Genomic DNA, 54,127 nt, shown 5'->3' with positions numbered 1-54,127 from the left:
AACTCGGCTCCGGCAAACCCCAGGACTGGTCCGCGCTGTTCGACACCAAGACCTATCCCGGCAAACGCGCCCTCTACAAATGGCCAAGCCCCGGCGTGCTGGAACTGGCCCTGCTGGCCGATGGCGTGAGTGCAGACAAGCTCTATCCGCTGGACCTGGATCGCGCCTTCAAGAAACTCGACACCATCAAGAAAGACATTGTCTGGTGGGGCGGCGGCGCTCAATCGCAACAGCTGCTGGCCTCGGGTGAAGCGAGCATGGGCCAGTTCTGGAATGGCCGGATTCACGCCCTGCAAGAAGACGGCGCCCCCGTCGGCGTAAGCTGGAAACAGAACCTGGTCATGGCCGACATTCTGGTCATCCCCAAAGGCTCGAAGAACAAGGACGCGGCGATGAAGTTCCTGGCCAATGCCAGCAGCGCCAAGGGACAGGCCGACTTCTCCAACCTGACCGCCTACGCCCCGGTCAACGTCGACAGCGTGGCGCGCCTGGATTCGGTGCTGGTCCCCAACCTGCCGACGGCCTACGCCAAGGACCAAATCACTCTCGACTTCGCGTACTGGGCCAAGAACGGTCCGGCCATCGCGACACGGTGGAACGAATGGCTGGTCAAATGAAAATGACGGCAACCGCGACCCGTCCGTCCACGCCCGTCGGGAGCGCCTCCGGCGCTGCCGGCAAGGCCGCTGCGATGACTCAATCCCCGAGCCTGGCACAGCGCTGGCGTGGTTCAAGCAACCTCATCCCTGCCCTGCTGTTCCTTGGCCTGTTTTTCCTCGCACCGCTGATCGGCCTGCTGCTGCGCGGTGTGCTGGAACCGACACCGGGCCTGGGCAACTACGCACAGCTGTTCGCCAACTCGGCCTATGCCCGAGTCTTGCTCAACACCTTCTCGGTGGCGGGCCTGGTGACACTGTTCAGCTTGCTGCTGGGCTTCCCGCTGGCCTGGGCGATCACCCTGGTACCACGCGGCTGGGGTCGTTGGATCCTCAACATCGTGCTGTTGTCGATGTGGACCAGCCTCCTCGCCCGGACCTATTCGTGGCTGGTGCTGCTGCAAGCCTCGGGCGTGATCAACAAGGCGCTGATGGCCATGGGCATCATCGATCAGCCACTGGAAATGGTGCATAACCTGACAGGCGTGGTGATCGGCATGAGTTACATCATGATCCCGTTCATCGTGCTGCCGTTGCAGGCGACCATGCAGGCCATCGATCCGATGATCCTGCAGGCCGGTTCCATCTGCGGCGCCAGTCCCTGGACCAACTTCTTCCGGGTGTTCCTGCCGCTGTGCCGGCCGGGACTGTTCTCCGGCGGCCTGATGGTGTTCGTGATGTCCCTCGGTTACTACGTGACCCCGGCGCTGCTGGGCAGTGCGCAGAACATGATGCTGCCCGAGTTCATCATTCAGCAGGTGCAATCGTTCCTCAACTGGGGCCTGGCGAGCGCCGGCGCCGCGTTGCTGATCGTGATTACGCTGGGGTTGTTCTACTTCTACCTGAAGCTCCAGCCGGAATCCCCGGTTGGCGCCAGCAACGCGAGGTAAGCCGTCATGCTCCTGACCCCCAATGCCATGAGCCGCCGGATGCGCTTTGGCCTGTACGCCACCACCGGGCTGATCGGTCTGTTTTTGCTGCTGCCGATCGTGTTCATCGTCCTGCTGTCGTTCGGATCGTCGCAATGGCTGGTGTTCCCGCCTCCGGGCTGGACGCTGAAATGGTACGGCCAGTTCTTCTCCAACGCCGACTGGATGAACGCGGCCATGGCCAGTCTCAAGGTGGCGGTGCTGACCACGTTTTTCGCCGTAGCCCTGGGCTTGCCCACTGCGTTCGCCCTGGTGCGTGGTCGTTTCCCCGGCCGGGAACTGCTCTACGGCCTGTTCACCCTGCCGATGATCGTGCCGCTGGTGATTATCGCGGTGGCGGTGTACGCGCTGTTCCTCAAACTGGGTTACACCGGGACGATGTTCGCGTTCGTGGTCAGCCACGTGATCGTTGCGTTGCCCTTCACCATCATCTCGATCATCAACTCGCTGAAGCTGTTCGACCAGTCGATCGAGGACGCCGCGGTGATCTGCGGTGCCTCGCGCCTGCAAGCGGTGTTCAAGGTGACTTTCCCGGCGATCCGTCCGGGCATGGTGGCCGGCGCCCTCTTCGCCTTTCTCGTGTCCTGGGATGAGGTGGTGCTGAGCGTGATGATGGCCAGTCCGACCCTGCAAACCCTTCCCGTGAAAATGTGGACCACCCTGCGCCAGGACCTGACGCCCGTGATCGCCGTCGCCTCGACGCTGCTGATCGGCCTCTCGGTATTGGTCATGGTCATCGCCGCCGCCCTGCGCCGGCGCAACGAAATCAGCGCCTGAGCGCCCAGGAGTACGACATGAGTGCAGTGATCAAAGATACCGCGCAGCAAAACGACAAGCCCCTGGTGAGCCTGCGCAACCTGAACAAGTACTACGGCGACTTCGCTGCCGTGGACAACATCTCGCTGGACATCAAGGACGGCGAGTTCCTGACCTTCCTCGGCTCCAGCGGCTCCGGCAAAAGCACGACCCTGTCGATGCTGGCCGGTTTCGAAACACCGAGCAGCGGTGAGATCCTGGTCAACGGCCAGTCGCTGGTCAACGTACCGCCGCACAAGCGCGACATTGGCATGGTGTTCCAGCGCTACTCGCTGTTCCCGCACCTGAGCGTGCGCGACAACATCGCGTTTCCGCTGGCGATTCGCAAACTCGCCACCGCCGAACGTGAACGCCGGGTCGATGCCATGCTCAAACTGGTTCAACTTGAACAGTTCGCCCATCGCCGCCCTTCGCAACTCTCCGGCGGCCAGCAACAGCGCGTTGCCATCGCCCGGGCGCTGGTCTATGAACCACGCATCCTGCTGATGGACGAACCGCTCGGCGCGCTGGACAAGAAACTGCGCGAAGACCTGCAGGATGAACTGCGTCAACTGCATCGTCGCCTGGGCATCACCATCGTCTACGTGACCCACGATCAGGAAGAAGCCATGCGCCTGTCCCAGCGCATCGCGATCTTCAGCCACGGCAAGATCGTCGGCCTGGGCAGCGGTTATGACCTGTACCAGAACCCACCAAATGCTTTTGTCGCCTCGTTCCTCGGAAACTCGAACTTCCTCAAGCTCAAGGCCCAGGGCAATGCGGTGGCTGCGTTTGAGGGTCAGGCGCTGTCGATTCGCCTGACCGCCGGGCTGCACACTGATCAGGATGTGCTGCTGATGGTGCGTCCGGAAAAAGCCTTGGCCTTGAGTGTCGAGCAAGCGACACGCGAACCCTTGGCCGCGGGCTGGAACGAAGTCTCGGCCAAGGTCGTGGAGGTATTGTTCCTGGGTGAAAGCCAGACCTGCAGCGTGGTGACGGCGGGCGGTACGTCGATGACCGTCAAGGCGCTTTCTGCGGCGGGCATGCCGCTCAAGGCCGGCGATCCGGTGAAAGTCCGCTGGGCCACGGCCGATGCCTGCGTTTACACCGAATGGGCGGAAAGTGACTTGAACAAGGCCGCTGGCGCCCACTGAAGAGTCACCCTCAGGTCGCCGCAGCGTCGGGTTGCGGCGGCCTTTTTTCGTCCTGTCCCTGATCCCTTGTGGGAGCGAGCCTGCTCGCGAATACGGTTGTACATTCAATGATGATGTTGACTGACACACCGCTTTCGCGAGCAGGCTCGCTCCCACAATGGAGCTGTGCCCCACAGGAAACAAAAAAATCCCGCCCGGAAAACCCGGGCGGGATTCGCTTAAGTAACAAGCGTTATGGGCGTCATGATCAGGCAACCGGAATCATCGGATCCGCCGCTGCCAAAGCCGCTTCACGGTTCGCCGCCGGCGGGTAGATCCAGATCGTGTTGATCTGGGTCTTGAGCTCTTTGCCTTCCTGCTTGACCAGTTTGACCTGACGATCCCAACCTTCCGTGTAGACCGCGCCCCAGGCGCCCAGGTCCAGGCAGGTCACGTACTTGGGCTGGCTGTACGGCGTCGGATCTACACCGAGGATCTGCGCGGCGACGTTGTTGCCGGCGTGACGCCCCAGCGAGATGGCGTGCTGACAGGTCATCAGTGCGTAGTTGCCGATGTCATCGCTGGCCGCGTAGGCGACGTCGCCGGTGGCGAAGATGTCGTCCTGGCCAATGACTTTCAGGTGAGCGTCGACGTGCAGGCGGCCCAGGCGATCGCGTTCGGCGGGAATCTGCTCGGTCAGCGAGCTGGCGCGCACACCGGTGGTCCAGACCACAGTCCTGGCGTCGATACGCTGGCCATCGGACAAGGTGACACCGTTTTCATCGACGCCGACCACCGAGGCGTTCAGGTGCCATTTCACGCCGGTTTCAAGACTGGCTTCAACAATCTTCTCGGCGATTTCAGGCCCCATGGAGCCGCCGACCTTGTCGCCGCGATCAACGATGATCACCTTGATATCCGCGCGATCACCCAGGATGGCGCGCAGACGGGTCGGCATTTCAGTCGCCGTTTCGATCCCGGTGAAGCCACCGCCGGCAACCACGACGGTGTTGCGTGCGGTGCTTTCTGGCTGGTTGACCAGGTTCTTGAGATGGTTTTCCAGGCGCACGGCTTGTTCGATCTGGTCGACGTCGAACGCATGCTCAGACACACCCGGGGTGTCAGGCAATGCGAGACGGCTGCCGGTGGCCAGAACGAGTTTGTCGTAGATGACGACTTGTTTGTTACCCGAAGCATCCATGTAGCCAACACGTTTTTCTACGACATCGATGGTCTCGGCGGCGCCCTTGATGAACTTCACGCCGACCGCGTCGAACAGCTCGCCGATGGGCGCCGCCAGTTGGTGGGCGTTCGGCTCGTAAAAGCGCGGGCGTACACGCAGCTCCGCCTGAGGCGCCAGCACAGTCACTTCAACGTCATTGTGATCGTGAATGTCGAACAGACGCGTGGCGCTCAAAGCCGTCCACATGCCACCAAAACCTGCGCCGATTACCAAGATGTGTTGTTTCATTTTTAACTCCGGGGAAGAAACCAGGCATTGAATGTTGATTGGGGCCAGGAGGTTGATCTCGTCTCTCTGTCGAGAGGCAACTCTCACTGCCCGCTGACAACTACGACTATATTGATCCTAGTTATTCCCCGCAACGGATTTCTTTCAATGGTTTCCATCGATGGGATCGATACAGCCCGAGCAACCCGTATCCAGCGCGTATCAATGAGTCGCTCACGAAACAGAAAGAAAGCGCTCGTTGTCCGGCGGGCTGCCAGCTGGTAGCATTTGCGACAATATTAGTCGGAGATCTCTGATGGCTCTTTACAGTGCCGGTGTCGAGTACGGCATTCACTGCCTGGCTTTCCTGGTAGGCAATCACGGCGACACCCGCGAAGCGAGCGTGCGCGACCTTGCCGAGCTGCAAGGCGTGCCGCTGGACTATCTGGCGAAAATCTTTACCAAACTGGCCAAGGCCAAACTGGTCGCCGCCACCGAAGGGGTACGTGGCGGCTTCAAGCTGGCGCGGCCTGCCGACGAAATCACCCTGCTGGATATCGTCAACGCCATCGACGGGCGCAAGGCGATATTCGAATGCCGGGAAATTCGTGGTCGGTGTGCGCTGTTTGAAGGCCAGACGCCGGAATGGGCCGTGGAGGGACGCTGCTCGATCCATGGCGCCATGCTGACCGCGCAAAAGCGCATGGAAGAGGCATTGGCCCAGCAGACGATCCTGGACATCGCCCGCAAGGTCGGACGCAAGGCCCCGGCGCAGTTCAATGCGCAGGTGGAGACCTGGATCAATGATCGTCGGGAAAAGAAAGGCACCGCCAATGCCCCCTCAAGCGACGATCAGATCATCCCGATCACCGAAATCTGCGATTGAACCTACAGGCAGTCACGCACTGACTTGCGCAGTGCGTCTGACTTGGCCCAGGGTGGCCCCTGATACAACGAAACCCGGCTACCTTCCTTCCACTTCACGATATCCAGGATTTCATCGGCCGTGACGATGCTGGGTGCAGTGATCCGGTAGCCGTTGGCAATCGACGATTGAGTGGTGCTGGATACCTCTTTCTGCCACGCGGGCAATACACACGCGGCCAGCTCTTTAGGTGGTTTTTCACTGTGCTTGCTGACATTCGGCTCGCCGGGTACCAGTGACGCCGGCAACGAACATCCCGCCAGCAACGCCAATACCACTCCCCCTATCAACATCCGGTTCTGCATGAAGCGTCCTTAATCCTGAAAAATTGAAATGTAGCGTGCCGCCGCCCTTCCATCCAATCGCTACACCGGACGTCAACGACTGGCATTGTTATCGCCGGGCCCCGGATAGGATCGCTCGTTCAAATAGGTCATCCACCGCTCATAGGCTTCATGTTGCCATTGGCTGACCCGCTCCCATTCCGGCCCGCTGAGCTGGTGTTCGGAAATGAGTTTCATCATTTCGCTGGTGGCCGCATCCAGGTCTGCGATCAGCTCGTGGGCACGCGCCCGGAAATCATCGGTTGTCGACATTTTGAATGCCCCCCGCCCTTGCCGAAAAAACCGGTACTTCACTACGACAGCGGATTTTGCCGAACGCGCAAATTTCCCGACCAAAGGATGTGGTCCGGAACCGGACAAATACAACGCCCCTTCGCGGGAATGGGTCTAAAATTTCAAAGCGCAGAGCGCAGGAGGTCATCATGTGGCTTAACGAATCTGAACAGCAACTTCGGCGCGATCTGCAAGGGCTTGCGTCGGATCTGCGATGGTCGGCGGTCGAGCTTTTGCGCATTGCAGAGCAGTTACGCCTGAGCGGCAATGATGTCGATGCAGAAGCTGTCAGGCGGTTGTGCGATTTGTTCCAGGGCGATGAACAACGATTGGCGGGCTATGCCGAAGAAGTGAAGGCCAAGATCATCAGCCGCAACAAGGCCCAATAGCAGGTGTACTGCGATGAACAAGTCTCTTTTTACGCTTGTCGCCCTGCTCGCGGTGTTGCCAGGTTGCAACACCGACTCACAACTCTACGGGGACCAGCCGCTGGTGGCCAAGGTCGAAACCGGCATGAGCAAGGATCAGGTCCAGCAGATCGGCGGCCCGCCGCTGACCATTACGGACCGTACCGTCGAGCCGGGCACCTGCTTTGACTACAAGCTGACCCGGCCCGGCCATCAGCAGCCCTTCAATGTCAGCTTCGACGGCCGCGGCAAAGTCGATCACAAGAGTTTCATGACCTGCGCCGAATGGAGTAACACCCAGCTAAAGGCCAGGGAACCTTCCCGCTCCGGCGGGGGTGGCGGATATTAGCATCCCTTCTCCCAAAACATTAAAGCCCCGGCATGCCGGGGCTTTGGCGTATCGAAGATCAGGTTACTGACTGCGCGCCTGCCTGCTCGACCGTGCCTTATAACCGGGAAGCGCCGCTGCAAACGCCAGGGCTTCTTCCCGACTGCCAAATGAGCCGAGTCGATCACCTTTGGTACAGACCCGCCAGGGGCCATTGTTCACGCTGAGTACGTCATAACCGTTCATGTGCATTTTGTTCAGTACCGGAGCACTCATGGTCACCTCCATCTGCGCAATGATATCCAGGGCTGACGCAACCACCTTACACCTCCCTCTCGCCAAAAAGCCGACCAGACGTCGCGTCGGGATGACAGCATTCGAGGGCACTTTGCGGCGTTACAACCGCTCCAAACAGGCAAATACTGGCGAAACGGGGGGCGGCTCGATTATTGCAGTTTTGTGACAATACGATGACAGGCGTCAATTGGATAACACATGAAAGTACGCGCAACCGTCATTTGCGAGCAGGACCGGCACATTCTCCTGGTGCGCAAGCCAAGGTCTCGCTGGATGTTACCCGGCGGCAAGGTCGAGCCCGGTGAAACCGTGCAGGGTGCCGCCACACGCGAGCTGCTGGAAGAAACCGGGCTTGATGTCGATGGCATGCTGTATCTGATGGAGCTGGAAGCGGGCGATACCCGGCACCATGTCTACGAGGCTTCCGTGATCAATCTGGATCAGGCCCGTCCGCATAACGAAATCTTCGATTGCATCTGGTTTCCGCTGGATGCGGTTCACAACCTGAACCCCAGCGACGCCACGCTCAGGATCGTCCGGGCCTTTCAGCGTCGCCTATAGAGTTTTTATGCCGAGGCCAATGCCGTCGCGGCCTTGTCGATAAACGCGGCAATCTCGACCGGCATCGAAGCGAGGGAGGCATGACTGGCGTTCAAGGTCAGGATTTCCCTGGCATTCAAGCGTGCGGCCATCCATTGCTGATTTTGCGGTGCGATCATCCGGTCATCGGTCGACACTTGATACCACGACGGTTTGCTCTTCCACGCCACTGTCTTGATGGTGTCGCCAAAGGTGCTGGCCAATGGTGCTTTCTGGGTAATGCCCATGACCAATCCTTCGGTCGCGGGCAGGTCCTGGCAGAAGCTTTCGTGATAGAGCTCCGGCTTGACCCATAGGTAACCGTCGCTGTCCGGGGCCAGGTTCGCTGCCGCGGCAGGCGGATGCCGTTGGGTGATGCCGCCGGGGCTTTCACCGGCGTCCGGCGCAAACGCGGCGATGTACACCAGCCCCACGACATTCGGTTGATCGCCCGCCTCGGTAATGACCGCGCCGCCGTAGGAATGCCCCACCAGCAACACCGGACCCGGCACTTGCGCGACCATTTTGCGCGTGCGCTCGGCATCATCTGCCAGGGACGTCAGCGGCATCTCCACCGCGCGGATGCTGGAGTATCCCTTGTTCAGCAGTTCGGCGATGACCTTGTTCCAGTGGGCGGCTCCGCCCCAAAAACCGTGGACCAGCACAATCGTCGGTTTGTCGCTCATCACGATGACTCCGTGTGTGGATGGGATTGACTGCGAGTCGCGTCAGCCCTGGTCGCCACCACCGACCGGCATGACCATGCCGGTGATATAGGACGCTTCGTCGCTGGCCAGAAACAGAATAGCGCCTGCCTGCTCATCCAGCGTGCCGTAGCGCTTCATCAAACTGCTGTCGAGGGTCTGGTCGACGATCTGCTGGTACCAGACTTTCTCCTGAACGCTCTGCTCGGCACTGTTGCGCGGAATCACCCGTGGCGGCGCCTCGGTGCCACCGGGTGCCGTGGCGTTGACCCGAACACCGCGTCCGGCGGTTTCGAACGCCAGGCACGCGGTCAGCGCATTGACCCCACCCTTTGCCGCGCCATACGGCACACGGTTGATGCTGCGGGTGGCGATGGACGATACGTTGACGATCGCACCACGGCCCTGCTCCAGCATGAAGGGCAACGCGGCATGGCAGCACCACAGCGTCGGGAACAGCGACCGACGGACTTCGGCTTCGATCTGCGACGCCTCGTAATGCTCGAACGGCTTGGCCCAGATCGTGCCGCCGACGTTATTGATCAGCACATCGAGGCGTCCGAAGCGCTCGACGGCGGCTTGCATCACGCGGCTGCATTCCTCGTACTGCTCCAGATCAGCGGTCAGCGCCAGGCTGCCCTGCCCCAACTCCTTTTGCACCTCGAACACCAGCTCGGAGCGATCCACCAGAATCAGCTTCGCCCCTTCCGCCGCCATGCGCTCGGCAACCCGCCGGCCGATGCCCTGGGCAGCCCCGGTGATCAGCGCGACTTTTTCGTGAAATCTGTTCATGTACTCTCCACAAAACCTCAAAGACACAACAATCCCTGTGGGAGCTGGCTTGCCAGCTCCCACAGGAGGTGTGTCGCCGCACAGTTTTTACGCCGCGCTGGCGGCAAATTTTTCGTAGTAGAAATTCGCCGGCTGGATGCCTTGTTCGCCAATGTACTTGCTGACGGCTTCAACCATCGGCGGTGGGCCGCACAGGTAGACGTCGACATCGCCATCGTTCAGATGCTTGGGCTCGATGTGCTGAGTCACATAGCCCTTGCGCGGATGCCGGCTGTCGGGACTGGCCACGCAGGCGCTGTAGCTGAAGTTGGGAATGCGCGCGGCGAAGGCTTCGAGGCGGTCGAGTTCCACCAGGTCGAAATCATGGGTCACGCCGTAGATCAGATGCAGCGGATGCTCGCTGCCCTGCTCGGCGATTTTCTCCAGCATCGCGGTGAACGGCGCCAGCCCGGTGCCACCGGCCAGCAACAACAGCGGACGGCGGATATCGCGCAGGTAGAAACTGCCCAGGGGACCTGCCAGGCTCATGCTGTCGCCGGCCTTGGCCATGCCGGTGAGGAAGCTGCTCATCAGGCCGCCAGGCACGTTGCGAATCAGGAAGCTGACTTCGCCGTCACGCTGCAACGAGCTGAACGAATAGGCACGGGTCTGTTCGCTGCCGGGAATCCCCAGGTTCACGTACTGCCCCGGCAGGAACGCCAGTTTGCTCAACGCCTCGCCCTTGATCGACAGCGCGATGGTGCTGTCGGACAACTGGCGCACGGCACTGATGGTCGCCTCGTAGTTGGCCTGCCGGGTGCGACAGACTTCCGAGGATGTCGGTACCCGAACCACGCAGTCGCTCTTGGCGCGCATCTGGCAGGTCAGGACAAAGCCTTTTTCTGCTTCTTCAGGGCTGAGGGCGTCTTCGATGTATTCCTCACCCAGATCATAGGTGCCAGCCTCAGCGAAACACTTGCAGGTGCCGCAGGCACCGTCGCGGCAGTCCAGCGGAATGTTGATGCCCTGGCGGTACGCGGCATCGGCCACGGTTTCGCCGGCATTGGCGTCGATGAACCGGGTGACGCCGTCTTCGAAATTGAACGCGATGGAATGGGTCATGACGGCCGCCTCACAAGTGGTAAACATCAATGACCTGGCGAACGTAGTCGTTCTTCAGGATCACTTTCTTGGCCTTGATCAGCGGGTTTTCACCGCGCATGTCGAGGGTGTAGAAACTGCTGCCGAAGTAGCTGTCGACCGTCTTGTAGCGAAAGCTCAGGGTGTGCCAGTTGAAGCGCACCTTGCACACGCCGTCGGCCTGCTCCAGCAGCTCGATGTTGCTGATGTTGTGGGAGGTGCGGGTGTCCGGGACACTCGCGCTGGAACGCTCGGTCTTGATGCGGAAGACGCGGTCTTCCAGGCCCGTGCGGTTGCCGTACCAGATCAGCGAGATTTCCCGCTGCGGGTCCTCGGTCAACTCGTCGTTGTCATCCCAGGACGGCATCCAGAAGGTCGCGTCGGGGGCGTACAGCTCCAGCCACTCATCCCACTGCCGGTCATCGAGGTAACGGGCTTCGCGGTAGAGAAAATCGCGCACGGCATCAAAGGAAATGGTCATTGCACGTCCTCCACGGCGATCAGTTTCGACTGCTCGGCCGCCAGGGCCTTGAGCATGGTCTGCTGCCAGTACTTGTGTTGCAGCACGAACAGGCCTTCGTCTTCGGTGCGCACGCCGCTGAGCAATGGATGCAGGTCGATTTCCTTGGCCGCATCGTCGGCGCCTTCGATCCAGTGCTCGGCTCCACGGGACATGTCGTTCCAGGTGGTGACACTGCCCTGGTAGCTGGTCTGGCAGGAGCGGAACTCTTCCAGATCATCCGGGGTGGCCATGCCGCTGACGTTGAAGAAATCCTCGTACTGACGAATCCGGCTGGAACGCGCGTGGTCGCTTTCGCCCTTGGGGGCGATGCAGTAGATGGTGATTTCCGTGCGGTCGACCGAGATCGGCCGGGCGATGCGGATTTGCGAGCTGAACTGGTCCATCAGGTACACGTTCGGGTACAGGCACAGGTTGCGCGAGTTCTCGAGCATCCAGTCGGCGCGGGCCTGGCCGAAGTCCTGGGCCAGTTCGTCGCGACGCTCGTAGAGCGGGCGGTCTTCGGGGTTGGCCCAACGGGTCCAGAGCAGCATGTGGCCCTTGTCGAAGGAATAGAAACCACCGCCCTGCTTGGCCCAGCTGCCGGCGCTCATGGTTGGGTTTTCGTCACCGGCCTCGCGCTGCTTGCGCTGGTTCTGGGTGGCCGCGTAGTTCCAATGCACGGAGCTGACGTGGTAGCCATCGGCGCCGTTCTCGGCGGTGAGCTTCCAGTTGCCTTCGTAGATGTAGCTGGAGGAACCGCGCAGCACTTCCAGGCCATCGGGGGACTGGTCGACGATCATGTCGATGATCTTCGCCGACTCGCCCAGGTGCTCGACCAAAGGCAGCACATCGGCCTTGAGGCTGCCGAACAGGAAGCCACGGTAGGACTCGAAACGCGCGACTTTGGTCAGGTCGTGGGAGCCTTCGCAGTTGAAGCTCGACGGGTAGCCGGCGTTGGCCGGGTCCTTGACCTTGAGCAGCTTGCCGGAGTTGTTGAAGGTCCAGCCGTGGAACGGGCAGGTGTAGGAACTCTTGTTACCGGACTTGTGCCGGCACAGGGTCGCGCCGCGATGACTGCAGGCGTTGATGAAGGCATTGAGCACACCGTCCTTGTTGCGCGCGATGAAGATCGACTGGCGCCCCATGGTGGTGGTGTAGAAATCGTTGACGTTGGGGATTTGGCTTTCGTGAGCCAGATACAGCCAGTTGCCTTCGAAGATGTGTTTCATCTCAAGGTCGAACAGGCGCGGGTCGGTGAACATTTCACGTTTGCAGCGATAGATGCCCTGCTCAGGATCGTCTTCAAGCAGGGAGTGAAGGTATTCGGGTCGCAGGGTCATGGCCACCGCCTCCATTGTTATTGTTCAGGCAAGGCTCATGCTAGGACGGGGCAATGGGGTGGACTATCCGCGGGGTGCAGACCTTTATCCGTTTTGTGCGGCAGGTTCAGAGCCGTCTGTAGGAAATCAAGACTTAACGTCCGGCGCGCTCTATCGACCAGGTAACTTTGGGAATCGGACTACATAAACGCTTACAACCTCCGCCGTAGACTGCCCCCTCCAACGACAAGGAGTGGTGTCTATGGCAAGTCATGGCTACATGACCATCAACGGTAAAATCCAGGGACTGATTTCAGCGGGTTGTTCAACCCAGGACTCTATCGGCAACAAGTACCAGGCGGCGCACCGGGACGAAATCATGGTGCTGTCCTACAGCCACAACCTGGCCAATATCGGTAACCTGAGCAGGGCGACGCACAGCCCGATCATCATCACCAAGGCCGTGGACAAATCCTCTCCACTGCTCGCCCAGGCGCTCTCCAACCGAGAGGAAATCAACTGCACCATCAACTTCTACCGGCTGACACCTGCAGGTGGGCAGGAAAAGTTTTATTCGGTGTCGATCCAGGGCGGGGTCATCACCGACCTGACGCTTGAAGTGCCCCATGTGATTTTCCAGAGTGACGCAGAGCCCCAGGAACAAGTGGCCATTCGTTACCGCGACATTTCCTGGACCCACTACATCGCCAAGACCTCCGGCTACAGCTCGTGGGGTGAAGAGGGATGAAGGCAGACCGTCATGACCTCTGGGAGGTCAACAGCGCGGCCGGCAAACTGGCCGGACAAGCCCGCACCATCAGCGCTCGCCATCTTGCCCATGGCATGGCGCGGGAACGGTTCAATCGCGAAGTCGCCTATTACGCCAAGCGAGTGGTAGACGATGTCGCGCAAGGCCGCAAAACCCCACGGCAAGGCATACAGGCACTGCGCAAAGAACAACACGACTTGCTCATTCAATCCCGGGCCGTGATGCGCAAGGCGAGAAACGCCATAACCGATGCGGTTAAAAGAATCCCGGATTCAAGGCTCACACATCCCGTATCGAAACCCGATCCGCAGCGACTACTGCGTTTCGTGCATGCGCAGAATCTCAAAACAACCCACGCGAACACGCCCGACGCACTCAGGGCCGCTTCCTCGCCGCACCCTGCCCCCGATTTTATCTTCCTGCCCCGCGAGCACTGGCCAGCGACCGTCCCGCCGCCAGAAGACCCCGGGTTTTACATCGTCCCCAGGAGCACGACCTTTTCCAGGCTGGAGGAGCAACTATTCACTTCAGCCTCCCCTGCCGTCATCGCCAAATTCAAGACCCTGAACCCGAACCTGGATCAGGTAAAAGCCGGGACGATGATTGTTTTGAGCGACCCGAACAACCAGCAATGCACCCGCGAAGAAGCGTTGTTGATGGAAGCGGCGGGCAAGGTCAACAAAGCACTGGAGCCACTGAGTTCGGAAGAAGCGGATTTCATGGCTCGCCACCATGACGAGATCGCCTTCTTTCTTTCCAAGGGATCCCTTGGGGCCAACGTTGGGCTGGCCATGTTTTCGAATAACCTGGACAGCGTGAAAATCATCCTGCGTGACATTGAGGCGTTGCACACACAAACCTTCCAAGCCAATGGGCACCTGAACTCCCCCGAGTTTTATGCCCAACGTAAAAAATTGCTGACTCAACTGGACGGCCAACTTACCCAACTGACCAAAAAGAGCATTGGTTTTCCCGATCACCCCAACTTGAAAAGCGCTTTGGGTATATCCAGCAAAAGTCTTGTTCACCGTTGGAGAAAGTCCGGTGCGGCTGATCACATCCCTGGCTACGCCACGCACATTGAAGGCGTCGCGAAAGCGGCGAAGTACGTTAAGTATGGTGGTTGGGTTGGTACGGCGGTAGGTGGTGGAGCGTCAGCCGTTAAAGTTCAGGGTGTGTGTGCGGCAGGTGATGTGGAGGCCTGTGAGAAGGTGAAGTTTACAGAAGCTGGGGGTTTTGCCGGCGGAATGGCAGGTGGAGCCTTCGCTTCAGCAGCGATCACTGGCTCGACTGTAGGCTGGGTCTGTGCAGCACTTTCCGTACCGACTGGCGGGACAGCTGCTCTTGTATGCGGTTTAGTGGTAGTCGGTGTCGGCTCTATTGTCGCAAGCGTTGGTGGAGGCAAGGGTGGCGAGTTAATTGGAGAGAAAATTTATGAGATCACTAAATGAACGTTGAGACCGTTGATTTATTAATTGCCTGCATCGGACTAATCTATTTTGCAGCTGCACTAGCCTGGATAATTGTCGCACTGCATATGGCCTATACAAAAATGGATATGATGCTCGACCTTTATAAAAACTGTAAGGCGATCATGGCCCGAGCACCTCTCAGACACGGTGGACCATGGGGAAATCTAATGCTCATAGGCGGCATTTCTGGAATTGTAACTTTCCCGAACTTTTACCTGAAAAGAGGAGAGTTAAGTTTGGAAGATCTGAAAAATACTCCGACTAGCTTGAGACGTAGACTGGCCATTTTGCAGTGGAGCGTATTGGGTCTTTTATTGGTAATGTCGGGGTTCGCGACTATAGCTATATTCGAACTTGCTTGAACATACGACTAATTCAAATTTAAAGTCAGGATTTTTAGCCGCACTGGCTTTACTCGTCACGATCGATAGCACGGAACTTCTTTATTAATCCGAGTTTGATATAACGAACATATTTAGGAGATTGTCTAGTGAGCCTGAGTACCGCTCAGAAAATTCATTTTGTCATTGGCTTAATAGATTTCGGAGGGCTATTTATATTTATCGGCACAGCGCTTTATCTCGCTTATACCAAAATGGATTTTATGTTGCACCACCTGAGAAATTGCCCGGCGATTATTAATCGGAGGGATCTCAGAAACGGAGGACCTAGAGCGAATTTAGTTTTAATGGGAGAAATAATGGGCGCACTAGCTATGCCTCACCTCTCTCTACGCAATGGAGGTATTAGCGCGGATGATCTGAAGAGTTTCCCCGCAGGCCTGAGACGAATTTTGGTAACCCTATATTGGCTCGGGTGGACGTGCTTAATCGTAATGTTCGTCTTTTGTGCAGTTACTAAACTAGAACTTGTCTGAAAAAAATCTTGTCACGAGAGAACTTCTTACAGGTGAATCAATCTCGCCGCTTCAACGTATCCGACGGCAACTCCCCAAACTGCTTGCGATAACTGTCCGAAAACCGCCCCAGATGCAGGAAGCCATAATCCATCGCCACCTCTGTAACGTTACGCACATTGCAGGTCGGGTCGCTCAGGCAGGCGTTGATGCGTTCCAGGCGTTTCTGGCGGATGTAGTTTTTCGGCGTGGTGTCGGCGTTGCGTTCGAACAGGCTGTACAACGAACGCACACTCATGTGCGCCTGACGCGCCAGTTCTTCGCTGTCGATGTTCTGTTTGAGGTTGCGGGCGATGTAATCGGCAATCGCTTCGAAGGTGGCGGTCTGGGAGCCGAGTTCGAGGCGGCTGACGTTGGTCTTCATCAGGCTGAGCATCTTGCTGACGATGATCTGCGCGTAGTGTTCCTGCACCTTGGGAATCTGCTCGGTGGCCTCGGCTTCCTGGCAGATCATCGCCAGCAGGCTGACAAACCCTTCCAACTGGTTGAGCTGATAACGGTTCTCCAGAAACCGCACGCCCTGCCCCGGGTACCGCCAGCGCTGCTCGTCGCAGACGGATTGAAGCAACGAGGTGGGAACTTTGAGGATGAATTTTTCACAATCGTGCGAGTACGTCAGGTCGACCGGATCGTCGGGGTTGATCAACAGCAACTCGCCGGGGGCGAAGTAATGTTCCTGACCGTGACCGCGCCACAGGCAATTGCCGCGCAACAGCACTTGCAGGTGATAGATGCTTTCCAGCGCGCCCGAGGTGACACGAACGCTGCCACCGTAGCTGATGCGGCACAGGTCGAGGCTGGCGAATTTACGATGGTTGAGGCTGGCCAGGGGATGCCCGGCGCGAGGCATGAGAATGCAATGGTTACCGACGTGCTGATTGACGTAGCCCGACACCGCGTAGGGGTCGGCATGGTCGAATACGGCGCTGCGCTGACTCAACAGTTGCGCTTGCATCATCGGGTCACTCTCGTTGTTCTTATGGGGTGCGTCGGGTCATTCTAAGGCAGTACTGATGGCGGTGTGTCAGCAGACTGACCTGTGGAGGCTTATGGCCTCTTCGCGAGCAGGCTCGCTCCCACATGGGGGCTGCGTCGAGCACAACAATTGTGTACGACTTCCACAAAAGCCATGAGATAACCCGTTGGTCATCTCATGGCCAGGTCCGGCAGTCCGAGGGATCAGTCCTCCAGTGCACGAACCCGTTCGTGACGCTGCTGTTCTTCAGGCTGGGCAGACGACTGCAGGGTGAAGTCGAACTCGATCTCGGCAAAGCGACCGCTGACACCATAAGCCGCCGCACGGGCCTGGTCTTCGCTGAAGGTGATCTTGGCGATCAGTTCGTCGCGGGTGGCGTAGGCGAAGTCGTCATGCAGGTACTTTTCACCATCCAGGTTGATCTGGGTGGTCAGGTGACGATGATCCGGCGCGGATATGAAGAAGTGCACGTGCGCCGGGCGCTGGCCGTGACGGCCCAGTTGATCCAGCAGTTGCTGGGTCGGACCGTCCGGTGGGCAGCCGTAGCCCGACGGCACGATGCTGCGGAAACGGTAGCGGCCTTCAGCATCGGTGACGATACGGCGGCGCAGGTTGAATTCCGACTGAGAAGCATCGAAGTACGAGTAGGTGCCGCCGGTGTTGGCGTGCCACACATCCACCACGGCGCCAGCCAGCGGTTCGCCAGCGGTGTTGAACACCCGGCCTTGCATGAACAGGGTCACACCCGGATCGAGGCCGTCATCCAGACGCGCTTCGCCCTGGGACAGCGGCGCACCGGCCACGTACAGCGGGCCTTCGATGGTGCGCGGGGTACCGCCGGTTTTGCCGGCCTGCTCGTCTTCGGCGTCCATCAGCAGGTCGAGGTAGTGCTCCAGGCCCAGGCCCGCCACCACCAGTCCGGCCTCCTGGCGCGCGCCCAGTACGTTCAGGTAGTTGACCGCTTTCCAGAACTCTTCCGGGGTCACGGCGAGGTCTTCGATGATGTTCACCGAGTCACGCAGGATGCGGTAGATCAGGGCTTTGGTGCGCGCATCACCGGCTTCGTTATGCAGGCCGCTGGCTTCTTCGAGAAACTTCTGGACTTCGGCAGTGTGGGAAATCTTGACGTTCATTTTTTCGGTTCCTCATCTTGTAATTATGGGTATGGCGAACTGAACTGGCTGGGTTCAGCGGTCATCCTCGCGAATGGAAGAAGGATGCCGGCACATCGCGGTGACTTCGATCGCCATGTACGGATACAGCGGCAATTGCATGAGCAGGTCGTGCAGTTCCTGGACGCTGTCGACATCGAACACGCTGTAGTTGGCGTACAGGCCGGCGATGCGCCACAGGTGACGCCACTTGCCTTGGTCCTGCAGGCGTTGCGCCAGCGCTTTTTCGTCGGCCTTGAGCTGCGCGGCGCGTTCGGGGTTCATATCGACCGGCAAATTCACGGTCATCTTTACGTGGAACAGCATAATGCTCTCCTCAGGCTTGATGAATGGCGGTGGATGTCTTGTCGCGACGGAAAAACGCCAGGCGTTCTTCATCCAGGCTCAGGCCCAGACCCGGCGTCTTCGGCACGTGCAGTTCGAAATCGCGATAAACCAGCGGTTCGCTGAGAATGTCTTCGGTCAGCAGCAGCGGGCCGAACAGTTCGGTGTCCCACGCCAGCTTGTTCAGGGTGACAAAGGCATGGGCCGAGGCCAGGGTGCCAATACCGCCTTCGAGCATGGTGCCGCCATACAGGCCGATACCCGCCGCTTCGGCGATGGCGGCAGTGCGCAGCACGGCGCGCGGACCACCGTTCTTGGCGATTTTCAGGGCGAACACCGAGGCCGCGCCTTCGCGGGCCAGGTTGAACGCATCTTCCACGCACTCGATGGACTCGTCGGCCATGATCGGTGCCGGGCTCATGGCATTCAGGCGCGCCATGCCGGCGCGGTTGTTGCGCGAGATCGGCTGTTCGATCAGGTCGATGCCGTTGGTGCCGAGAATCCGGCAGGCGCGCAAGGCGACGGCTTCGTCCCACGCCTGGTTGACGTCGACCCGCACACTGGCGCGATCGCCCAGGGCTTTCTTGATGGCAATGACGTGGGCCAGGTCGCGGTTGACTTCGCCGGCACCGATTTTCAGTTTGAAGATGCGGTGGCGGCGCAGATCGAGCATTTTTTCCGCTTCGGCGATGTCCTTTTCGGTGTCGCCACTGGCCAGGGTCCAGGCCACCGGCAGCGCATCACGCACCCGGCCGCCGAGCAATTCGCTGACCGGCACACCGAGGCGCTTGCCCTGGGCGTCGAGCAAGGCGGTTTCGATACCGGACTTGGCGAAGGTGTTACCACGGATGCTGCGCTCCAGGCGCAACATCGCCGCGTTGACGTTGCCGCTGTCCTGGCCGATCAACAACGGCGCGAAGTGCGTGTCGATGTTGGTCTTGATGCTGTCAGGGCTTTCATTGCCATAAGCCAGGCCACCGATGGTGGTGGACTCGCCGATACCTTCGATGCCATCGGCGCAACGCACGCGGATGATCACCAGGGTCTGATTCTGCATGGTGTGCATCGCCAGCTTGTGCGGGCGGATGGTCGGCAGATCGACGATGATCGTCTCGATCGATTCAATGGCGGTTGCAAGCATTTCGATACCCATCAGGTTCTTGGAGTTCTGGAGTCGATTCTCGTACGGCTTTTTTCGTGACGCCAATATAGAATTGGTCTGACTTGATACCTTTAAGGTATGCAACTGCTTGACGTCCGGAGGCTCCATGGAACTGCGTCACCTGCGTTATTTCCAGGTATTGGCTCAAACCCTCAACTTCACCCGCGCCGCCGAACTGCTGCACATCGCCCAACCACCCCTGAGCCGGCAGATCCAGCAACTGGAAGATGAATTGGGGGTGATGCTGCTGGAGCGGGGACGGCCGCTGAAGCTGACGGATGCGGGACGGTTTTTCCATGAGCACTCCACCGCCCTGCTCGAACAGCTGAACAAGGTGTGCGACAACACGCGGCGCATTGGCCTGGGCGAAAAGACCTGGCTGGGCATCGGTTTCGCGCCGTCGACACTGTATGGCGTGCTACCGGAACTGATCCGCCGCTTGCGCAGTGGCGAACCGCTGGAGCTGGAGCTGGGGCTTTCGGAAATGACCACCCTGCAACAGGTACAAGCGCTCAAGGCCGGACGCATCGATATCGGCTTCGGCCGCATCCGCATCGACGACCCGGCCATCATCCAGACCGTACTAACCGAAGACCGCCTGGTCGCCGCCCTGCCCGCCGGCCACCCGTTGCTGGCCGGCCCCATCAGCCTGCGCGACCTCGCACATGAACCCTTTGTGCTCTACCCCGGCAACCCGCGGCCCAGCTACGCCGACCATGTGATCGCGCTGTTCGAATCCTATGGCGTGAGCATCCACGTGGCGCAATGGACCAACGAACTGCAAACGGCGATTGGTCTGGTGGGGGCCGGGATCGGCGTCACGCTGGTGCCGGCCTCGGTGCAATTGCTGCACCGCGACGACATCGGTTTCACCCCGCTGCTGGAGGACAATGCGACCTCGCCGATCATTCTCAGCCGGCGGGTGGGCGATGTTTCGCCTGGATTGAACCATTGTTTGCGGATGATTGAGGAGTTGCAGCCATAGGCGCCGATACCCCTGTGGGAGCAAGGCTTGCCCGCGATGGCGTTCTCATGAGCGCTATCGCGGGCAAGCCTTGCTCCCAGAAAAAGAGGTTCACTGCTATCCAGCAAACGCCCGGCGACCGGCACTGATCTCGGTACGCAATTCGCCAATCAGGTCGGAGATGGCCCGCACGCTGGTCAGTTGTTCGGTCGAGACGCCGCTGATCAGCAATTCAACCCGGCCGCTGACCGGCTCGTAGACCTCGATGCGTAGCAAGCCACCGCTTTCCGTGCATTCGCAGGACAGCGGCGCAAAGCCGGACTCGACGATGTTGCAAAGGACTGAAATGGGCAGCATGACCGGTCCCTCGGACGCCTATTGAGTGGATTGGATCCCGTTGAGAATAGTTGCCCCTTGCCATTTCTGCGCCAATAAAAAGTGTTATCCGGCTCTCATTTACCGGCGCTCATTCCCAAGCACTTTTTCACTCGGCATTGCGTTTCCAGATCCAGTTCCAGAATCCAGGCAGTTGCACCGGCTGTGAACTGTCGCGCACGGTGCGGGCCATCGCGGCCCGTTGCAGCGCGTCAGTGTCATCGTAAAACGGTTGTTCTGCGACTTTCACCCCGGTCGCCCGGGCGCTGTCGAGGAGGATTTGCAGGTACTCGCGGGTATGCCGTGCGGTGTAGCGGTTGAGGTCATGGAAGGTCACCACCACCGGAATCACCCCATCGACCACCGGCAGCTCGCCCAGGGCGATGCGCTCGCGCACTTCGGACATCGAGCGCAGGAAGTGCGCCCGGCGCCGGGGGCTGGCGTTGAAGCCCCAGATCTTGCCGTCATTGGCGCTCAGGTCGGTCAGCAGCACATGCAGGCCATGCTGCTGATAAGCGGCGAAGGTACGTTTGTCGTAGTTCCAGAATGGTGGACGCAACAGCGTCGGTGGCGCCCCGGTGATCGCGGCGATGTCGGCACTGCCGTTGGTGAGCGCCTCTTCGAGCTCCTGCGGATCGAGAGAGCGATGGTTGGTGTGCGAAGGTGTCGCGGTGTGGAAGCCCAGAATGTGCCCGGCATCCCGCTCGCGGTGCATGATCGCGCGCCCGATATCGCTGCCACCTGCCCGCGTGGCACGGGTCTGCACAAAGAACACGGCCTTGATGTCCGCTTGCAGCGGGTTGCGCGCCAGGCTGTCGAGTACGGTTTCGGTGGGGTTCCAGAAACTCGATGCGCTGGGACCGTCATCGAAGGTCAGCAGGAAGCGAATCGGTGGTTGCGCGTGCAGACGTTGTTCGGTCTGCGGCGTCATTTCGATGGGAGCGGCGATGCAGCCCAGCAGACTGGCTGCCATGGCGCACGCGAATAGAACCTTGAACAACTGTTTCATGTTTTGCCTTGGGCCCGACCATTGCGGTCAACACTTCAAACGGCAAAATTCCTTCGCCCGTTTATCCTTCACCGACCCGCAGGTCGCTGCGAGCCGAGGTTGGATCAGGGTACACAGTGTTTGGTTCCGGCGCTTGCGCACATCCCCGCCCCTTGTAGGAGCTGGCTTGCCAGCGAAGAGGCCCTTGAAACCGCCTTCACCGGCAAGCCGGCTCCTACAGATGCGGGGAATCCCCTTTCGTTGAAGCATCTATGCTGAAAACACCAGCCGGAGGATTCGGTCATGTGCGGACGTTTATCGCAATACCGGGGCATCCACGATTTCGTCGCGGTGCTGAGCATTCCCGACGCGTTGATCAACCATATCGGCGATCAGCCACTGGCCCACTACAACGCCGCGCCCACCACGCAACTGGCGTTGCTGCACCTGGAGGATGACGGCGTGCACGCCGATTTGCAGCGTTGGGGCTGGCGGCCGCAGTGGGCCAAGGATCGGGCGGCACCGATCAATGCACGGGTCGAGAAAGTCGCCCACGGTCCGTTCTTCAGGGCAATCTGGCCGCATCGCGCGATCTGCCCGGTCGACAACTGGTTCGAATGGGTCGATGCCGGGGATGGTACTCGACAACCCTGGCTGATCCGGCGGCGTGACCGGGGGCCGATTTTCTGCGCGGCGATCGGGCAGTTTCCCATTGGCAGTGCCATGCCTCGGGATGATGACGGCTTTGTCATCATCACCGCTGACAGCGCGGGCGGCATGGTGGACATTCATGACCGGCGGCCGGTGGTGTTGTCGGCAGAACTGACGCGGGAATGGCTCGACCCGGCGACGCCCAGGGAACGTGCCGAACAAATGGTACTTTTGCAGGGTGACGACAGCGATGTGTTCGAGTGGTACAGGGTCAGCAAAGCGGTTGGCAACGCCAGAAACCAAGGGGCTGAATTGATTGAAGCGATCACTTGAACTGGCAATATCGACAGGGCGATCGATATATGTAACAAGTCGAAGCGTGGAATTGTTACAACTACTGTTTCAGATGATTAACACTTATAGAAGTACAACCGTTTCATGCATTACCGCTTGTCCGACAATCCGTCAGCCATAGATACATTTTGAATGACTACCGCTAGCATTCGCGCCGCATTTCCAATGCCTCCAGCCAGCTGACCAAAGAGTCAGCAACTAAGGAAATCCCATACAACAAGCCTTGCAGAGAACTCAATTGCGCGACGATTTTACGAATAATCAAGTCGTGAGACTGGCCTGTGTTTATCTTACAAAGACAGAACACTACCAACTCGACAGCTTTATCGGGCAATACATCAAGACCCGTAACCTGCAAACTATCCCACATATCAACGACATACTGAGTTCAACCCTCGAAGACTATCCTGGCAAGCCGCCCGTGATGGTCAATGAGCTGAATGCCTGGATCGACAAGACGCTGGGTTATCGGGCCGCGCACCCCGATTTCCTGTCGCTGGAATAAGGCGTTCCGATCGCATTTGTGGGAGCGGCGGTGCGAGCAAGTCGAATCGTCGCACCGCCGCTCCCACAATCAGAAAGCCTGGCTTGAGGGTTTCAAAGATCGCTCAGAACTTGCGATCAGGCTCTGACAGTTCCTTGCCATCGTCAGGATGCTTCCAGTCGGGTGTCGAACGCTTTTGCTGTTCGATCTCTTCTTCCGAGGGTTCATCCTCGACTTCTTCATCCGGGTCCGGACGCTTGGGTTCATTGGCCATGTTCACCTCTCTTCCTGAAGGGATCGTTCATCAACTTTAAGCGTAGAACAGTTTCCCGGCGCCGACTCACAGCCACCAGCGCAGCACAAAGAAGAAGCCCATGCTCAACAACATGCTGAGCAAGGTGTTGCGGGTGTACAGCACCAGGCCGACGGCCACCAGCGAGCTGATCAGGTACGGGTTGTCCCATTGAAGATTCAGCTGTTTCTCGGGCATGAACACAATCGGCCCGCAGATCGCCGTCAGCATGCCCGGCACGGCGAAACCGAGGAACTGCCGGGCATTGCTGCTCAGGCGCACCGGCAGCCGGGGTTCCAGAAAGACATAGCGGTTGAGGAACACCAACACGCCCATGCCGATAATCACCGCCCAGACCATCATGTGCGCGCTCCCCAAAACTTGTTGCAGACAAACCCGGCGGTCATTCCCGCCAACCCCGACAGCACCAGCGCCGAGCCCCATTGCCAGTAGCTGAACAGCACCGAACAGAACAGCGACACCGCGACACAGACCACCGTTGGCACATTGCGCACCACCGGGGTAATCAGGGCGATGAAGGTGGCGGCGATGGAGAAGTCCAGTCCCAGGTGCTCGAGGCCCGGAATGCTACTGCCGAGTACGATCCCGGCCAGGGTGAAGAGGTTCCAGGCGATGTAGAACGTCAGGCCCACGCCCAATGCGTACCAGCGGTCGAATTGCTGCTTGTCGTGCTGGCTGGTCAGGGCGAACAACTCATCGGTGAGCAGGAAACCCAGACCGATCCGCCAACGTCCCGGCAAGGGCGAGATCACCGAACGCATGCTCATCCCGTAAAGCAAGTGCTGGGACGTCAGCAACAAGGTCGTCAGCAGGATCGAAAAGATCCCGGCCCCGCCCTTGAGCATGCCGATGGCCACCAGCTGCGCGGCACCGGCAAACACGATGCTCGACAAGCCCTGGCCTTGCAGGGGCGTGAGATTGGCTTCGATGGCCATGGAACCGGCCAGCAAGCCCCAGGGCGCGGTCGCCAGGGACAGCGGCATGATCGCCGCGGCGCCGCGCAGGAACGCCGTGCGCGGCAAATGGGAGTTGGACATAACGCTCTACAACCAGGGGAAAGACCGCAGACTGTGCCAGCAGTCGCGGCCAATGGCTTGAACAATCTTGCGCATATTGCCATTCGTTCTGGATCGATCACTTCAAGCAATACGGGGATGCGCGGGGAGTTCGCTGATTTTCGCGATTGACAAACACCGCGCCGGCTTTTAAAACTAGGCGCCTCATTCAGGGTGTAAGCAAACATGTCCGCAACCTCCAACCTCAACATTGTCGTCATTGGCTTGATTGCCAAGGCGCAAGGTTGCGTTGCGCGCACCCTCAAATCGAAGAAACAGTCGCTCATGTGACCGGGGCGCGCTGTCCCGTCAGATGAGCTGACAGGACATTGAGCGCGACGGACCCCACTCCCCTTGCTTGCTTCCTTCTACGCTTCTGACGGTGACGACATCGGTCAACCATCAGGAGAAAGTGCATGTCATCGTTTCAAGGTATCTGGGTTCCCCTCGTCACGCCGTTCCACAACGGCGCCATCGATTTCGCGGGCTTGCGGCGGCTGGTCAGCCATCTGCTGGAAAAAGGCGTCGATGGCTTGATCGTCTGTGGCACCACCGGCGAACCGGCCGCCATGGGCAAGCATGAGCAATTGGCGGTACTCGACGCGGTGTTGGAGCTGGTGCCGGCGCAGCGGGTGGTCATGGGCCTGGCTGGCAACAACCTGACCGAACTGTTGCAGTTCCAGAGCGAGATTCTCAAGCGTCCACTGGCCGGTTTACTGGTGCCGGCGCCCTACTACATTCGCCCGTCCCAGGCCGGGCTCGAAGCGTTTTTCAAGACCGTGGCCGATGCCTCCAGCGTTCCGCTGATTCTGTATGACATCCCTTATCGCACCGGCGTGGCCTTCGAACAGAAGACCCTGCTCAACATCGTCGCCCACGAGCGCATCGTCGCGATCAAGGACTGCGGCGGCAACCTGACCAATACCCTTGCGCTGCTTTCCAGCGGCCAGGTCGATGTATTGTGCGGCGAAGACAACCAGATCTTCAGCGCCTTGTGCCTGGGTGCCAAAGGGGCGATTGCGGCCTCGGCCCATGTGCATCCCGAACTGTTCGTTCAACTGTACCAGCAAGTGCGCGACAACCAGTTGGCTGCCGGTCGCACGACGTTCTTCGAGCTGCTGCCGCTGATCCAAAGCCTGTTCATCGAGCCCAATCCCGCCCCGGTAAAAACCGCGCTGGCCCTTGAAGGCCTGATCGGCGATGAACTGCGCGCGCCGATGCAACGCAGCAGCGAAACCCTGGTGGCGCATTTGAAGGAGGTACTCGGCGCCCTGAACAATCGATAGAGCGCCGGCCAGGCGCCCGAGTACCATGGAATGATTCGCCTGACGCCTGCGGGAGTCGACATGCTCTACCGAATCGCCGCCGATGGGCTGGTGCTGTTTCATCTACTGTTCATTGTGTTTGTGGTGTTCGGCGGGCTGCTGGTGCTGAAATGGCGCCACCTTATCTGGCTGCACCTGCCCGCCGCCGGGTGGGGCGTGGCGGTGGAACTGTTCCACCTGCCCTGCCCGCTGACCCGCTGGGAAAACCTGATGCGCCATGCCGCCGGACAAAGCGGCTATGGCGCCGGCTTCATCGAACATTATGTGTGGCCGGTGATTTACCCGGCCGGGCTGACCCCGACGATTCAACTGTGGCTGGCCAGCGTAGTGTTGGCAGTCAACGTATTGCTCTATCTTCGAGTGATCAGGCTCCACCTGTAGGAGCGATCGTGCGCAGGTACTCTGTGGGAGCAAAGCTTGCTCGCGATGACGGCGTACCGGTCGCCATCGTTGTTGACTGGGCTGTCGCTATCGCGAGCAAGCTTTGCCCCCACAGACTCTTGCCGTTACCGCCGTTTGTCAGGTTCCTACAGAAGGATTGAAAAAACATGCTGTCGATTGAAGACCTGGCATTGCTGGAGGCCATCCGTGAGACCGGCAGTCTGTCACGGGCCGCGGCCCGGCTCGGCAAGGCGCCGTCCACGGTGTCCTACGCGGCGCGGCAACTGGAAGAGCGCTTCGATGCGTTGCTGTTCGATCGCCGCCGCTATCGCCTGCAACTGACTCCGGCCGGCGAGTTGCTGGTCAACGAGGCGTCGCGGCTGATGGCAGATGTCTCGCGCCTGACCCAACGGGTGCAGCAAGTGGCCAATGGCTGGGAGAGTCGGTTGTGGATCGTCACCGACGAATTGCTGGAGTTCGAAACCTTGATCCCGGTCATCCGCGAATTCGATGCGCTGCAATCCGGCGTACCTTTGCGCATCACTCAGGAAGTGCTCAAAGGGGTCTGGGAAGCCCTGCGTGAAGGCCGCGCGGACCTGGTCATCGGCGCGACCAACGAGCCCCCGGCGATCCCGTCCTTGCGCTGGATGCAACTGGGGGAAATGCAATGGGTGTTCGCCGTCTCGCCCAAGCATGCGCTGGCCAAGGCCAGCGAACCGATTTCCCGGGCGACCGTGACGCAGCATCGGGCAATTGTCGTGGCCGACTCATCGAGAATCACCGAGGGCAGTACCTACGGTGTTTCCGGCGGGCAAACGGTGCTGGCGGTGCCCACCATGCGCGCGAAAATCCTCGCCCAGTGCGACGGTTTGGGTGTGGGTTGGTTGCCGCGACACCGGGTCAGCTCGTTATTGAGCAATGGCACGCTGGTGGAAAAACAGATGGCCGACCCGCGCGAGCCGAACATCATCTACGCCGGCTGGCGCGGAGACCATGACGGCCGCGCCCTGGGCTGGTGGCTGGAGCAACTCAAGCAGTCGTACCTTGCCACCCGACTGGTGCAAGGCATCGATCTGTTTATCTGAAGGTTTCGTTGCTCAGTTGGCAATCACACTCATATTGCGACCGCTGGCCTTGGCCACATACAACGCCTTGTCGGCGGCCCCGATCAGGTCCTCGGTACGGGTTTGCGACGCCGGATCGTAGCCGCACACGCCAACGCTGACCGTGATGACGCCTTCGGGACTTTCATTGTGCTGCAAGCCAGCCGCCTGCACCGCGCGGCGGATTTTTTCCGCCACCAGGAACGCCCCCACATAGTCGGTGCCGGGCAGCACTACCGCGAACTCTTCGCCACCAAAGCGCGCGGCCAGGTCGCCGGGACGCTTGATGTGCTCGATGATGATGGCGGCGATATTGCGCAAGCACTGATCTCCGGCCAGATGGCCATAGTGATCGTTGAATGCCTTGAAATGATCGACATCGATCATCACCAGTGCCAGACCGGTCAGGTTGCGCCGGGCACGGCCCGTTTCCGCCTGGATGAACAGATCGAACTGGCGCCGGTTGGCCAGCCCGGTAAGGGCGTCCTCCAGGGCCAGCAACTCCAGGTTGCGGTTAAGCTCCAGGAGCCTTTCCTGTGACCCGAGCAACTCGACCTGGATCAGGTTCTGCTGCTTCATCAACTTGATCAGGCGATAACCGAGTACGCCGAGGAACCCGAGCAACAACGACACGATCGCCGCGCTGAGCATCGACTCCTTGCGCCAGCCAGCCAATACTTCGTCTTTGTTCAGCGCGGCAAAGACAATCAACGGATAACCCTCGACCCGGCGATAACCCACCACCCGCTCGACCCCATCGATGATCGACTTGATCGTCGCCGTGCCCGCGCTGCCATTGGGCAGCAACTGGGTGAACAGCGGGCTTTTGGCCAGGCTGGTGCCGATGTCCGCCTCGTTGAACGGCCGGCGCACGACGATGCTGGCGTCGTCGGCGATCAGGTTGATCACGCCGTTCTTGCCCATGTCGATACTGTCGTAGAGCTCCAGGAAGTGTGAGAGATAGATCGTCGCCAGCGCCACGCCGGCAAAACTGCCGTCGGGGTGATTGATTCGCCGCGACACGGTCATGATCCATTCGCCGCTGGAACGGCTCTTGATCGACGGGCCGATGTGCGGCCCGCGATCGGGATGATCGCGGTGATAGATGAAATACTCGCGGTCGGAATTATTGGCAACGCCGACCTCGGCGCCATTGGAGTTGGCAATCCATTGCCCCGTCTGGTCATACACGAACAAGCCATGGATCTGGCTCAGTTCGTTGCGCTGGGCGCTGAGCAAGCGTTGCAAGCGATGGAGCCGGTCGCCTTCAATGCCGTCGTTTTCCAGACGATCGACCAGACTGAACAGCAGCGTATCCGCCTGCTTGATCGTGGCCTGCGCCTGGGAGGCCAATGTCTGCGCAAGGTTGGACATCGCCACTTCCTTGTCATGCAGATGATACTGGCGCGAACTCCAGACTTCCCAGCTGACGATCAGCGCCATCGACAGGCACACCGCCCCCAGCAACGTCACTGCCGAGCGAACCTTGAGCCTGGCGACGCCAGGCCGGCTTTTTTCGATACGGTCGTAAATGGACGGATGCCCCATGACGCTCCCTGACTGCTGATGACATGGCGAATTGTCCCGCTCGCCACTTTAACCACCCGACGGGTGATGTACACAATCAGTCATCATAGGATTGTCCCGACAACCGGGCCAGTGCTTTGCGCTATTTGAGGCTCCCGGCCAGAAACTGCTGCAACCGCTCGCTGCGTGGATGCTCCAGCACACTGCCCGGCGCACCCTCCTCTTCCACCCGGCCCTGGTGCAAAAACATAACGTGGTTCGACACCTGCCGGGCAAATGCCATTTCATGGGTGACCACCACCATGGTCCTGCCTTCCTCGGCAAGCTGCTGCATGACTTTGAGCACCTCGCCGACCAGCTCGGGGTCGAGCGCGGACGTCGGTTCGTCGAACAGCATCACCTGGGGTTCCATGGCCAGCGCCCGCGCGATGGCCACCCGTTGCTGCTGGCCACCGGACAAATGGACCGGATACTGCCCTTCGACCTTGGCCGGCAGGCCGACTTTGGCGAGGTAGTGACGCGCCCGCTCCGTGGCCTCTGCCCGACCGATGCCAAGCACGCTCATCGGACACTCGATGATGTTGTCCAGCACCGTCATGTGGCTCCACAGATTGAAGTGCTGGAACACCATCGACAGTTTGCTGCGCATGACCCGCAGTTGCCCGGGATCGACCACACAGAGCTCGCCTCTGGCATTGCGGCGCGTCAGCAGTTCTTCGGCATTGACGACTATGCGCCCGGCGGATGGCTGTTCGAGGTGGTTGATGCAGCGCAGGAACGTGCTTTTCCCCGATCCCGAGGAACCGATGATGCTGATTACGTCGCCGGCCCGGGCCTTGAGCGATACGCCTTTCAAGACTTCATGGCTGCCGTAGTTCTTGTGCACATCTTCAACGATCAATTTATACATTCGAGCAAGTCCGATGGGGTCAATGCGTACGGGGTTTGAGGTAGGCCAGCCAATGCAGCTCACCACGGCGAAACAGCCAGATCAGCAAAAAGGCGCTGGCGGCATACAGCACCCCGGCGATCCCGAAGGCGGTGAAAGAGGCATAGGTCGCCGAATTGACGTCCCGTGCAATCTTCAGCAAATCAGGGACCGTGGCGGTAAAGGCCACCGACGTGGAATGCAGCATCAAAATCACTTCGTTACTGAAAAACGGCAGGGCCCGGCGCAACGCCGACGGCAGCACGATCCGCCGATAGAGCGTAAAACGCTTCATCCCATAGGCTCTGGCGGCTTCGATTTCGCCATGGGGCGTCGCCCGGATAGCGCCGGCAAAGATTTCGGTCATGTAGGCACAGGTATTGAGCCCGAACGCCAGCACCGTGCAGTTGAACCCATCACGGAAAAAGGCGTTGAGAAAATCCTGCGACCGAACCACATGCAAGCTGTACACGCCGGTGTAGAAGAACAGCAACTGGATGTACAACGGCGTCCCGCGAAACACGTAGGTGTAAAACCAGACCGGCACACGGATCAGCGGGTTGCGGCTGACCCGGGCAATCGCCAGCGGCACCGCCAGCAGGAATCCGATCGCCACCGAAAGGATCAGCAACCACAACGTCACCGCCAGCCCGGAAAAGTGCGGGCCGTCACTCCACAGGTAAGCCTGCCAGTAGTCCTCGATAATGCCGGTCATAGCGCCGCCTTCCTGACACCCACCGAATAGCGGTGCTCCAGCCACAACAACACAACGTTGGAGACCGTGGTAATGCCCAGATAGATCAGGCCACCGACCAGCGTGAAGTAAAAGAACTGCATCGAACCCTTGCCCGCATCCTGCGTCGCCTTGACCACATCGGTCAGGCCGATGATCGAGACCAGCGCCGTGGATTTGATCAACACCTGCCAGTTGTTGCCGATGCCGGGCAACGCATGGCGCAGCATTTGCGGGAAGAGGACTTTGCGAAAGGCTTGCCCACGGGTCATGCCGTAGGCTTTCGCCGCTTCGACCTGACCTGCCGGGACGGCCTGGAAGGCGCCACGGAAGGTTTCGGTGAAGTAGGCGCCATAGATGAACGCCAGTGTCACGACACCGGCCAGAAACGGGTCGATATCGATTTGCCCGGTGCCCAGCCAATCGGTCAGGCGGTTGAGCAACATCTGCAGGCTGAAGAACAGCAGCAGCATGATCACCAGGTCCGGCATGCTGCGAATCACCGTGGTGTAACCGGTGGCCATCGTGCGCAGGAATCGATTGGAAGACAGCTTGGAACTGGCACCGATCAGGCCTGCCAGGACAGCAATCAGCAACGACCAGAGCGCCAGTTTGATGGTGGCCAGGGTGCCCAGCAAAATCTGCGGGCCAAAGCCTTCGAGAAACATTTCACTCTCCTTGTTCTTATTGGGTGAGGTGAAGGGGGGATGCGGCAACTACACGGTCCATACGACCACGTTGCGCCTGTCCTGTAGGAGCGAGCCTGCTCGCGAAAAAACCATGGGCGCCGCGGGGCATCTGGTTTGACGCGTTATCGTTAACGACCATCGCGAGCGAGCTCGCTCCTACAGGGGCGGGTGTTATTTCGCGCCGTAGACGTCGAAATCGAAGTACTTTTTGTTGATCCGCTCGTAAGTGCCATTGGCGAGAATCGTCGCCAGGGCCTTGTTCAGGTCCTCGCGCAACTCGACATCGTTCTTGCGCAAGCCAATGCCATCACCCACGCCGAAAAACTTCGGATCGTCCAGGGTCGCGCCCGAGAACTCGTAATCCTTGCCCGCTGCGGTGTTCAGGAATCCGTAACTGGCCTGGATGGAGCCCTGCAGCGAGGCGTCGAGCCGCCCCACCACCAGGTCGGCATACACCTGATCCTGATTCTGATAGGACAGAATCTCCACGCCCTTGGCGCCCCATACGGCTTTGGCGTAGGCCTCCTGCGTCGAGCCCTGCTCCACGCCGACGCGTTTGCCCTTGAGCGATTCAAGGGTCGGCAGCAGACCCGAGCCGCGCTTGACCACCAGACGGGCCGGCGCGTTGGACACCTTGTCGGTGAACGCAATCTGCTCCAGGCGCTTGGGCGTGACGGTCATCGACGACGCCACCGCGTCGAACTTGCGCGCCAGCAACGCCGGGATCATTCCGTCCCAGCTGCTTTCCACCCAAACGCAACGGGCGTGCAACTCGGCACACAGCGCTTCGGCGATGTCGACCCCGAACCCGGTCAGCGTGCCGTCCTGGTTTTTGTATTCCAGCGGCGGATAGGTGGGATCCACTCCCAGCCTCAGGACTTTGCCAGACCAGTCAGCCGCACCAGCCCAGCTCGACGCCGTCAGAAACACCAGTGATACCGCTGCAATTATCTTGTTCATTATTTTCCTCTCCAGGTCGCAGACGATTTTTGTACAGATTGACGCTCGACGTTGCGGCGTCTCAACGCAGAAAACTTTCCACCAACTTGACCCAATAACTCGCCCCGATCGGCAGGCAAGCATCATTGAAGTCGTAGCCGGGGTTGTGCAGCTGGCAGCCGCTATCGCCCTCGCCATTGCCGATCACCAGATAGCTGCCGGGGCATTGCTCCAGGATGAAGGCAAAGTCTTCACTCGCAGTGAAGGGGCGCAGGTCTTCGATCAACCGGTTATCACCCAACCAATCGCGGGCGACTTCCCGGGCGAACGCGGTCGACGCGGGGTCATTGATCAACACTGGATGACAGTGCTGATAATCGATCTGTGCCCGGGCACCGAAACTGGCGGCCTGGGCGTTGACCAATTCGATAATCCGGGCTTCGAGCAACCGGCGAACCTCGGGCGTCAGTGCCCGCACGCTCAGGCTCATGTCGGCGCTGGACGCAATGACATTCGAGACGCTGCCGGCATGAATGGAGCCCACGGTAATAATCGCCATGTCCTGCGGGCTGACGTTGCGCGAGACGATGCTTTGCAGGGCCATCACGATCGACGCGCACACCACCACCGGATCGATGGCCTTGTGCGGCACCGCGCCATGCCCGCCTTGACCGATGACCTTGATATTCACCGTGTCGGCCGATGCCATGAACGGCCCGCTGTAGAAGCCCAGATGCCCGACGGGATAACCGGGTACGTTGTGCAACGCGAAAATCGCATCACAGGGAAAGCGATCCAGCAGCCCGTCCTCGAGCATTTTCCGGGCGCCGCCCAGCCCTTCTTCCGCCGGCTGGAAAATCAGCTGAAGCGTACCGTTGAACGTGCGGGAATGTGCCAGATACCGGGCGGCCGTCAGCAAGGTTGCCGTGTGACCATCGTGGCCGCAGGCATGCATGACCCCTTCGATCCGGCTGGCGTAGGGCAGACCGCTGGTTTCCTGGATTGGCAGCGCATCCATGTCGGCGCGCAAGCCGATGGACCGGCCTTCGCCATGCTTCAGGGTGGCGACCACCCCGGTCTTGCCCACTCCGGTACTGACCTCATAACCCCACTGCACCAGGCATTCGGCAACCCGCTGACTGGTGACGAACTCCTCAAAGCCCAACTCGGGATGCGCGTGAATACGCTGACGTAACGCGATCATTTCATCTTGTATCGCTGCAATACCTGGCAGCACGTGGCCGGCGTCCATTGTTGTTCTCCTTCGATGGGGACGCAGCGCTGGCGAAAGCGCTGTCGGGACCGATCTTAGGTAACGGGACCCTGGGCTGGGGAGTCTCAGTTTGGTTATGATGACAACCAATGGTTGTCTGAAGGGTAAGCAGATGAAATTGCATCAACTTCAAGCGCTGATTGCCAGCGCCGAGACGGGCAGCATCCGCGCTGCCGCCCGTTCGCTCGACATTTCCCAGGCGGCCGTGACCAAAGCCTTGCGGGAGCTGGAAACCAGTCAGCAGCTACCGTTGTTCACCCGCACGCCCAGCGGCCTGAGCTTCACTGAATACGGCAAAGTCCTGCTGACCCACGCCCGGCTGGTGATCAAGCAACTCGAACATGCGCAAACCGAACTCGATCACCTGCGCGGCAAGGCCCAGGGGCGGCTTTGCGTCGGGATCACGCCATGGATCGCCCTGACCTTCCTGCCCGACGTGGTGCTGGCGTTTCGCGAGCGCATGCCGCAAATCAAGTTGGAGCTGTACGAAAGCCTCATGGCCGTGGCCCAGCCACTGCTGCGCGACGGCAGCATGGATTTCGCGATCGGCCAACTCCATCCGGGGCAATCGACCCAGGAATTTACCTGCGAAACCTTGCTGGATTACCAGACCTCTGTGCTGGTGCGCGAAGGCCATGCGCATCAGCATGCCCGCTCGATCCATGAACTGCTGGAGCAGAACTGGACCCTGAACCATGCGCCGGACGGCCACGATGGGTTGATGCAGGAACTGTTCTGGAAACACGGCGCGAAGATCGACGAAAACCGCATCGTTCGCGCCCAGTCACTGGCCATCTTGCAGATGATGGTTGAGCGAGCCGATATGTGCACCTGGGGGCCTTCGATTGTCAGCGCTGCCCCGCCCTTCCTCGGCCGCGTGGTCTCCCTGGACCTGGCCGAACAATTCGATGACCGGCAACTGAGCATCGTGACACGCCGCAACGTCGCACTGAGCAATCCGGCACTCTGCTTCACCGATTGCCTGCTGCAGGTCATTCGTCGCCATGCCCGATCGGCAAAAAAGGAAGACCGGAAACTTTTCGAGACGCTGCGACTGCGGGTTTGAATGGCCTCAGGTCCGCGCCTGCTTCACCGCCTCCAGCCATGCAGGATCCAGACGGCTCTGATCGGTTTCGATGCCCAGCGCTTGCATTCGCGCCTCGTGCCGCTCCATTTCCCGGCGCAATTGCCCATGATCGCTGGAGTTCCCGTCCAATTGGTGCATTTGGCTCAACCCGAGGTGATAGAAGCGCAACAGCTTCATGGCGCTCGGATCACCCGCTTCCACCGCGGCCGTGACGTGATGCATGACGTTAGTGACACTCATCAGGCTGCGCTTGAGCTGCCAGCTGTAGACCGCCGGCGCCATCCATGCCTGAGTCCAGAACACCTTGCGCATCAGCGCCGCCATCACCAGCACCGCGGCAAACACGCCGCCGATGTTGAAACGCAGATTGTCCCCGCCAGGCGTACCGAACAACGCCACCGCCATGGTCGACAGCACCATCGCCAGCGCCAGGAAAATCAAGGCGATCACCAGCGTGCTGCGCCGCGTCTGTTGCCGATAGGTTTCGGCGTTCATCGGCTGGATTTCGAACATTACGTCGGGTTTCCTTACTTCAATGATAAAAAGTCTCGCGGGGCACAAAAAGCGCGGGCCATTATCGCCTCTGCGAGGGATTTAGCTATGCTGGGGCTCCTTTTCATCTGTTCATCGTCAAACGGGGGACATGGCAAGACCGCGCAGTTCGTGCCATCTTCTTTCATGGATACACACCATTCGGATGCCATTCGTTGTTTCTGCGCGAATGTCATCGTTTTAAGGATCATTGAATGACCCAACGACAAGTAATCAACGCTTCGGTCAGCCCGAAAGGCAGCCTGGAAACACTCTCCCAACGGGAAGTCCAGCAACTGAGCGAAGCCGGATCCGGCAGCACCTACAACATCTTCCGCCAGTGCGCCCTGGCCATCCTCAACACCGGCGCCCATGTCGATAACGCCAAGACCATCCTCGAAGCCTACAAGGACTTCGAAATCCGCATTCACCAACAAGACCGTGGCGTACGCCTGGAGCTGCTGAACGCCCCGGCCGACGCTTTCGTCGACGGCGAAATGATCGCCAGTACCCGGGAAATGCTGTTCAGCGCCCTGCGCGACATCGTCTACACCGAAAACGAACTCGACAGCCAACGCATTGACCTGAGCACCTCCCAGGGCATCAGCGATTACGTGTTTCATCTGCTGCGCAACGCCCGCACCCTGCGCCCCGGCGTCGAGCCGAAGATCGTCGTGTGCTGGGGTGGCCACTCGATCAACACCGAAGAATACAAATACACCAAGAAAGTCGGCCACGAACTGGGCCTGCGCAGCCTCGACGTGTGCACCGGCTGCGGTCCCGGCGTGATGAAAGGCCCGATGAAAGGCGCCACCATCGCCCACGCCAAACAGCGTATCCACGGCGGCCGTTACCTGGGCCTGACCGAACCCGGGATCATTGCCGCCGAGGCACCGAACCCGATCGTCAACGAGCTGGTGATCCTGCCGGACATCGAAAAACGCCTGGAAGCCTTCGTCCGCGTGGGCCACGGCATCATCATCTTCCCGGGCGGCGCCGGCACGGCCGAAGAATTCCTGTACCTGCTCGGCATCCTGATGCACCCGGGCAACGAAGGCCTGCCCTTCCCGGTCATCCTCACCGGGCCGAAACATGCCGCGCCGTACCTGGAGCAACTCGACGCCTTCGTCGGCGCGACCCTGGGCGAAGCGGCCAAAAAGCACTACCAGATCATCATCGACGATCCGGCGGAAGTCGCCCGGCAGATGACCGCCGGCCTCAAGGCGGTCAAACAGTTCCGCCGCGAGCGCAACGACGCGTTCCACTTCAACTGGCTGCTGAAAATCGACGAAGGCTTCCAGCGCCCGTTCGATCCGACCCACGAAAACATGGCCAACCTGAAACTGAGCCGCGACCTGCCGGCCCACGAACTGGCCGCCAATCTGCGCCGCGCGTTCTCCGGCATCGTCGCCGGCAACGTCAAGGACAAGGGCATCCGCCTGATCGAACAACACGGGCCTTACCAGATCCGTGGCGACGCGGCGATCATGCAACCGCTGGATCAACTGCTCAAGGCCTTCGTCGCCCAGCACCGGATGAAGCTGCCCGGTGGCGCGGCGTATGTGCCGTGTTATCGAGTGGTGGCCTGATAGCTTTGGTAGGAGCGAGCCTGCTCGCGATGGACGTTACGATAACGCGTGCTGTCTGAATGAACGCGTCGCCCTGACGTTTTTCGCGAGCAGGCTCGCTCCTACAGGTGTGTACGCCAACGAATACAAGGGATCGACCATGGACCACGTCAACCACATCCTGATCGTCGACGACGATCGCGAAATTCGCGAACTGGTCGGCAACTACCTGAAGAAAAACGGCTTGCGCACCACCGTGGTTGCCGATGGCCGGCAAATGCGCAGTTTTCTGGAAGCCAACCAGGTCGACCTGATCGTGCTCGACATCATGCTCCCCGGCGATGACGGCCTGGTGCTGTGCCGCGAGTTGCGCTCGGGCAAGCACAAAGCCACGCCAATCCTCATGCTCACCGCGCGCAACGATGAAACCGACCGCATCCTTGGCCTGGAAATGGGTGCCGACGACTACCTGACCAAACCCTTCGCCGCCCGCGAACTGCTGGCGCGGATCAACGCCGTGCTGCGCCGCACCCGGATGCTGCCGCCCAATTTGCTGATCACCGAAAGTGGCCGCATGCTGGGTTTCGGCCGCTGGCGCCTGGACACCACCGCCCGGCACTTGCTGGACGAGGACGACACCCTGGTGGCCCTCAGCGGCGCCGAATACCGCTTGCTGCGGGTATTCCTCGATCACCCGCAACGGGTATTGAGCCGCGACCAGTTGCTCAATTTGACCCAGGGCCGCGACGCCGACCTGTTCGATCGTTCCATCGACTTGCTGGTGAGCCGCCTGCGGCAACGATTGAAGGATGATTCCCGGGAGCCGACCTACATCAAGACCGTGCGCAGCGAGGGCTATGTGTTTTCCTATCCGGTGCAAATGCTCGATGCCCAGGCATGAGCATTTCCCGAGGTGTTTTGTATCCGTCTGTATAGGAACCCCATCCTGATACGCAACAGCCGATTTCGCACCGTTCAGGCACACATCAGCGATACACCCCGGCGTTTAACTGTGACCACCAGCTAGCACAGGCTACTGACCACTCACTACTTAAGCGCACGGAGAATTTCCCATGTTCAACTTCTCGAAAGTTTCGTCCCTGGCACTCGGCCTGGCATTGGTGGGCGGTCTTGGCCTGTCGAACCTGGCATCGGCCAACACCCCTAGTGTTGCCGCCCCAAGCACTGCCCAGGCGTTGCTGGCCGAAGGCGGTTCGGACCGGTTGCAACAAAATCGCGTCGCCGAGGGTGGCTCCGATCGCCTGATCGAGAATCGTGTCGCCGAAGGCGGATCGGATCGTTTGCAGGAACGGCGTGAGCGCATTGCCTCGATTCCGGGCAACGCAGCGATCAATGGTGTAGTCGTCGCCGAAAACCGTGCCGAATTCGGTTCGAAATATCAGCGTTATTGATCACGATCTCCCTCACAACTGATATCCACTGAGGGAGCGAGCCTGCTCGCGAAGACGGACGTCCAGCCGACAATGTTGTCGCCTGACACTTTGCCTTCGCGAGCAGGCTCGCTCCCACAGGTATTACAACAACCCTATCCCTATAAATCCTCATCTCTGACACAAAAGCCCCGGAGATAGTCCGGGACAGTGGCACTGTGCCCGTACTAGTATTCGCGCTTCACTTCATCAAGGACGATTCATGAAGCGCTTGGCCGGTTGCCTGCTGTATTTCCTGACGCTGAATGCGCTCGCGGCCGATTTGACCCTGCTCACCGACAACCACCCGCCCCTGCATTTCCAGCAAGGTGGCCAACTGGTGGGATTCGGCGTGGATGTGGTGCAGGCCTTGGCCGAACGCACCGGCGATCATTTGAACTTGCAACAATTGCCGTTACTGCGAGCCTTGCATGTCGCCAGCACTGAACCGGCGACCGGGGTCTTCACCGTATTGCGCACCGCCGAACGCGATGGCCAGTACCAGTGGGTCGGGCCATTGCTGGAAGTGGAAACCGCGCTGTACTCCGCCGACAGCGCCCGGCCGCCGGTGCGCAGTTTGCTGGAAGCCGGCAAACTTGGCCGCATCGCCGTGCCACGAAAATGGCTGGCCTATAGCTACTTGCAGAAACAGGGTCTGAACAATTTGTATGGCGTCGAAACGCCAGAACAGATGATGCGTTTGGCGCGGGTGGGCCGTGCCGATTTTGTCGTGGCCGATACCCTGTCCCTCGCCACCATTGCCCGCGAAGAAGGGTTGGCCCCCAGCCAATTGCACTATCAGATGCCACTGATGCAGCAAGCCAGCTACATCGCTTTTTCCCTGCAGACCGATGTACGCCAGATCGAACGCTGGCAACAGGCGCTGGATGAGATGAACCGCGACGGGCGCCTGGAGCAAATCAAACAGCGTTGGCTCAGCGCCAACACACCCCGCTGAACAGGATCACCCCTCTCGATAACGACTATGCGCAAGACGCCACCAAACGCACAGCCAATGCCTTGGCCTGACTGGCCACATCGGTGACAGCGGTACTCTCCCACCACATCCCCCGCAACGGCGGCCCCATGGCAAACAACCGACTGGCGGCCTGGCCATCGGCATCCAGCACCGCACCGTCCACCTCAGCAGCAATCCCCAATGCCAACGGCCCCGGCTTGATCAACCCGCGCGCCAGCAACTGTTGTGGCAACGGCCGCGCAACCCGACGCCAGTCGTACTCGATGCCGCTGGAGTTGATCAATGCCGCGCCGCTGACGACAACGGTTTCAGCCTCCCCCCGACGACGAATGCGAATGCTCACTTCACCGCCTGGGGAAGGCTCAAGCCCCTTGAAGGACGCCGCCTGAATCCGCAACCGCCCTTCCCCGTGCAGGCGTTCTACCAGTTCGGCGCTCAAGGGCGGCGAACGGTGGTGATGGCTTTCCCACCACGGCCGCACATGCCGCACGAACTGGCGACGCTGCACGTCGGTGGCCTGATTCCACAAGCGGCCGATGTGCGCCCGCACGGTGTCCAGCGGCGCCTGCCAATCGATGCCCCCGGCGATCGCGTCACGGCAATGCCGGCGCAGTTCGCGCACCAACTGACGGGGTGTGCGAATGCTGTGATCCTCGGCGAGGAAATCCACCCAGGCGGGTGGCTGGCGCCGCACATGGGGCAGCAAGCCATGACGGGAAAACACCTCGATCGGCCCGCGATGCCCGGCCTGCTCCAGCGACACCACGGCATCGACCATGGTCAGGCCCGAGCCGATGATCAGCACCGTCGATTGCGGATCAAGCTGCTGCATCGCGGCCACATCCCATGGGTCGAGTGCGGCGGCGTTCAAGCCACTGGATTGGGTCTGCGGCGTTCGGGCGGCGGGGAACATGCCCGTGGCGAGCACAGCAAAGGCACCCTGCAAATGCCGGCCATCGTTCAAGGTCAATCGCACCGCCTGCGCTTCAGTTTGCAGATCTACCACCTCGGCTCGCACATGCTCGACCGTCGAACCGTTCAACGCGCCCACCGCTTTCGCTTCGGCCAGACGCTGCTGCACGTACAGGCCGAAAATCCCCCGAGGCGGGAACAGTTCACTGACCGGCACATGCTGCTCGTCCGACTCCGGCCAGCCACCGGCGGCGATGTATTCGCCCAGCCATTGGGTCAGGTCGTCGGCGTTGTCCGGGTCGACGCTCATGCGCGCCGCATTGCCATTGAGCGTATGGCCCAACTCCACGGCGCTGTAGGCCTCGCCCCGACCAAGTTCGGCGCGGGGTTCGATCACCAGCACCTGGCGACGACCCGGCAGGCGCAGCAGTTGCGCCGCCAGCATCGTGCCGCTGAGACCGCCGCCGACGATCAGGATGTCTGCGTGCCGGATGATGTCGGTCGGCTGTCCGTTTGGAGTTTCACTCATGCCGTTCTCACTGATCCGTGTTTGCCTGGGTAGCTGCCACGTTAATGTTTTGACCCGCATTCTGGAAGCTCACCTGCGCCTGTGTCATGTGCGTGGACGCAATATCAAAAACACCGATGCCTCCTTGTGGGAGCGAGCCTGCTCGCGAAGAGGTCGTCACAGTCAACATCGATGTCGACCGATACACCGCTTTCGCGAGCAGGCTCGCTCCCACAGGGATTTGTGGAGTGCTCCAGGTACTACGCAGACACCACTTTTTTCTCCTGCTCCCGCAACCCCGCCAGATCGCGATAGCCTGCCCCGGGATGAATCCGGGGCAATCGCGGCCCTTCCCCGAACAACTTCTCGCGCAAAGTCCCCGGCGCATAGTCGGTCTTGTACACCCCGCGCTTCTGCAACTCCGGAACCAGCAGTTCCACGGCATCGACAAAGGTTTCGTGGGTCAGCGCGTAAGCCAGGTTGAAGCCGTCCACATCGGTGTCCTCGACCCACTCCTGCAGCAGGTCGGCGACGGTTTCAGGGCTGCCGACGAACAGCGGGCCAAAGCCGCCGATGCCCACCCAGTCCGCCAGTTCGTTGGGCGTCCAGACCTTGTTCGGATCCGCCGTGGAGAACGCCTCGACCGCCGACTGAATGGCATTGGTGTGCACATGTTTGAGCGGTTCATCCGGTTTGAACTGGCTGAAATCGATCCCGGTCCATCCCGAAATCAACGCCATGGCGCCTTCGTAGCTGACCCAGGTTTTGTATTCCTCGAACTTGGCCTTGGCCTTGGCGTCGGTCTCGCCGAGGATCACCGTTTGCAGGTTGAAGATCAGGATTTTCGACGGATCGCGCCCGGCTTCGGCGGCGCGACGGCGGATGTCCGCGACGGTTTTCTTCAGCAGCACTTTCGACGGCGCGGCGACGAACACGCACTCGGCATGTTCGGCGGCGAACTGCTTGCCGCGACTCGATGCTCCGGCCTGATAGAGCACCGGTGTGCGTTGCGGAGAAGGCTCGCACAGGTGAATGCCCGGCACCTGGAAGTGCTTGCCGACGTGCCGGATCTCGTGGATTTTGCCCGGATCGCTGAACACCCGACGCTCACGGTCGCGCAGGATCGCGCCCTCTTCCCAACTGCCTTCCCACAGCTTGTAGCAAACCTCCAGGTATTCCTCGGCGAAGTCGTAGCGGGCATCGTGTTCGGTCTGGGCTTTCTGCCCGAGGTTCTTCGCGCCGCTCTCCAGATACGAGGTGACGATGTTCCAGCCTGCGCGGCCCTTGGTCAGGTGATCGAGGGTCGACAGGCGCCGGGCGAACGGGTACGGATGCTCGAACGACAGCGACGCGGTCAGGCCAAAACCCAGATGTTCGGTGACCAGTGCCATCGGCGGGATCAATTGCAGGGGATCATTGACCGGCACCTGCGCCGCCTGACGAATCGCCGCATCGCCGTTGCCGTTATAGACGTCGTAAATGCCCAGCACATCGGCAATGAACAAACCGTCGAACTTGCCACGCTCGAGGATTTTCGCCAGATCGGTCCAGTATTCGAGGTCCTTGTACTGCCACGAACGATCCCGCGGGTGCGCCCACAGCCCCGGCGACTGGTGGCCGACGCAGTTCATGTCAAAAGCGTTGAGACGAATTTCACGGGCCATCAAACGGCACTCCGTAGCTTGGGGAATGAATTCCCTGAGCTTCTGCAGGAGTCGTGCCGAAACTTAAATTCGTTATTTTTCAACAAGTTAAAGAATAATTAGAGAAACACTTACAGCTTCAGAAACACAAAGTGTTTATCCCGTGTTGATGGGCCAACAGTTCAGATCACCACGTTGCGCACAAACCGCACCGCCACTGGCCCATCGTTGCGATAGGAATGGGGCTGGTTGCTGGCGAACATGAAAAACTCGCCGGCGCTGATGCGGTGCGGTACATCGCCAACCATCAGGGTCAGGCAACCTTCGAAGACATAAAACTGTTCGCTCCAGCCATCGGCATCCGGCTCCGACGGGTAATGCTCGCCCGGTTCGAGGCGCCATTCCCACAGTTCGACTTCACGGCTGGCATTGGCCTTGGCCAGCAATACGGCTTTGCTGCCGGGAATCGTCCCGGCCCAGGCCAGTTCGTTGATGCGGCTATGGTCACGCACGTCAGGAGCCTGGATCAGGTCGCTGAACGCCACGTCCAAAGCCTCGGCCACGCGATCGAGGGTGGTCAGGCTGACGTTCTTTTCACCGGCCTCGATGGCCACCAGCATGCGCCGGCTGACGCCGGACTTTTCCGCCAGGGCGGTCTGGCTCATGTCCGCGGCATGGCGCAAACGGCGAACGTTCTGGCTGACGTGCTGCAGGACCGAAGCCCGTTGCGTGGAATCTTTGTGCACTATATTGCTCACTTGGTGGTGTTGCGCAGTATACTGCCCAACTTCCGGCGCATTGTGCGTCCCCCTCAAATAGTGTGCAAGATCATGACGTCGGTGAACTCCTCCCAGGCTACCTCCCGTTTCCTGCGGCTCAGCAAGGCTGAGTGCGTGCTGGTGCTGATTACCATGGTTTGGGGCGGGACCTTTTTGCTGGTACAGCATGCAATGACCGTCAGCGGACCGATGTTCTTCGTCGGCCTGCGCTTTGCCGCCGCCGCGTGCCTCGTCGCCCTGTTCTCCTGGCGCAGCCTGCGGGAACTGACCCTGTTCGAACTCAAGGCCGGGGCCTTTATCGGCGTGGCGATCATGCTGGGCTACGGTTTGCAGACGGTGGGCCTGCAAAGCATTCCCAGCAGCCAGTCGGCGTTTATCACCGCGTTGTACGTACCTTTCGTGCCATTGCTGCAATGGCTGGTGCTGGGGCGTCGCCCGGGGTTGATGCCGAGCATCGGGATCATGCTGGCGTTTACCGGCTTGATGCTGCTGTCGGGGCCCTCCGGCGCGGCGTTGAATTTCAGCCCCGGTGAAATTGCCACCCTGATCAGTGCCATCGCCATTGCCGCGGAGATCATCCTGATCAGCAACTTCGCCGGTCAAGTCGATGTGAAGCGGGTGACCGTGGTGCAACTGGCGGTCACTTCGCTGCTATCGTTCCTGATGGTGGTGCCGACCCAGGAACGCATTCCAGACTTTTCCTGGCTGCTGCTGTGCAGCGCCCTGGGGCTGGGCGCGGCGAGTGCAGCGATTCAGGTGGCCATGAACTGGGCGCAGAAAAGTGTTTCACCAACCCGCGCCACCTTGATCTACGCCGGTGAGCCGGTATGGGCCGGGATTGTCGGGCGGATCGCCGGGGAGCGCTTGCCGGCGATTGCATTGCTGGGGGCCGGGTTGATTGTGGCGGCGGTGATTGTCAGTGAGTTGAAGACCAAGGGTAAAAGTGCTGCGGCTGATGAAGCGTTGGAGCGTGAGACGCAAGGTTAAATCGTGGCATTTCTGGTGTGAGGTCTGACGCCATCGCGGGCAAGCCTTGCTCCCACAGGTGCTGTGTGGCTCACAAAAATTACAATCAACACAAACCCAGTGGGAGCAAGGCTTGCCCGCGATGGGGCCGGACCTGCCGAACACACACCTTTGAAACAATGTTAAACAAGGATTTTCCGTCTACCTTGTAGGATTCTGCGACAGCTTGGCGTTTGGTGATCCGGGAGCTGGCACGTATGATGCTTCACAAACTTCCGCAGATTAGAAGCCTATGTCCTTGATAGTTCTACTGCTTCTGCCTTTCATAGGCAGCTGTCTGGCAGCGGTGCTGCCACACAACGCGCGTAACACCGAATCGCTGCTGGCTGGCCTGGTTGCCCTGATCGGCACCGTCCAGGTCGCCCTCCTGTACCCACAAATCGCCCATGGCGGCGTCATTCGTGAAGAATTCTTCTGGCTGCCGAGCCTGGGCCTGAACTTCGTCCTGCGCATGGACGGTTTCGCCTGGCTGTTTTCGATGCTGGTGCTGGGCATCGGCACCCTGGTTTCGCTATACGCCCGTTACTACATGTCGCCGGACGATCCGGTGCCACGCTTCTTCGCGTTTTTCCTGGCATTCATGGGCGCCATGCTCGGGCTGGTGATCTCCGGCAACCTGATCCAGATCGTGTTTTTCTGGGAGCTGACCAGCCTCTTCTCGTTCCTGTTGATCGGTTACTGGCACCACCGCGCCGATGCGCGGCGCGGCGCGTACATGGCGCTGATGGTCACCGGAGCCGGTGGTTTGTGCCTGCTGGCGGGGGTCATGCTGCTTGGCCATGTGGTCGGCAGCTATGACCTGGACAAGGTCCTGGCCGCCGGCGATCTGATTCGTGCACATGCCCTCTACCCCATCCTGTTGCCCCTGATCCTGATTGGCGCCCTGAGCAAAAGCGCGCAATTCCCCTTCCACTTCTGGCTGCCCCACGCCATGGCGGCACCGACACCGGTCTCGGCCTATCTGCACTCGGCGACCATGGTCAAGGCCGGGGTATTCCTGCTCGCGCGATTGTGGCCATCGCTGTCCGGCAGTGAAGAATGGTTCTACATCGTCAGCGGCGCCGGGGCTTGCACCCTGTTGCTCGGCGCGTACTGCGCGATGTTCCAGAACGACCTCAAGGGCCTGCTGGCCTACTCGACCATCAGCCACCTGGGCCTGATCACCCTGCTGCTGGGCCTGAACAGCCCGCTGGCGGCAGTGGCGGCGGTGTTCCACATCCTCAACCACGCCACGTTCAAGGCCTCGCTGTTCATGGCCGCCGGGATCATCGACCACGAAAGCGGCACCCGGGACATCCGCCGGCTCAACGGTCTGTTCAAGCTGATTCCGTTCACCGCCACCCTGGCCATGGTCGCCAGCGCCTCCATGGCCGGCGTGCCATTGCTCAACGGCTTCCTGTCGAAAGAGATGTTCTTCGCCGAAACCGTGTTCATCAATGCCACGGCGTGGATCGAAACGACCCTGCCAATCGTCGCGACCATCGCCGGGACGTTCAGCGTCGCCTATTCCCTGCGCTTTACCGTGGACGTGTTCTTCGGCCCCACCGCCACCGACCTGCCCCACACGCCGCACGAACCACCGCGCTGGATGCGTGCACCGGTCGAGTTGCTGGTGTTCACCTGCCTGGTGGTCGGGATCTTCCCGGCGCAAGTGGTCGGCCCGCTGCTCGCCGCCGCCGCGTTGCCGGTGGTGGGTGGCACGCTGCCCGAATACAGCCTGGCGATCTGGCACGGCATGAATGCGCCGATGATCATGAGCCTGATCGCCATGTCCGGCGGCATCGTCCTTTATCTGCTGCTGCGCAAACAACTCAAGCGCGGGCGCTTCCACTACCCGCCGCTGATTGGCCGGTTCAATGGCAAGCGTCTGTTCGAGCGCGTCCTGGTGATCAAGATGCGCCTGGCCCGTCGCCTGGAACGGCGGATCAGCACCCGGCGCCTGCAAACCCAACTGTTTTTGATGGTGCTCGCCGCCGTACTGGCCGGGTTGATCCCGATGCTGCACAGCAGCCTGCACTGGGGCGACCGGCCGAAGATTCCGGGGTCGATCGTGTTCGTCATCCTGTGGCTGCTGGCGATTGCCTGTGCGCTGGGCGCCGCGTATCAAGCCAAGTATCACCGACTCGCCGCCCTGACCATGGTCAGCGTCTGCGGCCTGATGACCTGCGTGACCTTCGTCTGGTTCTCGGCACCGGACCTGGCCTTGACGCAACTGGTGGTCGAAGTGGTGACCACGGTGCTGATCCTGCTGGGCCTGCGCTGGCTGCCACGGCGGATCGAAGAGGTTTCGCCGTTGCCGAGCAGCCTGCGCAAGGCGCGCATCCGGCGGATCCGCGACTTGCTGCTGTCGACCGTGGTCGGTGGCGGCATGGCATTGCTGGCCTACGCGATGCTGACGCGCCAGACGCCGAACGATATTTCCTCGTTCTACTTGAGCCGCGCCCTGCCCGAGGGCGGCGGCAGCAACGTGGTCAACGTGATGCTGGTGGACTTCCGTGGTTTCGACACCCTCGGCGAAATCACCGTACTGGTGGCGGTGGCGTTGACCGTGTTCGCCCTGTTGCGTCGTTTCCGCCCGCCGAAAGAAAGCCTGCAACTGCCGGCCCAGCAGCGCTTGCTAGCGCCCGACGTGGTCACCGACCTGGTCAACCCGCGTCATGCCAGCGACACCGCACTCGGCTTCATGATGGTCCCGGCAGTGCTGGTGCGCCTGCTGTTGCCGATTGCCTTCGTGGTGTCGTTCTACCTGTTCATGCGCGGGCACAACCTGCCGGGCGGCGGCTTTGTCGCGGGGCTGGTGATGTCGGTGGCGTTCATCCTGCAATACATGGTGGCAGGCACCCAGTGGGTCGAGGCGCAGATGAGCCTGCGGCCGTTGCGTTGGATGAGCACCGGCCTGTTGTTCGCCACGGTCACCGGTCTCGGTGCGATGGCGGTCGGTTATCCGTTCCTGACCACCCACACCTGGCATCTCGATCTGCCGTTGCTGGGCGACATTCACCTGGCCAGCGCATTGTTCTTCGACATTGGCGTGTACGCAGTGGTGGTCGGTTCGACGCTGCTGATCCTCACCGCCCTCGCCCACCAGTCGGTGCGGGGTCACAAGACCGCCGCGCAACCCAAACCCGTCGCCATCAAGGAGGCCGTCTGATGGAAGAAGTCATCGCAATCGCCATCGGCGTCCTGGCCGCGTCCGGCGTCTGGCTGATCCTGCGGCCACGAACGTTCCAGGTGGTCATGGGCCTGTGCCTGCTGTCCTATGGCGTCAACCTGTTCATCTTCAGCATGGGCAGCCTGTTCATCGGCAAGGAGCCGATCATCAAGGACGGCGTGCCGCAGGATCTGCTGCATTACACCGACCCGCTGCCCCAGGCGCTGGTATTGACCGCGATCGTCATCAGTTTTGCCATGACCGCGTTGTTCCTGGTGGTCTTGCTGGCCTCCCGGGGCCTGACCGGCACCGACCATGTGGATGGCCGGGAACCTAAAGAATGAATCCGATGACGCACCTGATCGCGGTACCGATCCTGCTGCCGTTGCTGACCGCCGCCATCATGCTGATGCTCGGCGAAAAGCACCGGCCGCTCAAAGCCAAAATCAACCTGTTCTCCAGCCTGCTGGGGCTGGGCATCTCCATTTTGCTGCTGCAATGGACGCAGACCACCGGCGTGCCCGGCTCCATCGGCGTGTACCTGCCGGGCAACTGGCAAGTGCCGTTCGGCCTGGTGCTGGTAGTCGATCGTCTGTCGGCGCTGATGCTGGTGCTGACCGGGATCATCGGCGTCAGCGCCCTGTTGTTCGCCATGGCGCGCTGGGACAGCGCCGGTTCGAGCTTCCATGCGCTGTTCCAGATCCAGTTGATGGGCCTGTACGGCGCGTTCCTCACCGCCGACCTGTTCAATCTGTTCGTGTTCTTCGAAGTGCTGCTGGCCGCGTCCTATGGCTTGATGCTGCACGGTTCGGGCCGCGCGCGGGTGTCGTCGGGGCTGCATTACATCTCGATCAACCTGCTGGCCTCGACCTTGTTCCTGATCGGCGCGGCGCTGATCTATGGCGTCACCGGCACCTTGAACATGGCTGACCTGGCGCTGAAAATCCCGTTGGTGCCGCAGGCCGACCGCGGGCTGCTGCACGCCGGCGCGGGGATTCTCGCGGTAGCGTTCCTGGCCAAGGCCGGGATGTGGCCGCTGAACTTCTGGCTGGTGCCGGCGTATTCCTCGGCGAGCGCACCGGTGGCGGCGATGTTCGCAATCATGACCAAGGTGGGTGTCTATACCTTCCTGCGCCTGTGGACCCTGCTGTTCTCCGGTCAGGCCGGAGCATCGGCGTATTTCGGCGGCGACTGGCTGATCTACGGCGGCCTGATGACCATCGCCTGCGCTGCGGTGGCGATCCTCGCCGCGCAACGCCTGGAGCGCATGGCCAGTTTGAGCATTCTGGTGTCGGCGGGGATTCTCTTGTCGGCCGTCGGTTTCGCCCAGCCCAACCTGATCGGTGCGGCGCTGTTTTATCTGGTCAGTTCGACCCTGGCCTTGAGCGCGCTGTTCCTGCTGGCCGAGTTGATCGAGCGTTCGCGCTCGGCCAGCGAGATCCCGCTGGAAGATGAAAACGAAATGCTGCCACGACCACTGGAGTCGTCGGCGCCGGTCAAGGGCATCAACCTCGACGACGATCAGAAAGCCGTGGTCGGCCAGGTGATTCCCTGGACCATGGCGTTTCTCGGCCTGAGCTTCATTGCCTGCACATTGCTGATCGTTGGCATGCCGCCACTCTCCGGGTTCATTGGCAAACTCGGCCTGCTCAGCGCCCTGCTCAACCCGCTGGGCCTGGGCCATGAAGCACCGATCTCGAACGGAGCGTGGGGTTTGCTCGCCTTGCTGATCCTCTCTGGCCTGGCCTCGCTTGTGGCCTTTTCGCGCCTGGGCATCCAGCGTTTCTGGACGCCGGCAGAACGGCCATCGCCAGTGCTGCGACGCCTGGAATGCGTGCCGATCTTCGTCCTGCTGGCCTTGAGCATTGCGCTGACGTTCAAGGCCGAGCCGTTGCTGCGCTACACCCAGGCCGCCGCCGATGCCTTGAACAACCCGCAGCAATATGTGATGGCTGTGCTCGGCACCCGGGCTGTGCCAAGTCCTGAAGCCAAGGCTGCGATGCTGGAGGTGCAACCATGAAGCGCCTGTTTCCCGCGCCGTGGCTGTCGCTGGCCCTGTGGATGCTGTGGTTGCTGCTGAATTTGTCGATGACCCCCGGCAACTTGCTGTTGGGCGCTGCACTGGGCTTCTGTGCGCCGTTGATGATGCGCAAGTTGCGTCCGCTGCCGATCCGCATTCGCCGGCCGGGGGTGATCCTGCGCCTGTTCCTGGTGGTCGGTCGCGATGTGCTCGTGTCCAACGTCGCCGTGGCCTGGGGCGTGCTCAACGCCGGCCGCCGCCCGCCGCGTTCACGGTTCATCAAGGTGCCGCTGGACCTGCGCGATGCCAATGGCCTGGCGACGCTGTCGATGATCTGCACGGTAGTGCCCGGCACGGTCTGGTCTGAATTGGCGCTGGACCGCAGCATTCTGTTGCTGCACGTCTTCGATCTGGAGGACGAAGCGCCGTTCATTGAGCACTTCAAGGCGACGTACGAGCGCCCGTTGATGGAGATATTCGAATGAGCGCCTTGCTGTCGAACGCGATCCTGCTGAGCCTGTTCCTGTTTTCCGTGGCGATGATCCTGACCCTGATCCGCCTGTTCAAGGGCCCGTCGGCCCAGGACCGGGTTCTGGCGCTGGACTACCTGTACATCATCGCCATGCTGATGATGCTGGCGCTGGGTATTCGCTATGCCAGTGACACCTACTTCGAAGCGGCGCTGCTGATCGCCCTGTTCGGTTTCGTCGGCTCGTTTGCCCTGGCGAAATTCCTCCTGCGCGGCGAGGTGATCGAATGAATGCCGAATTGTCCTTGTGGGTGGAAATCCCGGTGGCGATCCTGCTGGTGCTCAGCAGCCTGTTTGCGTTGATCGGCGCCATCGGCCTGGTGCGGATGAAAGACTACTTCCAGCGCATGCACCCACCGGCCCTGGCTTCGACCCTGGGTGCCTGGTGCGTGGCGCTGGCGTCGATCATCTACTTTTCGGCACTCAAGTCCGCGCCGGTGTTGCACGCCTGGCTGATTCCGATTTTGCTGGCGATCACCGTGCCGGTGACGACGTTGCTGCTGGCGCGGGCGGCGCTGTTCCGCAAGCGCATGGCCGGAGATGATGTGCCGGCGGAGGTCAGCAGCCGGCGTACGGAAAGCGGGAGTTAAGTTCAGAAGCTTGCGTTGTTTGGACCGGCCTCTTCGCGAGCAGGCTTGCTCCCACAGGTCATGTGCGATCCATTGTGGGAGCGAGCCTGCTCGCGAAGGCGTCAGTCGAGGCAACTCAAACCCAGGCCACCGCCAATAACCCCGCTCCCAACACCACACACAACGGCGAATAAACCCAGGTATCCCACCGGGCAAACCGTGAATCCTTGACCTCCTTGAAAAACCCCACCAGCTCCGAATCCCCGATCGCCCGGGCGAACAGCAATATCGCAATCGCGCTGATCACCCACTGCAACGCTTTGTGTTCCACCTGCGGCAGCCACCAGCCAACCCGCAAACACACCAACAGGGCAATCACCGACAAGGCCGCAGCCACCAGCAGCGTGATCCAGCCTCGCGGCTTGAAGGCTGGCTGCAACCGCACACCGCCCTCCACCGGTATTTGCGGCACGGCCGCCACCGTCGCCCATTCACCACCCAACGCCCAATAAACGTGCACCAAACTGATCGCTGCAAATATCGTCACCAGCCATTGAGCCAACGCAAAGGTCATGGTTGAAGATCCTTGAAAGAGATTGGGTCAGAATCATCCTAGTCGGCATTTTTTGACGTGCACGACCGGTCGGCGGAGGAGTAAAGTGCCGCCCCATGAAATTCTCCCGCACCGATCGCTCACTGCTGGCCTGGACGCTCTACTGCTGCGTTCTGCTCAATGTGTTCGCCTGCAGCATCGGTCACGGGCAAATGGTCGGAATGCAGCTCAATGGCATCGGCGGCCAGTTTTGTGCGGTCGACCCGAGCACCCAGGCACCGGTTTCGACCAACCCTTCCCAGGAACAATTGCCGACGCTGTCCAAGGCGTTCGGCTGTCCGTTGTGCTCCAGCGGGGGCATGGGGCCCGCGTTCAACTCCAGCCTGACCCTGGCGATCCTTCCCGAACAACACAGCCCGCCATTGGCACCGATTGCCAGTGCCGACCTCCCTGCCCGTTTCACCTGGCCCTCAGCCAATCCGCGCGCGCCACCGCTCGCCTGAATCTCTTTGCCTCTACCGATCAGCCCACTTCGCCAACGCGAGGCGTTTGCGTGTGCGCTGTTTGCTTGCCAAGAATTCAGGATTCATCAATGACACGTTTTTCTGTAGTGACCCGCCCTTTGCTGGCAAGCCTGTTCGGCTGCCTGTCCGTTACCGCTTGGGCACAATCCACGGTCGATCTCGCACCGATCACCATTGATGGCGAACAAGACGCCGAACCCGGCTTGAACCTGGACCAGTCCAGCGGTATGGCCTCGCGCCTGGGCTTGAGCGTGCGGGATACCCCGGCCTCGGTGGCCATCGCCAACCGCAACGACATCGAGCGCCACGGCGCACAGAACTTCCAGGACGCCGCCAACACCCTGCCCGGCGTCAACGCCAGCGCACCGCCGGGCTTCGGTGGCTTCGTCTCCTATCGGGGCTTCACCAGCAGCCAGATCACCCAGATGTTCAACGGCGTGAACGTGTCCGGCGGACTGGCACGACCAGTGGATTCATGGATTTATGATCGGGTGGAACTGGTCGGCGGCCCGTCATCGCTGATCAATGGCGCCGGCTCCGTGGGCGGTTCGCTGAATTACGTGACCAAACTGGCGACCCGTGAAGAACAGGCGCTTGCAGGCCGGGTCAGCTACGGCACCTACGACACCAGCGAAACCGCGTTCGGACTGAATCACGCCCTGAGCGAGGCCGGCGCGGACGTGCAGCACTATGCCCGCCTCGATGTCAGCCACAACACCGGCAACGGCTATATTGACCGCCAGGAACGCGATGCCTGGAGCATGGCGTTCTCGCTGCTCAGCGACCTGACGCCGGACCTGTCCCACACCCTGGCCCTGGAATACCAGGACGAGCACGAAGACAGTCCCTACTGGGGTACCCCGGTGCTCAATCCCAAGGTCGGGGAACTGAAAATCGACAAACACAATCGCTTCAACAACTACAACGTCGAGGACGGCCGTTACGAACAACGGACGATCTGGGTGCGCTCGATCATCGACTACCGGATCAACGACAGCACCACCCTGCGCAACATGCTTTACCACCTCGACAGCCAGCGCGATTACCGCAACCTGGAAACTTACCAGTACAACGCGGATAACACGGCAGTGAACCGCTCCACGGCGTATCAGGTGCGGCATCAGGGCGAGCAGAACGGCAACCAGTTCGAACTGCGTCACGACAACACCCTGCTGGGGTTGACGACCACCTGGTCCGGCGGTTTCGAATACAAGGTCAACCAGACCACAAACTCACCCTTGAACGTCAAAGGGGCCAGCAGCGTGGATCCGGATAACTATGAACCGGGGCACTTCTACGATATTCCGGGCACGCGACAGGGTTTCGTCAGCGACAAGACCAACGAGGTCACCACCAAGGCTCTGTTCGTCGAGAATCGCCTGGCACTCACCGAAAAGCTGTCGTTGCTCACTGGCCTGCGCTATGACGACATCGACCTGGACGTGACCAACCATCGCGTCGTGACCACCAGCAATCCCCGGCACCTCAAGCGCAGCTGGGAGCCGGTGACCGGGCGGATCGGCCTGACTTATCAGATCCTGCCTTCGGCGAACGTCTACGCGCAATACAGCACGGCAGCCGAGCAACCCAATGGCACGCAAGACTTCGACGTGTCCACCGGCAAGCAGTGGGAGGTCGGCAGCAAGTTCGATTATCTGGACGGTCGCGGCGCGGCGACGGTGGCGGCCTATACGATCGAGCGCAAGGACTTCGCGGTGACCGATCCGTTGGACCCGACCCTGAGCATTCCAGTGGGCCAGCAAACGTCCAAAGGCATCGAAGTGGCCAGTTCGCTGCGGATCACCGACAAGCTGTTGGCCGAAGGCAACTTCGCCTGGGTCGATGCCCGGTACGACGAATTCACCGAAAAGAACGCCGCTGGCCAAGTGGTTTCACGCAAGGGCAACACACCGACCAACGTGCCGGATCGCGTCGGCAATCTGTGGCTGACCTATGATTTCGCGCCGCAATGGCAGGGAGGTGTAGATGCACGTTACGTGGCGTCGGTGTTTGCCGACAGCGCCAACACCATGACCGTACCGTCGTACACGCTGTACGGCTCGTTTCTCAGTTACAAGGTCGACCGACACACCACCATCACGGGGCGGGTCCGGAACCTGACCAACGAGGTGTATGCCGAGTTCGCCCATGTGTCGCCGGCTTATTATTTGGGTACGCCGCGGACTTTTGAGCTGGCGGTGCAGACTCGGTTCTAAAAGCATCGCGAGCAGGCCCGCTCCCACAGGGGATTCGTGAACGCCACAGATCCAATGTGGGAGCGAGCCTGCTCGCGAAGGCGGTTGAACATTCGCCACATCACTTCAACTCGGCAGCCACCTTGTCTGCAACATCCTTGGGCACCCAGGCCTTCCACACATCCGGATGTTTCTTCATGAAATCTTCCGCCGCCTGACGCGGTGCGGTGTGTTTTTCGCTCATCTCGGCCAACGCCTTGTTCAGCGGGTCGATGGGAAAATCAACCTTGGTGAAAAACTCGGCAATCTGCGGGTACTGCTTCTGGAATGGCGACGACACGCCAATGGACAGCTTCGAAGGCAGCGACCGGGTAGGTTTCGGGTTCGGGTTGTCGGCGTCGGTCAGGGTTTTCCAGGCTTCGGCATCAAACGGCGGCTCTTCCAGCTGAATCAGTTTGAAGCGCCCGAGCAATGGCGTCGGTGACCAATAATAGAACAGCACCGGTTTGCCCCGGCGGATCGACGAACTGATCTCCGCGTCCAGTGCCGCCCCTGAACCGCTGCGGAAATTCACGTAGCTGTCGTCCAGCCCATAAGCCTTGAGCTTCTGCTTGTTGACCACTTCCGAGGTCCAGCCGATGGGGCTGTTGAGGAAGCGCCCCTTGTTCGGCGCCTCCGGGTCTTTGAACACGTCCTTG

At 60.4% G+C, this 54,127-nt stretch carries 61 protein-coding genes (2 of these 61 running past the window's edge); 31 read left to right on the top strand and 30 right to left on the bottom strand.

All coding sequences use genetic code 11. The annotated features are described in order from the left end of the window. The 4 genes in view from BJ917_RS11760 to BJ917_RS11745 are tightly spaced (at most 17 nt apart) and all read left to right on the top strand, a layout consistent with a single transcriptional unit that may run on beyond the window. A protein-coding gene (locus BJ917_RS11760) for an ABC transporter substrate-binding protein (protein WP_121103422.1) crosses the window boundary here: on the top strand, positions 1 to 617 show its 3' portion. It extends 409 nt beyond the left edge of the window; only the last 617 of its 1,026 coding nucleotides appear in the window; its start codon lies off the left edge, out of view; its stop codon occupies positions 615 to 617. Then, positions 614 to 1,546, top strand: coding sequence for an ABC transporter permease (locus BJ917_RS11755; protein WP_177435578.1), 933 nt, complete (start codon positions 614 to 616; stop codon positions 1,544 to 1,546). Before BJ917_RS11760 ends, BJ917_RS11755 begins: the two co-directional genes overlap by 4 nt. Positions 1,547 to 1,552: 6 nt before the next feature. Further along, on the top strand, positions 1,553 to 2,362 hold the full coding sequence (locus BJ917_RS11750) for an ABC transporter permease (RefSeq protein ID WP_096510315.1): 810 nt from the start codon (positions 1,553 to 1,555) through the stop codon (positions 2,360 to 2,362). 17 nt (positions 2,363 to 2,379) lie between these two features. Continuing rightward, positions 2,380 to 3,534 (top strand): ABC transporter ATP-binding protein, encoded by a 1,155-nt coding sequence (locus tag BJ917_RS11745; protein WP_096510314.1) that lies wholly within the window; start codon positions 2,380 to 2,382, stop codon positions 3,532 to 3,534. A 247-nt stretch (positions 3,535 to 3,781) separates the two neighbouring features. On the opposite strand, the gene BJ917_RS11740 is transcribed toward BJ917_RS11745, so the two are convergent. After that, positions 3,782 to 4,984, bottom strand: a complete 1,203-nt coding sequence (locus BJ917_RS11740) for an NAD(P)/FAD-dependent oxidoreductase (RefSeq protein ID WP_121103420.1) — start codon at positions 4,982 to 4,984, stop codon at positions 3,782 to 3,784. Positions 4,985 to 5,279: 295 nt separating this feature from the next. Here BJ917_RS11740 and BJ917_RS11735 point away from each other — a divergent pair, with 295 nt between their 5' ends. Beyond that, the gene (locus BJ917_RS11735; RefSeq protein WP_121103419.1) at positions 5,280 to 5,849 is read left to right on the top strand and encodes an Rrf2 family transcriptional regulator; all 570 of its coding nucleotides are present in this window, start codon (positions 5,280 to 5,282) and stop codon (positions 5,847 to 5,849) included. A gap of 2 nt (positions 5,850 to 5,851) precedes the next feature. On the opposite strand, the gene BJ917_RS11730 is transcribed toward BJ917_RS11735, so the two are convergent. Beyond that, a complete protein-coding gene (locus BJ917_RS11730) occupies positions 5,852 to 6,193 on the bottom strand; it encodes a hypothetical protein (RefSeq protein ID WP_096510311.1) in 342 nt (113 codons plus the stop codon). 72 nt (positions 6,194 to 6,265) lie between these two features. Beyond that, a complete protein-coding gene (locus BJ917_RS11725; protein ID WP_096510310.1) occupies positions 6,266 to 6,484 on the bottom strand; it encodes a hypothetical protein in 219 nt (72 codons plus the stop codon). Between the two features lie 170 nt (positions 6,485 to 6,654). On the opposite strand from BJ917_RS11725, the gene BJ917_RS11720 reads away from it, so the two are divergent. After that, entirely contained in the window at positions 6,655 to 6,894 is a 240-nt protein-coding gene (locus BJ917_RS11720) for a hypothetical protein (protein WP_096510309.1), read from the top strand. A gap of 13 nt (positions 6,895 to 6,907) precedes the next feature. Beyond that, positions 6,908 to 7,261 (top strand): osmotically-inducible lipoprotein OsmE, encoded by a 354-nt coding sequence (gene osmE / locus BJ917_RS11715; protein WP_096510308.1) that lies wholly within the window; start codon positions 6,908 to 6,910, stop codon positions 7,259 to 7,261. Positions 7,262 to 7,324: 63 nt separating this feature from the next. Here osmE and BJ917_RS11710 read toward each other — a convergent pair whose 3' ends face one another. Further along, complete coding sequence (locus BJ917_RS11710) at positions 7,325 to 7,516, bottom strand: DUF2188 domain-containing protein (RefSeq protein ID WP_096515311.1); 192 nt, start codon at positions 7,514 to 7,516, stop codon at positions 7,325 to 7,327. A gap of 219 nt (positions 7,517 to 7,735) precedes the next feature. Here BJ917_RS11710 and BJ917_RS11705 point away from each other — a divergent pair, with 219 nt between their 5' ends. Beyond that, the gene (locus BJ917_RS11705) at positions 7,736 to 8,098 is read left to right on the top strand and encodes an NUDIX hydrolase (protein ID WP_096510307.1); all 363 of its coding nucleotides are present in this window, start codon (positions 7,736 to 7,738) and stop codon (positions 8,096 to 8,098) included. Positions 8,099 to 8,103: 5 nt separating this feature from the next. Here the strand turns inward: BJ917_RS11705 and BJ917_RS11700 are convergent, their stop codons facing one another. The 5 genes from BJ917_RS11700 to benA all read right to left on the bottom strand — a co-directional run bounded on the left by BJ917_RS11700 (position 8,104) and on the right by benA (position 12,573). Further along, positions 8,104 to 8,802 carry an alpha/beta hydrolase gene (locus tag BJ917_RS11700; RefSeq protein ID WP_096510306.1) on the bottom strand — a complete coding sequence of 233 codons (699 nt, stop codon included), beginning with the start codon at positions 8,800 to 8,802 and terminating at the stop codon, positions 8,104 to 8,106. Positions 8,803 to 8,844: 42 nt separating this feature from the next. Continuing rightward, on the bottom strand, positions 8,845 to 9,612 hold the full coding sequence (locus tag BJ917_RS11695) for a 1,6-dihydroxycyclohexa-2,4-diene-1-carboxylate dehydrogenase (RefSeq protein ID WP_121103418.1): 768 nt from the start codon (positions 9,610 to 9,612) through the stop codon (positions 8,845 to 8,847). An 87-nt stretch (positions 9,613 to 9,699) separates the two neighbouring features. Continuing rightward, a complete protein-coding gene (gene benC, locus BJ917_RS11690) occupies positions 9,700 to 10,713 on the bottom strand; it encodes a benzoate 1,2-dioxygenase electron transfer component BenC (RefSeq protein ID WP_121103417.1) in 1,014 nt (337 codons plus the stop codon). Between the two features lie 10 nt (positions 10,714 to 10,723). Next, positions 10,724 to 11,212, bottom strand: coding sequence for a benzoate 1,2-dioxygenase small subunit (gene benB / locus BJ917_RS11685; RefSeq protein WP_096510303.1), 489 nt, complete (start codon positions 11,210 to 11,212; stop codon positions 10,724 to 10,726). Beyond that, positions 11,209 to 12,573: a benzoate 1,2-dioxygenase large subunit gene (gene benA / locus BJ917_RS11680; protein ID WP_121103511.1), complete on the bottom strand. Its 1,365-nt coding sequence runs from the start codon at positions 12,571 to 12,573 to the stop codon at positions 11,209 to 11,211. The genes benB and benA overlap by 4 nt, the downstream gene beginning before the upstream one ends. Before the next feature lie 241 nt (positions 12,574 to 12,814). On the opposite strand from benA, the gene BJ917_RS11675 reads away from it, so the two are divergent. Genes BJ917_RS11675 through BJ917_RS11665 form a run of 3 tightly spaced genes read left to right on the top strand, consistent with a single transcriptional unit; the run spans position 12,815 to position 15,155 of the window. Further along, positions 12,815 to 13,300: an Hcp family type VI secretion system effector gene (locus BJ917_RS11675; RefSeq protein ID WP_096510302.1), complete on the top strand. Its 486-nt coding sequence runs from the start codon at positions 12,815 to 12,817 to the stop codon at positions 13,298 to 13,300. After that, complete coding sequence (locus tag BJ917_RS11670) at positions 13,297 to 14,772, top strand: hypothetical protein (RefSeq protein WP_121103416.1); 1,476 nt, start codon at positions 13,297 to 13,299, stop codon at positions 14,770 to 14,772. The genes BJ917_RS11675 and BJ917_RS11670 overlap by 4 nt, the downstream gene beginning before the upstream one ends. Next, positions 14,769 to 15,155 (top strand): hypothetical protein, encoded by a 387-nt coding sequence (locus BJ917_RS11665; protein WP_121103415.1) that lies wholly within the window; start codon positions 14,769 to 14,771, stop codon positions 15,153 to 15,155. The genes BJ917_RS11670 and BJ917_RS11665 overlap by 4 nt, the downstream gene beginning before the upstream one ends. A gap of 552 nt (positions 15,156 to 15,707) precedes the next feature. Here the strand turns inward: BJ917_RS11665 and BJ917_RS11655 are convergent. From BJ917_RS11655 to BJ917_RS11640, 4 genes are all read right to left on the bottom strand, one after another. Next, the gene (locus BJ917_RS11655; protein WP_121103413.1) at positions 15,708 to 16,667 is read right to left on the bottom strand and encodes an AraC family transcriptional regulator; all 960 of its coding nucleotides are present in this window, start codon (positions 16,665 to 16,667) and stop codon (positions 15,708 to 15,710) included. A gap of 221 nt (positions 16,668 to 16,888) precedes the next feature. Beyond that, complete coding sequence (gene catA / locus BJ917_RS11650) at positions 16,889 to 17,818, bottom strand: catechol 1,2-dioxygenase (RefSeq protein WP_121103412.1); 930 nt, start codon at positions 17,816 to 17,818, stop codon at positions 16,889 to 16,891. A gap of 54 nt (positions 17,819 to 17,872) precedes the next feature. After that, entirely contained in the window at positions 17,873 to 18,163 is a 291-nt protein-coding gene (gene catC / locus BJ917_RS11645) for a muconolactone Delta-isomerase (protein WP_008029082.1), read from the bottom strand. A gap of 10 nt (positions 18,164 to 18,173) precedes the next feature. Continuing rightward, complete coding sequence (locus tag BJ917_RS11640) at positions 18,174 to 19,322, bottom strand: muconate cycloisomerase family protein (RefSeq protein ID WP_172901584.1); 1,149 nt, start codon at positions 19,320 to 19,322, stop codon at positions 18,174 to 18,176. A 127-nt stretch (positions 19,323 to 19,449) separates the two neighbouring features. Between BJ917_RS11640 and BJ917_RS11635 the strand changes: the two genes are divergently transcribed. Further along, complete coding sequence (locus BJ917_RS11635; RefSeq protein ID WP_096510297.1) at positions 19,450 to 20,328, top strand: LysR family transcriptional regulator; 879 nt, start codon at positions 19,450 to 19,452, stop codon at positions 20,326 to 20,328. A 96-nt stretch (positions 20,329 to 20,424) separates the two neighbouring features. Here BJ917_RS11635 and BJ917_RS11630 read toward each other — a convergent pair whose 3' ends face one another. Then, entirely contained in the window at positions 20,425 to 20,664 is a 240-nt protein-coding gene (locus BJ917_RS11630) for a DUF1652 domain-containing protein (RefSeq protein WP_096510296.1), read from the bottom strand. A 127-nt stretch (positions 20,665 to 20,791) separates the two neighbouring features. Continuing rightward, positions 20,792 to 21,691: a polysaccharide deacetylase family protein gene (locus BJ917_RS11625; RefSeq protein ID WP_096510295.1), complete on the bottom strand. Its 900-nt coding sequence runs from the start codon at positions 21,689 to 21,691 to the stop codon at positions 20,792 to 20,794. Between the two features lie 282 nt (positions 21,692 to 21,973). Here BJ917_RS11625 and BJ917_RS11620 point away from each other — a divergent pair, with 282 nt between their 5' ends. Next, entirely contained in the window at positions 21,974 to 22,654 is a 681-nt protein-coding gene (locus tag BJ917_RS11620) for an SOS response-associated peptidase (RefSeq protein ID WP_121103411.1), read from the top strand. 259 nt (positions 22,655 to 22,913) lie between these two features. Further along, on the top strand, positions 22,914 to 23,180 hold the full coding sequence (locus BJ917_RS11615; protein ID WP_096510293.1) for a hypothetical protein: 267 nt from the start codon (positions 22,914 to 22,916) through the stop codon (positions 23,178 to 23,180). Between the two features lie 103 nt (positions 23,181 to 23,283). On the opposite strand, the gene BJ917_RS32015 is transcribed toward BJ917_RS11615, so the two are convergent. The 3 genes from BJ917_RS32015 to BJ917_RS11605 all read right to left on the bottom strand — a co-directional run bounded on the left by BJ917_RS32015 (position 23,284) and on the right by BJ917_RS11605 (position 24,509). Then, entirely contained in the window at positions 23,284 to 23,433 is a 150-nt protein-coding gene (locus BJ917_RS32015) for a hypothetical protein (protein WP_172901583.1), read from the bottom strand. A gap of 66 nt (positions 23,434 to 23,499) precedes the next feature. Beyond that, positions 23,500 to 23,811 (bottom strand): AzlD domain-containing protein, encoded by a 312-nt coding sequence (locus tag BJ917_RS11610; protein ID WP_172901667.1) that lies wholly within the window; start codon positions 23,809 to 23,811, stop codon positions 23,500 to 23,502. Beyond that, a complete protein-coding gene (locus tag BJ917_RS11605; protein WP_096510291.1) occupies positions 23,811 to 24,509 on the bottom strand; it encodes an AzlC family ABC transporter permease in 699 nt (232 codons plus the stop codon). The genes BJ917_RS11610 and BJ917_RS11605 overlap by 1 nt, the downstream gene beginning before the upstream one ends. 434 nt (positions 24,510 to 24,943) lie before the next feature. On the opposite strand from BJ917_RS11605, the gene dapA reads away from it, so the two are divergent. The 3 genes from dapA to BJ917_RS11590 all read left to right on the top strand — a co-directional run bounded on the left by dapA (position 24,944) and on the right by BJ917_RS11590 (position 27,318). After that, complete coding sequence (dapA, locus tag BJ917_RS11600; protein WP_121103410.1) at positions 24,944 to 25,813, top strand: 4-hydroxy-tetrahydrodipicolinate synthase; 870 nt, start codon at positions 24,944 to 24,946, stop codon at positions 25,811 to 25,813. Positions 25,814 to 25,873: 60 nt separating this feature from the next. Next, positions 25,874 to 26,233 carry a DUF2784 domain-containing protein gene (locus BJ917_RS11595; protein ID WP_121103409.1) on the top strand — a complete coding sequence of 120 codons (360 nt, stop codon included), beginning with the start codon at positions 25,874 to 25,876 and terminating at the stop codon, positions 26,231 to 26,233. Positions 26,234 to 26,400: 167 nt separating this feature from the next. After that, complete coding sequence (locus BJ917_RS11590) at positions 26,401 to 27,318, top strand: LysR family transcriptional regulator (RefSeq protein ID WP_096510288.1); 918 nt, start codon at positions 26,401 to 26,403, stop codon at positions 27,316 to 27,318. 12 nt (positions 27,319 to 27,330) lie between these two features. Here BJ917_RS11590 and BJ917_RS11585 read toward each other — a convergent pair whose 3' ends face one another. The 6 genes from BJ917_RS11585 to BJ917_RS11560 all read right to left on the bottom strand — a co-directional run bounded on the left by BJ917_RS11585 (position 27,331) and on the right by BJ917_RS11560 (position 33,404). Continuing rightward, positions 27,331 to 28,884: a sensor domain-containing diguanylate cyclase gene (locus BJ917_RS11585; protein ID WP_096510287.1), complete on the bottom strand. Its 1,554-nt coding sequence runs from the start codon at positions 28,882 to 28,884 to the stop codon at positions 27,331 to 27,333. Positions 28,885 to 29,005: 121 nt separating this feature from the next. Further along, positions 29,006 to 29,773 carry an ABC transporter ATP-binding protein gene (locus tag BJ917_RS11580; protein ID WP_096510286.1) on the bottom strand — a complete coding sequence of 256 codons (768 nt, stop codon included), beginning with the start codon at positions 29,771 to 29,773 and terminating at the stop codon, positions 29,006 to 29,008. A gap of 19 nt (positions 29,774 to 29,792) precedes the next feature. After that, complete coding sequence (locus tag BJ917_RS11575) at positions 29,793 to 30,506, bottom strand: ABC transporter permease (RefSeq protein ID WP_121103408.1); 714 nt, start codon at positions 30,504 to 30,506, stop codon at positions 29,793 to 29,795. Continuing rightward, positions 30,503 to 31,192 carry an ABC transporter permease gene (locus tag BJ917_RS11570; RefSeq protein ID WP_121103407.1) on the bottom strand — a complete coding sequence of 230 codons (690 nt, stop codon included), beginning with the start codon at positions 31,190 to 31,192 and terminating at the stop codon, positions 30,503 to 30,505. The genes BJ917_RS11575 and BJ917_RS11570 overlap by 4 nt, the downstream gene beginning before the upstream one ends. 192 nt (positions 31,193 to 31,384) lie before the next feature. Continuing rightward, positions 31,385 to 32,173 (bottom strand): ABC transporter substrate-binding protein, encoded by a 789-nt coding sequence (locus BJ917_RS11565; protein WP_121103406.1) that lies wholly within the window; start codon positions 32,171 to 32,173, stop codon positions 31,385 to 31,387. A gap of 61 nt (positions 32,174 to 32,234) precedes the next feature. Beyond that, positions 32,235 to 33,404, bottom strand: a complete 1,170-nt coding sequence (locus BJ917_RS11560; protein WP_121103405.1) for a M20 aminoacylase family protein — start codon at positions 33,402 to 33,404, stop codon at positions 32,235 to 32,237. A 133-nt stretch (positions 33,405 to 33,537) separates the two neighbouring features. Here BJ917_RS11560 and BJ917_RS11555 point away from each other — a divergent pair, with 133 nt between their 5' ends. Next, on the top strand, positions 33,538 to 34,491 hold the full coding sequence (locus BJ917_RS11555; RefSeq protein WP_121103404.1) for a LysR substrate-binding domain-containing protein: 954 nt from the start codon (positions 33,538 to 33,540) through the stop codon (positions 34,489 to 34,491). A gap of 6 nt (positions 34,492 to 34,497) precedes the next feature. On the opposite strand, the gene BJ917_RS11550 is transcribed toward BJ917_RS11555, so the two are convergent. Beyond that, positions 34,498 to 35,025 (bottom strand): DUF3087 domain-containing protein, encoded by a 528-nt coding sequence (locus BJ917_RS11550; RefSeq protein ID WP_121103403.1) that lies wholly within the window; start codon positions 35,023 to 35,025, stop codon positions 34,498 to 34,500. A gap of 233 nt (positions 35,026 to 35,258) precedes the next feature. Here BJ917_RS11550 and ppnN point away from each other — a divergent pair, with 233 nt between their 5' ends. The 4 genes from ppnN (at position 35,259) to BJ917_RS11525 (ending at position 38,999) form a co-directional block, all read left to right on the top strand. Beyond that, positions 35,259 to 36,632 carry a nucleotide 5'-monophosphate nucleosidase PpnN gene (gene ppnN, locus BJ917_RS11545; protein WP_096510279.1) on the top strand — a complete coding sequence of 458 codons (1,374 nt, stop codon included), beginning with the start codon at positions 35,259 to 35,261 and terminating at the stop codon, positions 36,630 to 36,632. Positions 36,633 to 36,771: 139 nt separating this feature from the next. Then, a complete protein-coding gene (locus BJ917_RS11540) occupies positions 36,772 to 37,512 on the top strand; it encodes a response regulator (RefSeq protein WP_121103402.1) in 741 nt (246 codons plus the stop codon). A gap of 172 nt (positions 37,513 to 37,684) precedes the next feature. Further along, on the top strand, positions 37,685 to 38,023 hold the full coding sequence (locus BJ917_RS11535) for a hypothetical protein (RefSeq protein ID WP_096510277.1): 339 nt from the start codon (positions 37,685 to 37,687) through the stop codon (positions 38,021 to 38,023). Between the two features lie 241 nt (positions 38,024 to 38,264). Further along, positions 38,265 to 38,999, top strand: a complete 735-nt coding sequence (locus BJ917_RS11525; protein WP_121103400.1) for an ABC transporter substrate-binding protein — start codon at positions 38,265 to 38,267, stop codon at positions 38,997 to 38,999. Between the two features lie 25 nt (positions 39,000 to 39,024). Here BJ917_RS11525 and BJ917_RS11520 read toward each other — a convergent pair whose 3' ends face one another. From BJ917_RS11520 to BJ917_RS11505, 3 genes are all read right to left on the bottom strand, one after another. Further along, positions 39,025 to 40,461: an FAD/NAD(P)-binding protein gene (locus BJ917_RS11520; protein WP_121103399.1), complete on the bottom strand. Its 1,437-nt coding sequence runs from the start codon at positions 40,459 to 40,461 to the stop codon at positions 39,025 to 39,027. Between the two features lie 239 nt (positions 40,462 to 40,700). After that, on the bottom strand, positions 40,701 to 42,104 hold the full coding sequence (locus BJ917_RS11510; RefSeq protein WP_121103397.1) for an LLM class flavin-dependent oxidoreductase: 1,404 nt from the start codon (positions 42,102 to 42,104) through the stop codon (positions 40,701 to 40,703). Between the two features lie 161 nt (positions 42,105 to 42,265). Continuing rightward, positions 42,266 to 42,829: a helix-turn-helix domain-containing protein gene (locus BJ917_RS11505; RefSeq protein ID WP_096510273.1), complete on the bottom strand. Its 564-nt coding sequence runs from the start codon at positions 42,827 to 42,829 to the stop codon at positions 42,266 to 42,268. Here BJ917_RS11505 and BJ917_RS11500 point away from each other — a divergent pair. From BJ917_RS11500 to BJ917_RS11470, 7 genes are all read left to right on the top strand, one after another. After that, entirely contained in the window at positions 42,824 to 43,849 is a 1,026-nt protein-coding gene (locus BJ917_RS11500; protein ID WP_096510272.1) for a DMT family transporter, read from the top strand. The genes BJ917_RS11505 and BJ917_RS11500 overlap by 6 nt on opposite strands. 271 nt (positions 43,850 to 44,120) lie before the next feature. Then, positions 44,121 to 47,039, top strand: a complete 2,919-nt coding sequence (locus BJ917_RS11495) for a monovalent cation/H+ antiporter subunit A (protein ID WP_096510271.1) — start codon at positions 44,121 to 44,123, stop codon at positions 47,037 to 47,039. After that, positions 47,039 to 47,383: a Na+/H+ antiporter subunit C gene (locus BJ917_RS11490; RefSeq protein ID WP_007986256.1), complete on the top strand. Its 345-nt coding sequence runs from the start codon at positions 47,039 to 47,041 to the stop codon at positions 47,381 to 47,383. Before BJ917_RS11495 ends, BJ917_RS11490 begins: the two co-directional genes overlap by 1 nt. Further along, entirely contained in the window at positions 47,380 to 49,059 is a 1,680-nt protein-coding gene (locus BJ917_RS11485; protein WP_121103396.1) for a monovalent cation/H+ antiporter subunit D, read from the top strand. Before BJ917_RS11490 ends, BJ917_RS11485 begins: the two co-directional genes overlap by 4 nt. Further along, positions 49,056 to 49,544 (top strand): Na+/H+ antiporter subunit E, encoded by a 489-nt coding sequence (locus BJ917_RS11480; protein ID WP_096510269.1) that lies wholly within the window; start codon positions 49,056 to 49,058, stop codon positions 49,542 to 49,544. Before BJ917_RS11485 ends, BJ917_RS11480 begins: the two co-directional genes overlap by 4 nt. Continuing rightward, positions 49,541 to 49,819 carry a K+/H+ antiporter subunit F gene (locus tag BJ917_RS11475; protein ID WP_096510268.1) on the top strand — a complete coding sequence of 93 codons (279 nt, stop codon included), beginning with the start codon at positions 49,541 to 49,543 and terminating at the stop codon, positions 49,817 to 49,819. Before BJ917_RS11480 ends, BJ917_RS11475 begins: the two co-directional genes overlap by 4 nt. Further along, positions 49,816 to 50,178 carry a Na+/H+ antiporter subunit G gene (locus BJ917_RS11470; protein WP_096510267.1) on the top strand — a complete coding sequence of 121 codons (363 nt, stop codon included), beginning with the start codon at positions 49,816 to 49,818 and terminating at the stop codon, positions 50,176 to 50,178. The genes BJ917_RS11475 and BJ917_RS11470 overlap by 4 nt, the downstream gene beginning before the upstream one ends. 115 nt (positions 50,179 to 50,293) lie before the next feature. On the opposite strand, the gene BJ917_RS11465 is transcribed toward BJ917_RS11470, so the two are convergent. Beyond that, positions 50,294 to 50,731 carry a DUF3995 domain-containing protein gene (locus BJ917_RS11465; RefSeq protein WP_096510266.1) on the bottom strand — a complete coding sequence of 146 codons (438 nt, stop codon included), beginning with the start codon at positions 50,729 to 50,731 and terminating at the stop codon, positions 50,294 to 50,296. A gap of 95 nt (positions 50,732 to 50,826) precedes the next feature. On the opposite strand from BJ917_RS11465, the gene BJ917_RS11460 reads away from it, so the two are divergent. Beyond that, the gene (locus tag BJ917_RS11460) at positions 50,827 to 51,213 is read left to right on the top strand and encodes a DUF2946 domain-containing protein (RefSeq protein WP_096510265.1); all 387 of its coding nucleotides are present in this window, start codon (positions 50,827 to 50,829) and stop codon (positions 51,211 to 51,213) included. 89 nt (positions 51,214 to 51,302) lie between these two features. Beyond that, a complete protein-coding gene (locus BJ917_RS11455) occupies positions 51,303 to 53,450 on the top strand; it encodes a TonB-dependent siderophore receptor (RefSeq protein ID WP_121103395.1) in 2,148 nt (715 codons plus the stop codon). A gap of 100 nt (positions 53,451 to 53,550) precedes the next feature. On the opposite strand, the gene BJ917_RS11450 is transcribed toward BJ917_RS11455, so the two are convergent. After that, positions 53,551 to 54,127: the 3' portion of an ABC transporter substrate-binding protein gene (locus BJ917_RS11450; protein WP_121103394.1), read on the bottom strand. 440 nt of this gene lie beyond the right edge of the window; 577 of the gene's 1,017 nt are visible here — the last part of the coding sequence; its start codon lies beyond the right edge, outside the window; it ends in the stop codon at positions 53,551 to 53,553.

The organism is Pseudomonas sp. WPR_5_2 (genome assembly GCF_003634475.1).
GTDB classification, from domain to species: Bacteria; Pseudomonadota; Gammaproteobacteria; order Pseudomonadales; family Pseudomonadaceae; genus Aquipseudomonas; species Aquipseudomonas izuensis.
The sequence above is the reverse complement of the archived record's forward strand: the minus strand, read 5'-3'. Positions and strand labels throughout refer to the sequence as shown.

Excerpts from the sequence above, each read along its gene's own strand:
- BJ917_RS11535 (WP_096510277.1), top strand. The coding sequence starts at position 37,685 with ATGTTCAACTTCTCGAAAGTTTCGTCCCTGGCACTCGGCCTGGCATTG.
- benC (WP_121103417.1), bottom strand. The coding sequence starts at position 10,713 with ATGACCCATTCCATCGCGTTCAATTTCGAAGACGGCGTCACCCGGTTC.
- BJ917_RS11705 (WP_096510307.1), top strand. The coding sequence starts at position 7,736 with ATGAAAGTACGCGCAACCGTCATTTGCGAGCAGGACCGGCACATTCTC.
- BJ917_RS11525 (WP_121103400.1), top strand. The coding sequence starts at position 38,265 with ATGAAGCGCTTGGCCGGTTGCCTGCTGTATTTCCTGACGCTGAATGCG.
- BJ917_RS11590 (WP_096510288.1), top strand. The coding sequence starts at position 26,401 with ATGCTGTCGATTGAAGACCTGGCATTGCTGGAGGCCATCCGTGAGACC.
- BJ917_RS11540 (WP_121103402.1), top strand. The coding sequence starts at position 36,772 with ATGGACCACGTCAACCACATCCTGATCGTCGACGACGATCGCGAAATT.
- BJ917_RS11695 (WP_121103418.1), bottom strand. The coding sequence starts at position 9,612 with ATGAACAGATTTCACGAAAAAGTCGCGCTGATCACCGGGGCTGCCCAG.
- BJ917_RS11455 (WP_121103395.1), top strand. The coding sequence starts at position 51,303 with ATGACACGTTTTTCTGTAGTGACCCGCCCTTTGCTGGCAAGCCTGTTC.
- BJ917_RS11460 (WP_096510265.1), top strand. The coding sequence starts at position 50,827 with ATGAAATTCTCCCGCACCGATCGCTCACTGCTGGCCTGGACGCTCTAC.
- catC (WP_008029082.1), bottom strand. The coding sequence starts at position 18,163 with ATGCTGTTCCACGTAAAGATGACCGTGAATTTGCCGGTCGATATGAAC.
- BJ917_RS11565 (WP_121103406.1), bottom strand. The coding sequence starts at position 32,173 with ATGAACAAGATAATTGCAGCGGTATCACTGGTGTTTCTGACGGCGTCG.
- BJ917_RS11510 (WP_121103397.1), bottom strand. The coding sequence starts at position 42,104 with ATGGCCCGTGAAATTCGTCTCAACGCTTTTGACATGAACTGCGTCGGC.
- dapA (WP_121103410.1), top strand. The coding sequence starts at position 24,944 with ATGTCATCGTTTCAAGGTATCTGGGTTCCCCTCGTCACGCCGTTCCAC.
- BJ917_RS11495 (WP_096510271.1), top strand. The coding sequence starts at position 44,121 with ATGTCCTTGATAGTTCTACTGCTTCTGCCTTTCATAGGCAGCTGTCTG.
- BJ917_RS11675 (WP_096510302.1), top strand. The coding sequence starts at position 12,815 with ATGGCAAGTCATGGCTACATGACCATCAACGGTAAAATCCAGGGACTG.
- BJ917_RS11520 (WP_121103399.1), bottom strand. The coding sequence starts at position 40,461 with ATGAGTGAAACTCCAAACGGACAGCCGACCGACATCATCCGGCACGCA.
- BJ917_RS11625 (WP_096510295.1), bottom strand. The coding sequence starts at position 21,691 with ATGAAACAGTTGTTCAAGGTTCTATTCGCGTGCGCCATGGCAGCCAGT.
- BJ917_RS11580 (WP_096510286.1), bottom strand. The coding sequence starts at position 29,773 with ATGTATAAATTGATCGTTGAAGATGTGCACAAGAACTACGGCAGCCAT.
- BJ917_RS11465 (WP_096510266.1), bottom strand. The coding sequence starts at position 50,731 with ATGACCTTTGCGTTGGCTCAATGGCTGGTGACGATATTTGCAGCGATC.
- BJ917_RS11570 (WP_121103407.1), bottom strand. The coding sequence starts at position 31,192 with ATGTTTCTCGAAGGCTTTGGCCCGCAGATTTTGCTGGGCACCCTGGCC.
- BJ917_RS11480 (WP_096510269.1), top strand. The coding sequence starts at position 49,056 with ATGAAGCGCCTGTTTCCCGCGCCGTGGCTGTCGCTGGCCCTGTGGATG.
- BJ917_RS11670 (WP_121103416.1), top strand. The coding sequence starts at position 13,297 with ATGAAGGCAGACCGTCATGACCTCTGGGAGGTCAACAGCGCGGCCGGC.
- BJ917_RS11490 (WP_007986256.1), top strand. The coding sequence starts at position 47,039 with ATGGAAGAAGTCATCGCAATCGCCATCGGCGTCCTGGCCGCGTCCGGC.
- BJ917_RS11750 (WP_096510315.1), top strand. The coding sequence starts at position 1,553 with ATGCTCCTGACCCCCAATGCCATGAGCCGCCGGATGCGCTTTGGCCTG.
- BJ917_RS11610 (WP_172901667.1), bottom strand. The coding sequence starts at position 23,811 with ATGGTCTGGGCGGTGATTATCGGCATGGGCGTGTTGGTGTTCCTCAAC.
- BJ917_RS11575 (WP_121103408.1), bottom strand. The coding sequence starts at position 30,506 with ATGACCGGCATTATCGAGGACTACTGGCAGGCTTACCTGTGGAGTGAC.
- BJ917_RS11470 (WP_096510267.1), top strand. The coding sequence starts at position 49,816 with ATGAATGCCGAATTGTCCTTGTGGGTGGAAATCCCGGTGGCGATCCTG.
- BJ917_RS11475 (WP_096510268.1), top strand. The coding sequence starts at position 49,541 with ATGAGCGCCTTGCTGTCGAACGCGATCCTGCTGAGCCTGTTCCTGTTT.
- BJ917_RS11595 (WP_121103409.1), top strand. The coding sequence starts at position 25,874 with ATGCTCTACCGAATCGCCGCCGATGGGCTGGTGCTGTTTCATCTACTG.
- BJ917_RS11720 (WP_096510309.1), top strand. The coding sequence starts at position 6,655 with ATGTGGCTTAACGAATCTGAACAGCAACTTCGGCGCGATCTGCAAGGG.
- BJ917_RS32015 (WP_172901583.1), bottom strand. The coding sequence starts at position 23,433 with ATGGCCAATGAACCCAAGCGTCCGGACCCGGATGAAGAAGTCGAGGAT.
- BJ917_RS11555 (WP_121103404.1), top strand. The coding sequence starts at position 33,538 with ATGAAATTGCATCAACTTCAAGCGCTGATTGCCAGCGCCGAGACGGGC.
- BJ917_RS11740 (WP_121103420.1), bottom strand. The coding sequence starts at position 4,984 with ATGAAACAACACATCTTGGTAATCGGCGCAGGTTTTGGTGGCATGTGG.
- BJ917_RS11655 (WP_121103413.1), bottom strand. The coding sequence starts at position 16,667 with ATGATGCAAGCGCAACTGTTGAGTCAGCGCAGCGCCGTATTCGACCAT.
- BJ917_RS11605 (WP_096510291.1), bottom strand. The coding sequence starts at position 24,509 with ATGTCCAACTCCCATTTGCCGCGCACGGCGTTCCTGCGCGGCGCCGCG.
- BJ917_RS11755 (WP_177435578.1), top strand. The coding sequence starts at position 614 with ATGAAAATGACGGCAACCGCGACCCGTCCGTCCACGCCCGTCGGGAGC.
- BJ917_RS11725 (WP_096510310.1), bottom strand. The coding sequence starts at position 6,484 with ATGTCGACAACCGATGATTTCCGGGCGCGTGCCCACGAGCTGATCGCA.
- BJ917_RS11560 (WP_121103405.1), bottom strand. The coding sequence starts at position 33,404 with ATGGACGCCGGCCACGTGCTGCCAGGTATTGCAGCGATACAAGATGAA.
- BJ917_RS11710 (WP_096515311.1), bottom strand. The coding sequence starts at position 7,516 with ATGAGTGCTCCGGTACTGAACAAAATGCACATGAACGGTTATGACGTA.
- BJ917_RS11635 (WP_096510297.1), top strand. The coding sequence starts at position 19,450 with ATGGAACTGCGTCACCTGCGTTATTTCCAGGTATTGGCTCAAACCCTC.
- BJ917_RS11665 (WP_121103415.1), top strand. The coding sequence starts at position 14,769 with ATGAACGTTGAGACCGTTGATTTATTAATTGCCTGCATCGGACTAATC.
- benA (WP_121103511.1), bottom strand. The coding sequence starts at position 12,573 with ATGACCCTGCGACCCGAATACCTTCACTCCCTGCTTGAAGACGATCCT.
- BJ917_RS11700 (WP_096510306.1), bottom strand. The coding sequence starts at position 8,802 with ATGAGCGACAAACCGACGATTGTGCTGGTCCACGGTTTTTGGGGCGGA.
- BJ917_RS11620 (WP_121103411.1), top strand. The coding sequence starts at position 21,974 with ATGTGCGGACGTTTATCGCAATACCGGGGCATCCACGATTTCGTCGCG.
- BJ917_RS11640 (WP_172901584.1), bottom strand. The coding sequence starts at position 19,322 with ATGCTTGCAACCGCCATTGAATCGATCGAGACGATCATCGTCGATCTG.
- BJ917_RS11550 (WP_121103403.1), bottom strand. The coding sequence starts at position 35,025 with ATGTTCGAAATCCAGCCGATGAACGCCGAAACCTATCGGCAACAGACG.
- ppnN (WP_096510279.1), top strand. The coding sequence starts at position 35,259 with ATGACCCAACGACAAGTAATCAACGCTTCGGTCAGCCCGAAAGGCAGC.
- benB (WP_096510303.1), bottom strand. The coding sequence starts at position 11,212 with ATGACCATTTCCTTTGATGCCGTGCGCGATTTTCTCTACCGCGAAGCC.
- BJ917_RS11585 (WP_096510287.1), bottom strand. The coding sequence starts at position 28,884 with ATGGGGCATCCGTCCATTTACGACCGTATCGAAAAAAGCCGGCCTGGC.
- BJ917_RS11735 (WP_121103419.1), top strand. The coding sequence starts at position 5,280 with ATGGCTCTTTACAGTGCCGGTGTCGAGTACGGCATTCACTGCCTGGCT.
- osmE (WP_096510308.1), top strand. The coding sequence starts at position 6,908 with ATGAACAAGTCTCTTTTTACGCTTGTCGCCCTGCTCGCGGTGTTGCCA.
- catA (WP_121103412.1), bottom strand. The coding sequence starts at position 17,818 with ATGAACGTCAAGATTTCCCACACTGCCGAAGTCCAGAAGTTTCTCGAA.
- BJ917_RS11730 (WP_096510311.1), bottom strand. The coding sequence starts at position 6,193 with ATGCAGAACCGGATGTTGATAGGGGGAGTGGTATTGGCGTTGCTGGCG.
- BJ917_RS11630 (WP_096510296.1), bottom strand. The coding sequence starts at position 20,664 with ATGCTGCCCATTTCAGTCCTTTGCAACATCGTCGAGTCCGGCTTTGCG.
- BJ917_RS11485 (WP_121103396.1), top strand. The coding sequence starts at position 47,380 with ATGAATCCGATGACGCACCTGATCGCGGTACCGATCCTGCTGCCGTTG.
- BJ917_RS11745 (WP_096510314.1), top strand. The coding sequence starts at position 2,380 with ATGAGTGCAGTGATCAAAGATACCGCGCAGCAAAACGACAAGCCCCTG.